Source organism: Candidatus Nanopelagicales bacterium (genome assembly GCA_030700225.1).
Taxonomy (GTDB): Bacteria; Actinomycetota; Actinomycetes; order S36-B12.
Genome location: JAUYJT010000057.1, coordinates 1 through 54,464 on the forward strand (window position 1 = coordinate 1; position 54,464 = coordinate 54,464).

Below are 54,464 nucleotides of genomic sequence, written 5' to 3' on the forward strand. Positions count from 1 at the left end.
TAGAGTCACTACTGGCTGACATCGCGTCGGCCGAAACGACGGGAGACAACCATGTCCGACAAAGAAGACACCAACGACAAGACCGCGCAAGACGCCCCACTGACCGACGAAGAAGCCCAATCCGTGCAAGGCGGCGCCGCCGTAACTCGACGGGAGGAGGCAGAGGCGCGCATCGCCGAAGTCAGGTGAATCGTCGTCGCCTCTGAAGGTTAAGGTCTCAGCGCCTCCGAAGATCCCGTTGAAGGCCGCGACCGGGTGTCGCTAGCGCGCTGCGGTGGCGATCATGGACGCGGAGTCATAGAGTCACTACTGGCTGACATCGTGTCGGCCGAAACGACGGGAGACAGACATGTCCGACAAAGACAACACCGACGACAAGACCGCACAAGACGCCCCACTCACCGACGAAGAAGCCCAATCCGTGCAAGGCGGCCGCCGCCAGGGCGACCCGTCTGCCTCGTCGGCTCTTCTGGCCTCTGAAGCAGTCGCTAAAGAAAGCTAGGGCCTCAGCGCCTCCGAAGATCCTCTTGAACGGCTGCGCTCGATTGGCGCCGCCGAGGCTGGACCAGGTGCAAGTGCGCCTCCAAGTTGGCCCCGCGCCGCCGCGCCGCCACGTCCAGCCGAGACGCAGTCCCCGACGTTAGACGGCGGGCTGGTGGCGGGTGAGGAACTCCCGCGCCGCCGCCTGAGCTTCCTCGGCGTGAGGGCTGAGCCAGAACCCGAGGTGAGAGCCCTCCTCGACCCAAAACCGCTCAGCGCCGGGGATGTGCTCATAGGCGTAAACGCCGTCGTAGAACTTCACGTCCGCGTCGTGAGTGCCGTGGACGATGAGGCTCGGGCACTGGACTTGCTCCACCGGCAGATGGGTGAGTGTGCGAAAGAGCGCCATGTCGTTCTCAGTCCCTGCCTTGCGAGGACCGTAAGGACTCATCGTGTTCATGAACGCCCGCACGAACTCAACAGCCTGCGGAGATCTGAGCGCGCGCTCAATGTGGGCCTTGATCTGATCCTTGGTGAAGTACCCCTCTGACTTGAAGATCTCCTGGAGGAACCACTCGGGTTTCTTCTCCCCAATCACCTTGAGCAGTCGCTGCCCCGACGATGTCGTGAAGATGGCCTGGGAGATCGCGCCTGCGGTCTCGGGCATGTCGTAGAAACCGCTCACAGCGTCGATCGCCACCATAGCCCACACCCTGTCCGGGTGACGGACCGCGAACATGTAGCCGGGCGGACCACCAGCCGACGCGGAGACCACCGCCACCCGATCAACATTGAGGACGTCCAGCAAAGCGGCGAACAGGTCGGCCTGATCCTCTATTCCAGCGCCGCTTTCCAACGGGGTGCCCAGATATCCCGGACGCGACACAGACAGCAGCCTGTACTCAGCAGGGTCAAGCCAATCCAGCATCAGCCGGGCCTGGTCCACGCCACCGAGCCCGCCGTGAGAGCACAGGATCACAGGTCCGTCCCCAGGGCTCAGGTCGTATTCAACCGGGCCCAGAGCGGTCTGGATGACCTTGGGTTCGATTGTGATTCCAGGCAGCAGCTCCTCATGTTCGCTCATGTCGCTCTCCTGCAGTCGGGTTCCTGTCATGCCATCATGCCCAGAACTCGACTGTGATGCCTGGACGGTCGGCCCGCCGATGGGCCATCCGGGGCAGTCCGGCCGGTAGCCTGGCGCCCATGTCACTGGCCGTCCCCACGGATCAGAATCGTGTACGCCGACGAACCGTCACGACGCTCACCGGACTGCTAGCGTCCCTGGCTCTCGCCCTGGGTGCCTGTTCGTCCGGCGGAACCACGAACAGCGATGATGTGACAATCAACGGACTCGTCGGCGCCGACGGCCGCGACATCGTGATCAAGCGCGCGGCCGACATGCCACCCAACCTCGCCGCCTGCGTCGGGGGGGCTGACTCACTGTCGCGCAGCCAGTTCCAGGACGAGTGCGTCATGCCCTACATCAACGGCCTATGGGTCGATCCGGCAGGTCTGCTCAGGCCACACGACGAACTGGCCGCCGCGGCCGAAGACTGGTTGGTCAAGAAGCCCGCCGATGGCAAGTGGCCCATCTACTACTCAGCGGGCCTGAGCGCGGCGGGCAAGGACTTGAGCAAGATGCTGGACGGGGACGCGAAGCTGGCCGACCAGGTTGTCCTGAAGAAGCTGCCCAACCCTCTGCCCGTGCCGTCGGCTAACCCGAAGTCGATCTACAACCAAGCCGGCCTGCTTTACGTCCCTAACTCCTATGTGACCCCGGGTGGGATCTTCAACGAGCAGTACGGCTGGGACTCCTACTTCATCATCGCCGGATTGCTGCGGTCGGCGGAGTACGTCCTGGACCATCCCGAAGGGCAGTACTGGAGCCCAACGGACAGCCGCATGGTGCAACTAGATCCCCCTACGGCGCGGGCGCTGGCCAAGCGACTGTTCACGATCGCCAAGGGGATGGCCGACAACCAGGCGTTCATGGTCGACTTCTATGCCGGCTTCGTCCCAAACGGCAACCGCATCTACTACTTGACCCGGTCCCAGCCTCCGCTCTTGGCCGCGGAGTCGCTGTTGATCTACCGCTTCGCCGAGCAGCACACCGATCTCGTTCCGTATCAGGGCCAGGAGACCCTGGCGCCGTTCCTGGGTATCCGGGCGCCGACCAGCTACGGCCAGTGGATCAAGAAAGAGATCCTGCCGAGTGCTAGGAAGTACTACGACTACTTCACCGATCCGCGGACCACTACGTTCGGCGCAAGGACGAACCCTCGCGTCGCGCGCAAGGACGGCCACAAGCTGTTCTCGTATCACCCCGACGGTGTGGGCCCGGTCCCCGAGATCGTTCGCAGCCAAGTGCCTGGCAATGCCAACTACTACAGGCAGGTCGCCGCGTACTTCGCGGCGAATCCGAAAGCCAACCCGCACAAGCGGTTCTATGACGTCGGCGCCGGTGATCCGAGATTCCACTTGACCCAGGACTTCTACCTGGCGGACCGGTCGGTCAGAGCGTCGGGCTACGACCTGTCCGGCCGCTACGGGGAAGTCGGGCAGCACGCGGCGGATTTCGCTCCGGTCGACCTGCACACGTTGCTGTTCCAGATGGCCAAGGACATCAACGAGATGGCCACTATCGCCGGGCGTCCGCCGATCGTCGCGCAGCGGGAGCTGGACGGCTATGTCTCCGCGATGGACAAACTGATGTGGCGCCAGACCACCGACGGTCCCGGCTCCTACTACTCCGACGCGTGGATCCGCGAGGACGCCCAGGCCCAGCCCGACCCCTATCTGTACGGGACGACTTTCTATCCTCTGTGGGCGCAAGCCGTCACCGATGAAGGTCGCATCGCTGACATCGTGCGCACAGCCACGACGGCGGGGGAGGTCAGCCAGGACCAGGTGTTCTACCTGTATGGCAAGGACGGCAAGATCACGCCAAAGCGCGTGAAGCGGAACGGCCAGATCTCCACGTGCGAGCTGTCCGATCCCAGCGACCCCGGCTCATGCACAGACCGTTTCACCACGGTGGCCCAGGCGCCAGTGCCGCTGGTCAGCGATACGAACTTCGGAATCCCCACGAGTCTGAAGCTCACCGGAAATCAGTGGGACTTCTCCAACGGCTGGGCCCCGGTCCAGTACTTCGCGGCGATTGGACTCGACCGTGCCGGTCGGCCTGACCTGACCGCGGCCGTCGACAACGGCTGGACTTCGGCGGTGGAGATCGGATTCGCCGCCACGGGCACGATCATCGAGAAGTACTCGGCCACCAACCCGGCCGAGCAGGTCCAGGTGACCAGTGGGTACAGCAAGCCCCAGGTCGGATTCGGCTGGACCAACGGGGTCTACGTGGACTCGCTGAGCCGATCTAGGCGTTGACAGTCTCATCGCGGGCCGGTTCCGCGTAGGTTGCGTCTGCTGAGTTGACACCGACCAAGTTGTGGAGGACGACGTGGATGTTGCCGTGGTCGGCGCCGCCGGGGCATGCGGGCGCCAGCTTTGCATGCGACTGCTTGAGCGGCGGATCATCCCGACTGAGAACCGCCTCCAGCTCGTGGGGCATCTCGGCGGACCCAGTGAAACCGAGCTTTGGGGACTGCGGGCCGACTCTCCAAGCCCACACTGGGTTCCTCATCCTCAGCTCCGTCGCCGTGCCACCGCGCAGACACACGGGATTCTTGTCGACACGCCATAGGCACACAACGCGGCTGCTACCGGTTCGAAAAGCCCTCACGAGAGCAGCGCCGACGCCGTCGTAGAACTTCTCGTCAGCGTCGTCAGCGTCGTGGATGCTCAGGCTCGGGCAACCTTCTCAAGCGGCACCGTGGCTACCCTCCAGTCGGCCGTCGTCGTGAATGTAGAGCTGACCCAGTCGGCTGTCCACCTTGTGCACGTGGCCGTAGTCGTAGTCGTGGTGCAGGATGACAGCGTCATGCGCTATGGCGTAGGCGGAAACAAGGATGTCCACTGGTCCAGCAGCGCGGGCCCGATGAGACCTCCACAGACCTAGCTGCAGCTGACGGGCCAGCTGGTCCACCCCGTCACTCCCCAAGTTCTCCATGGAAGAGACAAGAGCGGTTACTCGCTGGAACTGCCGGTAAGTCTGGGTGGTGTGCAACAGCTCCAGCGCGAGAGGAACACAGGTAGCTGGTTGCCACGCGTTGTTGAACGCCTCCACGACGGCTCGTATGGCCGGGCTACGGCGAACTCCTGCGTACAGACTGGTGTCGACCATGAAGAGTTGGTGCGACTGACTCACCCGTGCTTCCCCCGAAGGCCCCGGATGGCGTCCGGGTCGTCGAACATGGACACGTCTTGGTTCACGATGGTGTCTAGAAGTTCGTGAAGCGCCTTCCTGGCTCGCTCTGCTGCCAGTCGGTCGTTCAATGCCACGTTGACGGCCTGCTTCTTGGTCACGCCACCCAGCAGTCTCTGCACCCCGGCCAGGGCCGTCTCGTCTATGTCAACCAAGGTCTTCGCCATGATCGAGCCTCCTTGGATATATCGTCCCCAAGGTTCTAGTATATACCGCTTCTCGCGAGCGAGGGGAGTACCGCCCTGACCTGGAGTTCCTCTATCGCTTCCACTCCGGGACGGGTCTGATGAGGTTCGTCATGGAGCCATCGTCCTGCTCGCCCGGCACGAGTACTCGGACCTCAAGGCCGGGTGTTGTCGGACACGCTCGCTGATCATGGTGGCGTCGCGTTGGGTGGTGATGTCCCGGGTCGGTCACCCCCAACGACGCCAACAACCCCTCACACGGTCAGACAGAGCGTCGCTCAACACTTGCTGGAGCTTGGCCCTGGACTTCCATCCCAGACTGCTCCCCGGAAGAGTCAACGCATGTGCAAGAGCATCCCCTCGAGGGCGTCGGGGCATCGTGGGTTGCCGAATGGAACTGGGGAGGTGTGGTCGGCTACTCACTGCCCCCTCGGAACGGCAACTGGACCCACGGCCGGAACAACGTGGTGGAGCTCCCAGAGAAAGATGACGGGTCTCTCGAGGAATTCCTAGGCCTCGCCGAGTCCCGCTGAGGCAGGTTCCTACTTCGGACGAACTGAGCAAGCGGGGGGCGATCGGGCACTTGCGACGCCGGGGCGGCGGTCCCCAGCGGCGCGGATATCGATCCTGGCTGGCCCCTGGCTCGAGAACTCGGTGTCTGACGCCACCGTCACCGACCGGGCGCTCGTGGATGGTCTGATGCAGGTGGTGCACTACTCAGGCTCGCGTCCCGATACTCATCAGTGGGGACAGCATCCCGGACTTGGGAGGGGCAGACGCACACACAGCGGTGGCGCTGGACCCTCAACTCGGATCGGGGGGCACTCACTGCCCGAGTAAGGCCAGCGGGACAACCGCGACCCCGTCTGTGCGCCGGTACGCTCTCGGCCCGGTGTTTATGACGACAGGGTTGACTAGTTGTGTTCCCAGCCGCTGGCGCAGCCAGTGCAGGTGCCTCACGTCGGCGTCGGTGATGGCGGCGGAGAGCTTGACCTCGATCGCGGCAATGGCATGGTTGTCGGATTCGATGATGATGTCGACCTCGTTGCGACCGTCTCTGGTGCGCAGGTGGGAAGCGCGCGCCTGGCACGCCTGGGCGAATACTCGAACGCTCATGGCGGTTAGCGACTCGAAGAGGGCGCCGAGGAATGGTCCGTCACGGCTGACCCACTCCTCTCCCCCAGACCGGCAATGAGCTGTGCGCGCCCGACGCCGATGAGTCGGGCTGCGAGCGCCGGATCGGCTAGGTGATGTTTGGCCGCCATGCCCAACTGGCGCAAGTGGTTGTAGGAAGGAACCCAGGCCGGAAGCTCATCGATGATGCGCAGGTTCCTTAGGACGTCGATATAGGGGTCGACGGTGCTACGTGCCGGCTTCTGCCCGTGACCCGGCGTCGCGGCGTTGCGTATCTTCTCCCACTGGGTAGTTGTGGCAGTCGCAGCCGCATAGGCGGCCAGCCAGGCTCGAAGCGTCGCGGGTCGGCGAACCGCCAAGCCAGCTTCGGGAACGTCCCTTTCCACGATCCGGTCAATGTATCCGTCGAGCTGGATCGGCAATGCGACCTTCGGAAGTCCGAGGAAGCCTGGAAACCCGGATGCCAGGATCGCGTCGACGTAGTCGACGAGACGCATTGACGAGTGGCCGGACACGGCGGTGGTCGGATTTGTGAGAAGTTGGCTGAGGCTGACGCTCGGAACGCTCAGACCGCGCTCGGGCAGCGTCATCGGCCTCATTCGCAGAGTGGTGATCCGCCCGGCCCCGGAGTGGGTGGGCGTGCCGACCCCGGGGGCAGACCCCGTCAGGAGGAAGCGTCCGCCGCTGCCGTCTTAATCGACGGCGCGCTTGACGGCATCCCACACACTCGGCGCCCGTTGCCATTCGTCGAGCAACACGGGAGGCTCGCCCTCGATGCCGGTGTCTGGGTCGGCCTCGGCGATCGCCCGCTCGGCGGGACGGTCCAGCCGTCTGACGGGCTTCTCGCGCCGCAGCGCAGTCGCGGTCTTGCCGACACCCTTCGGACCGTCCAGCAGAATCGCGCTCAGGACCGGCGCGAGCTGGTCGAGTTGCGCGTCGATAACTCGACGGAAGTAGTGGTCAACGCTCCAAGGCTACGTTGACCGACACGTGCGCACTACATTTGCCGAGTCATGTGCACTACATTGGCTGATTCCGCTCGTCGGTGACCTGGGCGGAGTGTCAGCGTTGGATTCGATCGTGACCACCGGAGCAATCATCACAGCGGGCCGCGCCCTGCAGGTGTACCACTACCAACGCCCCGAGCCGGCCCGGCCGCGCTGTGTCGCCGGGCGATGGCCCTCGACCCCCAACATGTCGAGCAGCCGATCAGCAATCACTTCGTCGACTTGCTGCCGTTCGTTCGCAGCAGCGTCGTATCGGTGCATGCCTGCGGACAGAAGGTGAGTGCCTCTCTGGGCGCCGGATTCCATTGGCGCACGCCGGGCGGCGTCTTGATCGGCGCGGGCTTCGGCGGCCGCCAACACGGCTTCCGCCCCGCGAATGCGAGCGATCGCGTCGACTATGTCATCGAGACGATCCGCGGGTGACCGGCTCACAGCTCCACCGCCTCGGCCAACGCCCTTTCCGCGACTTGGTCTGCCAGCGAATCCTCTGCCGCAACGTCAACTGGCGCACCGATGACTTCGGACACTTGGTCGGCCAGGCGCGCCAGAGGAACGAGCCCGCGCTCGCGGACCGGAAAGTCCACGAGGAGGTCCAGGTCGGAATCACTCGATTCCATGCCTCGCGCGACGGAACCGAACACGCGCACGCGCGCAGCTCCGGCAGCCCGGGCGAGCCTTCGGATATCCCGTCGGTGTCGGACCGCCTTGGTCCCGATCGGGCCCGATAGCGCAGGATGGTCAACCGCTCGCGAGTCCACGACGAGCTGCTGTCCGCATGCGCGAAGGAGTCGCTCTAGCGTGCTGACCGTCGGGCTCACGGCGCGAGACTCATAGCGGGCAACCATCGCTTGCGTTGTCGCGGCGCGCGCCGCCAGCCGCGCCTGGCTAAGACCGGCTCGTCTGCGAGCTTCCAGAAGCAGTCGGCCTGGGTCTTTCTCCACCCAGAAAGCATATCATATATGATATGGGCGCCCCGGCGCCCAGCAAGTGTGCCAGAGACGACGCGATGCGCCCTCAGGCGACGTGGGGGCGGGCTCCGCGACCCCCAATCAGCACATCTGCGCGACGATCCCCTTGCCAATGTTGCCGCCAGACAGCCTCGCCATGCGCCTAGCGGTGACGCTGCGCCAACCGGCCATGTGCTGCTTCGCGCCGCGTCCCTTCCAGCGCTTGTGCATCTTGACCGCATCGATGTGGTCGTCGCCGTAGTCATACGCGGGGTACCTGCCACGCAGCATCCCGTGACGAACCTTGCCGCGCAAGCAGCGACCTTCTGAGTAGAACGCGCCGACGGCGCCGACGACGCGCTTGCCGCGCTTGCGGATCACCGCGAAGTCGCCGAGGTAGATATCACCGCTCTTGCTCACGTTCCGCACCATGTACAAGTACCTGGACGCCCGCAGCGCAGAGATACTGCCAGTGCTATCTCCGCCCGCCGCCCCAGTCGCAGCACCCACTGGAACGGCGATCAGTGACGCCGACATGATTCCTGCCGCCATCACAGCGACGGCCCTGCGCTTCACACGCGTAGCTTCACCCATACGATCACTCATCAAGATCACCCCTTGTCTCTCCTCCAGTCTAGGTTCGACGCCGCATCGAGAGTCGGACGACCCGATCACACCAGCGGCACGGTCAGAGGCTGCCCCGACGACGCCGGGAAACCGAGATCGGACGGCTGACGACAGCGGCTCACCATCAGCGACCCCAGGGCCGCGACCATCGCGCCGTTGTCCGTGCACAGATCCGGCCGTGGCACGCGCAACCGGATCCCGGCAGCCGCGCAACGCTCCTCGGCCAGCTCGCGCAGCCGCGAGTTCGCCGCCACCCCTCCCCCGATCATCAGATGATCGACCCCGCGAACCCGACAGGCGTCAACCGCCTTGCGGACCAGCACGTCAGCGACGGCCTCCTGGAACGACGCCGCCACATCCGCCACGGGAACCTCCAACCCGTCGAGCCGCCTTTGCTCCACCCATCGCGCGACGGCGGTCTTCAGTCCGCTGAAGGAGAAGTCGAACCTGTGCCTCTGGAGGTCACGGGGCGAAGTCAGCCCGCGCGGGAATCGGATAGCCGCCGCGTCCCCGGCACTTGCGGCGGCATCGACCGGCGGGCCGCCAGGGAACGGCATTCCGAGCAGCCGCCCGACCTTGTCGAAGGCCTCGCCGGCCGCGTCGTCGATCGTCGCCCCGAGCGGCTCGATCTGGGAGCTGATGTCCTCGGCCAAGACCAGCGAGCTGTGGCCGCCCGAAACCAGCAACGCGATCACGGGCTCAGGCAGCGGACCGTGCTCCAGCATGTCCACCGCCACATGGGCGGCCAGGTGATTGACCCCGTACACCGGGCGCCCCAGCGCCGCTCCAAGCGCCTTGGCCGAAGCCACTCCAACGAGCAACGCCCCGACCAGGCCCGGCCCAGCGGTTACCGCTATCGCGTCGATGTCGGCGGGAACCACCTGCGCCCGAGCGCACGCCCGCTCCAGCGTAGGCACGAGGGCCTCCAGGTGCGCCCGGCTCGCGACCTCCGGCACGACACCGCCGAACCGCGCGTGCTCCTCGGAGCTGCTGGCGATGGCCTCGCCCAGCAGCCGCTCACCAGCCACGAGTCCGATCCCGGTCTCGTCGCACGAGGTCTCGATCCCCAGCACGAGCGGTTCACTCATCGCGACCCCCGTCGCCCGCGCCGCAGGCGGGGATCCGTAGCCGCATGACAACCGCGTCGGTGCCGTCGACGTAGTAGCGACGCCGACGGCCGGTCTCGACGAATCCGGACGACTGATACAGCCCTCGCGCGACGTCGTTGTCGGCTCGCACTTCCAGCAGGACCCTCATGCAACCGACCTCGGTGGCGTGGTCGACAGCGGCGTCCAGGAGCGCCCGGCCCAAGCCCTGGCCCTGGCTTGACCGGTCCACAGCGATGGTCTGCACGTCCGCGTCCGGCGGCGACAGGAACAGACCGACGTAGCCGACAAGCCGCCCGCCCGATTCGGCGCCCGCATACCAGCGTGTCTCCGGCACGCGCGCCAGCTCGTCCTCGATCTGCTCCGCGGTCCACGCCTCACCGCCGAACAGGTCCTTCTCCATGGCGGCGACGTCGGGTACGTCATCACCCGTCAGCGGCCGGACCATCACGAGCCCCCCGGAAGAGCTGACTTCGCACCCGCCGACGCTGTAACGTCCGGGCTGCGCAGGTAGATCGGCACCGGCGGCTCCCCCCGGCCCAACGCGACGAGCTGCGCGGCGAACCGTCCGAGCGCCCCAGGGTCTATCCTCACCGATCCACGCTCGCCGGACGCGACCCCGTCGAGCAACCCCGTGTCTCCGTACACCGGAACACCCGCACCAATCTCCGCACGCACTTCGTCGGCCTTGCCGACATCGGGGCCGCTGATCCGACGCCCGTCGGCATAGCGCGCCCAGAACAGCTCCCGGCGCCGCGCGTCCACTACGACAGCGCAACCCCCGAGCCCTCCGTCGAACTGGTCAGCCAGAACGTCCAGCGAACAGAACCCCAAGACCGGCAGGTCCAGAGCCCAGCCGATGCTCGACGCGGCGGCCAAGCCGACCCGCAGGCCGGTGTACAGCCCCGGTCCACGCCCGACGACGACGTGAGTGAACCTTCGGGTCCTGCCTGACATGGCCTCGGCCAGCAACGGCCCGAGTTCCTCGCCATGGGCGCGAACCCGCGTACCGGATCCGGCGAACACGACCTCGGAGCCGTCATGAACTGCTACCGCAGCGAGAGACCCCGAGGTGTCGATGGCGAGTATCACGGGCGCTCCGCTCCGGCCGCACCCAGCGCGGAAGACAGTTCATGCAGCGCGGCCGGGGTCCACCGTTCGCCGTGCCCGCTGACCGCGACGCGGCGCACGTCACCGGACTCCCCCTCGGGTCGGTCGATCGCGACCTGAAGCCAGGAATCCGCCACCGCCTCGATAACCGGTCCGCCCCATTCGATGACCGTGATCACGTCGGCGATGTCCAGGTCCAGGTCGTCGAAGGCAACCGGATCGGACACCCGGTAAGCGTCGCAGTGCAACAGGTCAACCGACGGCCCGGGGTGGAGGCGCGCGAGCACGAAAGTCGGGCTCGCGATTCCCCGCTCGATGCCCAATCCCTCGCCGATCCCACGCGTCAGCGTCGTCTTGCCAGCGCCAAGCGGACCATCCAGGCAGACCACGTCGCCCGCTCCCAGCGACCGTGACAACGCGCGGCCAAGCTCAACCATCTCCCCGGCACTACCAACCGCCAATTCGAACGACCCGGTAGCCTCGGCGTTCACTGTTCCGCTCGCCGCTCGGCGCGCACGAGCGAAATCAGCTCGCGCAGGTGCATGTTCACCTCGGCGTACCGCTCGGTGATGATCATGTGGCCGGTTTGCGGGAGGATGACAAGCTCGGCGCCGGGCACGTTGCGGACGATTTCGTGGCTGTGCCCGTGAGGTGTTAGCAGGTCCGAATCGCCAACCATGACCAGGGTCTCCACGCCCTGCAGGGCCGAGAGGGCCTCGTACTTGTCGTGCTCATCGAAGCCGGGGATGAACTCCGCGATCACGTCGATCGGTGTGCCGATGAGCATGTCCGCGATGAACCGGGTCTGCGACCGCGACGGCTCCCCGCCGAAGCAGTAGAGCTTCGTCAGCAGGTACGTCAGGTCGCTGGCCCGCGCCCTATTCCGATCAATGAATTCCTTGCGCGCCGACATGATCGACGCCAGGTGTGCCGTGCGCTGGTGGACCATCTCCGCTGCGGGCGCGGGCAGCCCAAGCGGCACTTCCCTCATCCGTCCGGGACTGGTCGATATCAGCGCGACGCCCAGGACCTTCGTTCCGAACAGCTCGGGCGCCTGGCCCGCCAGCGCCATGATCGTCATGCCGCCCATGGAGTGACCAACCAGAATCACTGGGCCGTCTGGCGCGAACCGCTCAAGGATCAAGCGCAGATCGTGTCCGAGCTGATCGATGTTGTGCGTCTCGGCCGCCGCCCGGCCGCTGCGCCCGTGTGAGCGATGGTCCCAGAAAACGAGCCTGGCCACCGACCTGAGGTCTCGGCGCTGGTAGTGCCAGGAGTCCAGGTTCAGCGCGAAACCGTGCGAGAACACGACAGTCAGTGCGTCGATCGGGCGATCCGGCTCGTCGACTTCCACATGGAGCTCGGTGCCGTCCCCGGCTTCGAGCACGTGCCTCTGCCCGCGCAATCCGCCGAAGTCCTCGCCTCGATAGGGGTCGTAGCGGAATGCGCGACCCACGACGGTCTTCTCCAGCATCGCCCCAGCAGCGGCGCCCGCGACGGCCATGCCCGCCGCGACCAGGCCCTTGACCATCCCGCTTCGCCGCCCGCCGCGCCGGTTGCTCATCTGGAGCCCTCGCGGTAGCGCCGGGGGATGCGGCTGCCCAGCCTGGTGACGATCTCGTAGTTGATCGTGCCGCAGGCTTCGGCCCAATCGTCCGCGGTCGGCGCTTCGTCCGCCCCAGGGCCGAACAGCGACACTTGGTCTCCGGCCGCAACGGGCAGGTCCCCAACGTCGAGTACAACCTGGTCCATCGCCACCGCGCCAGCCACTGTGAACCTTCGACCGTTCAGCGCCACCGGCAGCACGCCCGACCCAGCGCGCGGAACCCCGTCGGCGTATCCGACCGGGACCAGAGCCAGCCGTGTCGGGCCAGATGTGTGGTACAGATGGCCGTAGGAGATTCCCTGGCCGGCCGGGACTTCCTTCACTAGTGCCACGGCGGCCGTGACGCTCATGACCGGCTCAAGGCCTAGCTCCGGACCGGTTCCCAGCTGCCCCGGCCCGGGGCTAAGCCCGTAGATCCCGATGCCGCAGCGCACCAGATCGAAATGCGTGGCAGGCGCGCACAGCACCCCACCGGTGTTCGCCAGATGCCGCAGTTCCGGCTTGACGCCAAGTTCTGCCGCGACGTCCAGGGCCTCGGCGAACGTCGCTACCTGATCCGCGGTTACTGGCGATCCGGGGGTCTCACCGCACGCAAGATGACTCCAGATCCCAACGACCTCGATCCGCCCCGCCTCCCGCGACCTGACCGCGGCGGCCACCAGGTCCGGCCAGTCGGGCATAGCGCAACCGTTTCGGCCAAGGCCCGTGTCGACCTTCAGGTGGACGCGCGCCCGCTTGAGCTCCCCAGCGCCGGCGCGCGCGACCTGATCGAGCATGCCGGTAGATGACACGCCAAGCTCCACATCGGTCGCGACGCAAGGCCGCAAGTCCTCCGACGGCGGGTAGAGCCAAGCCATCAGGCGCCCCCGGTCACCAACCGCTCGCAGATGCCAAGCCTCCGAAGGCAGAGCCACCCCCAGGAACTCCGCCCCCGCATCCCGAGCCGTCCGCGCAACGGGGATCATCCCGTGCCCGTACCCATCAGCTTTCACAACGGCCATGAACGCCGCGCCGCCAGCTTTGGCCCGCAGCAGCCCGATATTCCGGGCGAGTGCGCCCAGATCGATCCACGCCGCTGCCCGTTCCACATAGCCATTCTCGCCACTAGAAGCGGCGCGCGCACGGAACTCAGCGGTTGCGGTCTGTGTTTCGCAGTTGTGCGACCGTGTCTGGCACCGCCTGGACCAAGTCCCAGGCCGTCAGTGGCCTTCCGCTCGCCACAGCAAGCCGCGCCGCCAGCCCGTGCAGATACACCGCTGCGGCGACCTGTCTGAGCGGATCACTTGGAAGGTGGTGATCCCTCGCGAGAATGCCAGCGATCAGGCCCGACAGGACGTCGCCGGTACCGGCGGTCGCCAAGTCTGGTGGCCCGACTGGGTCCACGTAGACAGCCCCAGTCGGACCAGCGATCACGGTCCCCGCGCCCTTCAGGAGCACGATCGCGCCCAGCGCCGCCGCCGCCTGCTTGGCCGCTTCGACGCGGCTGGCCGACAGATCGAAACCGAGCCGGGCGAACTCGCCCTCGTGCGGTGTCAGCACTGTGGGCACCGGCCTATCCGAGATCCTGCGCCGCAAATCCTCCCGCCGGGCGACAATCGTGAGCGCGTCCGCGTCTATGACAACAGGCAGGTCGGAGTACAACAGAGACTCGACCAGCTCCGCGGTTTCCGGCCCTGTCCCGGCACCGGGTCCAATCGCCCAGGCAGACACCCGCGAGTCGGCGCCCGGCGGCTCGGACCCCCTGATCGCGACCACGTCGGGAAACCGTGAGATGACCGCGTCGGCGACGCCATCGCCCCGATCGAACACCCGCACCATGCCTACACCGGAGTGGCGGGCGCCCCCGACGACCAAGTGGCAGGCGCCGGGGTACTGCGACGACCCGGCCACTATCCCAGCGACGCCGTGGGTGTACTTGTGGTCCTCCTCGCGCGGCGCAGCGACGTATGGCGTCACATCACCGTGTTCCAACAGGCGAACGCTGGGCAACGAGGCGAGCTGTCGCTGAATGCCGATGTCAGCGACCTCGACCATGCCCGCCCGTTCGCGTCCGGGCGGCAGGACAAGGCCCGGCTTCAGGCACCCGAAGGTCACTGTGACGTCGGCGGTGAACACCGCGTCGCGATCCGCGACAGCCCCGGTATCCGGATCGACACCGCTTGGGATGTCCACGGCTACACGCAGAGCGTTGGAGGCGGCGGCTGCCCGGGCCAGAGTCGCCGCGGGTTCCCGCAGTGCCCCCCGCCCTCCGATCCCGACGATGCCGTCAAGGATCACGTCAGCCGCTCTGACCAGTGACGTGGCAGCGGCGACTTCACCTTCCGAGCCAGCTCCCCGGATCCGCCCGCCCTGCCTTGCCAACGCCCGAGCGGCAGCGGGATGGATCTCGTCACTCAGGGCGATAGCGTTGACGACCACGCCCCTGCGGGCAAGCAAAGCCCCACAGAACAACGCGTCTCCGCCGTTGTTGCCCGAACCGACGATCAGTACGACTCGGGAGCCGGCTACGGCACCCCGGTTCTCCCTCAGTATCGAGAAAACCGTGCGCTGCAACGCGCGCGCGGCCCGCTGCATGAGCGTGTCAGCTGAAACCAGCTTGATCGTCTCGGACTCGGCGACCCGGACCGACTCCACGTCGTAGGCGCGTCTCACGGGAGAAACCTACGCGGATTCACGGATGGCTCGAGGAGTTTCGACTCCCTCCAGGGAAACGATTCCTTCGGCTATCACGTAGGCGACCGCAACATCTGCCTCGGTAGCCAGCGACAAGTGCCACGAGCGTGCCCCCAGATCCCTCGCGGCCGCCAGGACTCCACCTCGCAGGCTCAGATATGGGCGGCCGTCCGGCTCACTCATCACCTCGCAGTCGTGCCATCTCAATCCTGACGGCACGCCCAGTGCCTTCGCCAGCGCCTGCTTCGCCGCATAGCGGGCAGCGAGTGATGTGGAGCTACGTGGGCCTCCGCCCTCATCAATCCTCTCCTTGGCCGTGAACAGCATCTCGGCGAATCCCGGAGCGCGATGGATCGTGGCGTCGAACATCGGGATGTTGACCACATCCACACCAATGCCCACAATCACGGATCAAGCGTCGCACGGCGAACCCCTGGAACGCTCAACGAACCAGGGGTCAACTACTCCACGGTCACGGACTTCGCGAGGTTGCGCGGCTGGTCTACGTCGTGGCCTTTCGCTGTAGCCATCTCGCACGCGAACACCTGCAGCGGAACGGTGGCGACAAGTGGCTGCATCAGGGTCGGACAGGGAGGCACGCGTATCAGGTGCTCGGCGTACGGCACGACGCTCTCGTCTCCCTCCTCGGCTACGACTATGGTCATCGCTCCCCGGGCGCGGACCTCCTGGATGTTGGAGACGATCTTGTCGTGGAGAACCGAGCGCCCCTCCGGCGACGGAACTACAACGACGACCGGCACACCGTCCTCGATCAGGGCGATAGGGCCATGCTTAAGCTCCCCGGCCGCGAAACCCTCAGCGTGCATGTAGGCCAGTTCCTTCAGCTTCAGCGCACCTTCAAGCGCGACCGGGAACCCGACGTGGCGCCCGATGAACAGCACTGATCCGGCGTCAGCCAGAGCCCTAGCCAAGTCTCTGACTCCCTCTACGGTGTCCAGCACGAGGTCCACCTTGCTCGGCATAGCCTCCAGCTCACGCAGAATCGCGCGCACCTCGTCGCCGTACATGTTTCCCCGCACCTGGGCGAGATACAGCCCGACCAGGTACGCCGCGACGATCTGCGTAAGAAACGCCTTTGTGGAAGCGACCGCGATTTCCGGACCAGCGCGCGTGTACAACACCGCGTCACTTTCACGCGGGATCGTCGATCCGACTGTGTTGCAGATCGCCATGACCCTGGCGCCCTGCTCCCGGGCGTAGCGAAGCGCCATGAGCGTGTCCATGGTCTCGCCGGATTGCGAGATGGCGATCACCAGCGTTTCGGGTCCGACTATGGGATCGCGGTAGCGGAACTCGCTGGCCAATTCGACCTCGCACGAGATCCTCGTCCAGTGCTCGATCGCGTACTTGGCCACCATGCCCGCGTGATACGCGGTGCCGCAAGCGACGACGATGATCTTGGTTACCTGCCGGAGTTCGGCGTCAGGAATACGCATGTCGTCCAGGGCGAGCCTGCCGTCGTGGGTAACCCTGCCACGCAGTGTGTCCGCGACCGCTCTGGGCTGCTCGGATATCTCCTTGAGCATGAACAGGTCGAAGCCGCCCTTCTCGGCGGCCGAGGCGTCCCAGTCGACCGTGAACGGAGTGGCTTCGGCGGGGACGCCATCGAAGTCCGTGACCGTGACCTTCGTCCCGGTGACCTCGACGACCTGGTCCTGTCCCAGTTCGATCGCTTCACGGGTGTACTCGATGAACGCGGCGACGTCTGATGCCAGGAACGCCTCGCCGTCACCGACCCCGACAACCAGCGGCGAGTTACGGCGCGCGCCCACGACCAGCCCCGGGCGCTGGGCGTCGACAGCCACCAACGTGAAGGCACCAGATAACCGGCGGGCGACGCGGCGCAAGGCCTCTGCCAGGTCTCCGTCGGCTTGGGCCATCATCGCCGCGACCATGTGCGCGGCGACTTCGCTGTCGGTCTCCGAACTCAGCTCCACTCCGTCGCCACTGAGTTCAGCGCGCAGCTCGGCGAAATTCTCGATGATGCCGTTGTGGATGATCGCTATCCGGCCGTCACTTGATACGTGCGGGTGGGCGTTGGTATCAGTCGGGCCGCCGTGAGTCGCCCAGCGCGTGTGCCCGATTCCAGTGCCCGAGGCAGGTGGCGTCTCCGCAGCGAGAGCGTCGATCAGGTTGGCGATCTTCCCCGCCCGCTTGCGGCTCCACAGCTCGCCGTCGGCCACGAGAGCCACGCCAGCGGAGTCGTACCCTCGGTATTCCAGCCTCTTCAGCCCAGCGAGGACCACTTCGAGCGCGTCTCTATGTCCCGCGTAACCGACGATCCCGCACATGGACGTCAGCCTATGCGCTCCCACTCCGGTCCGGGCTCAACCCCGCTGTGGACGCGCGGCTCAACCCTGCCGTGGACGCGCGGCTCAACCCTGCCGTGGACGCGCGGCTCAACCCTGCCGCGGACGCGCGGCTCAACCCTGCCGTGGACGCGCGGGGAGCGACAGCTCATCGCGAATCACTGCCGCGAGTCCCTCCGCCACTTCGCGGGCCTCATCCTGGCTCGGGGCTTCAACCATCACGCGCACCAGTGGCTCTGTCCCCGACGGGCGCAGCAAGACGCGACCAGAGGTACCCAGCTTCGTCTCGGCCTCGGTCAACGCCGCCGCCACAGTCTCGGACCTGTCAACCGCTGCCTTGTCCACGTCCTTGACGTTGACGAGGACCTGCGGCAGCCGCGTCATAGCGGCAGCGAGCTCGCCGAGAGGGACCCCTTGAGCCGCGACTTCGCTAAGCAGCTGGATCGCGGTCAATGTCCCATCACCGGTGGCGCAGTAATCGAGCATGACAACATGCCCGCTCTGTTCGCCGCCCAGGTTGTACCCGCCAGCCAGCATCTCCTCCAGCACGTACCGGTCACCCACTGACGTCTGCTTGACCTCGATGCCGCTGGAGCGCATCGCATTCAGGAACCCAAGATTCGACATCACCGTGGCCACTACGGAGTTCTTGGCCAGACGACCCTGGGAGTGCCAGGCCTTGGCGAGGATCGCCATGATCTGGTCGCCATCGACGATCTGGCCCGTCGCGTCAACCGCCAGGCACCTGTCCGCGTCGCCGTCGTGCGCGATCCCCGCGTCAGCGCCCCCTGCCACAACCGCGCGGCACAGATCGGACATGTGAGTCGACCCGCAAGCCTCATTGATGTTGTAGCCGTCAGGCGCGGTGTGAAGCTCGGTGACTTTGGCACCGAGCTTGCGCAAGGACGCCGGTGATATCTGCGACGCGGCGCCGTTCGCGGTATCTACAACGACCCGCAGACCGCTCAAGTCGTGCCGGGACGTCCCCACAAGATGGTCGATGTAGCGCTCGGCCGCGTCCGTGTCCGCTCTAACCCGACCCACACCGCTGCCCGTGGGACCCTCATGAGGGATCTGAGCAAGCAACCCCTCGATCCGGTCCTCAACGTCGTCAGGCAGTTTGCGTCCATCCGCGCCGAAGAACTTGATTCCGTTGTCGGGCATGGGGTTGTGCGAGGCAGATAGAACGACGCCGAAGTCGGCTCCAGAATCGGTTGTCAGGAAAGAGACCGCGGGAGTCGGTATCACGCCCGCGTCCCAGACATCTACACCCGAACCGGCAAGCCCCGCGATGACCGCCGCCGACAGAAATTCTCCGCTCGCCCTGGGGTCGCGGCCCACTACAGCCAAAGGCCGCCGCGCGTCCGCGCCAGTCCCGGGGTCCGCTAGCACACGAGCTGCCGCCTCCGCCAGGGATAGGGCTGACTGCGCGGTCAGGTCCCGGTTGGCCAGTCCACGCACACCATCGGTGCCAAAGAGCCGGGCCATGCCAAATCAGCGCTTGGAGTACTGGGGGGCCTTCCGGGCCTTCTTGAGCCCGTACTTCTTGCGCTCCTTGACGCGCGGGTCGCGAGTCAAGAAGCCAGCCTTCTTCAGCGGTGGACGGTACTCGTCCTCCGCGATCTCGTTTAGGCAGCGAGCGATCCCCATTCGCAATGCGCCAGCCTGCCCCGAGATCCCGCCTCCGTGGATCCTGGCGTTCACATCGAACGCGTCCATCGCATCGATGACTTCGAATGGCCCGCAAACCAGCTGCTGATGAACCTTGTTGGGGAAGTACTCCTGAAGAGTCTTGCCGTTGACCAACCACTTGCCGCTTCCGGCGACGATGCGGACTCTGGCCACAGCCTCCTTCCGGCGACCCGTTCCAGCGCTGTCCCCAGTGATCACGGCACGGCGCGCGGTCGCTGGCTGCTTGGTTTCCTCGGATGCTTCGGCGGAAGCCTCGGTCGATGTCGCTTCGGGAGCCTCGGTCGATGTTGCTTCGGCGGGGGCCTCGGTCGATGTTGCTTCGGGGGCCTCGGTCGTTGCCTCGGGAGCCTCGGCGGATGCCTCTTCAGGAGCCTCGGTCGTCACTGGATGGTTCCTTTCCGGTCTGGTGTCACTGGGCGACCTGAGAGAACTCGTAGCTCTCCGGCTGCTGCGCCGAGTGCGGATGATCAGGGCCCGCGTAAACCTTGAGCTTCTTGCCCTGTGCGCGCCCCAGCGAGTTGTGCGGCAGCATTCCTTTGACCGCTTTCTCGACGAGCCGACGCGGGTCCTTCTCTCGAAGCTCGCCGTAGGTCCGCCCGGACAGTCCGCCCGGGTATCCAGAGTGCCGGAAGTCCAACTTCTGCTCGGCCTTCGCCCCGGTCAGCGCGACCTTGTTGGCGTTGACGACGATCACGAAGTCCCCTGTGTCCACGTGCGGCGCGAACACCGGCTTGTGCTTCCCGCGCAGCAGTTGTGCCGCGTGGCTGGCCAGGCGGCCCAGGACGACGTCTGTCGCATCGATGATGTGCCACTTGCGCTCGGTCTCACCCGGCTTGGGCCAGTAGGTGCGCACACTCTCTCCAAAGTCAGGTATTGCTAGCGGCTTCCGCGAGGGTCTCGCACCGCATTCGCCGCGCTGGAAGCCCAGATCGACACCCGAAGCTTACCCGCGCCCCTCCGCGTGGGTCAAAATGCCCCCGGAGGGCGATCCTAGCTCGGCCGCTGAGAGGCGCCCACTCAGCGCCGAACCTGTCAGTGGTACGTGATTTCCTTGATCGCCGTGTTGATCCGGGTTCCCTTGGTCCCGGCGATGATCTCCGGCAGGTCACCCAGTGCGCCGATGACAGCGCTCTTGCCGGGGCAGTTGCGCGCGAACGCCGAGGCAGCCTCAACCTTCGGGCCCATCGAGCCCGCCGGGAACTGGAACGCGTCGATGTCATCCGGGGATGAGGCCTTGATCGCCTTCTGTTGCGGCATCCCCCAATCGACGTAGACGCCATCGGCGTCAGTGGCGATCACGAGCAGGTCCGCCTCGAGATCCTGAGCCAGCACTGCCGAGGAACGGTCCTTGTCGATCACCGCCTCGACCCCAACCAGGGTTCGCGGGTTCTGGTCCGTCGGACTGCTCAGTTGCTCATCGGGCAGATACATCGTGGGAATGCCACCGCCACCTGTGCATACCACCACGGCCCCGAAGTCCAGCAGACACTTGATCGCCGAGATCTCGAAGATGTGCTTTGGTACCGGGGACGGCACGACCCGGCGCCACATGTCGCCGTCTTGTTTCACGACCCAACCCTTCTCGGAGGCCAGCCTCTTGGCATCCGCTTCGGGGTACACCGGGCCCACGAACTTGGTGGGGTTCTTCATGGCTGGATCGTCGGGATCTACTTCGGTCATAGTCAGGATCGTGGCGATGGGCTTCTCGTACGGGAGCAGGTTGCCGAGTTCTTGTTCGATGAAGTACCCGATCATCCCCTCCGTCTGCGCCCCGAGCACGTCGAACGGGTACGAGGAGGTCTCGTCGTACGAGGAGGCCTGCAGGGACAACAGACCAACCTGGGGGCCGTTCCCGTGCGAGATGACGAGCTGATCCGTCATGGCCACGGGCGCCAACGCTTCACAGGCGATCATCACGTTCTCTCGCTGGTTCTCGACCGTCATGGCCTCGCCGCGCTTCTGCAGGGCGTTGCCGCCGAGGGCCGCTACAACTCGCATGCTTCCTCCCGAAGTGCTTGGAATCCCTTGCCGGGACCGGAATCTCTTGCCGGCAGCCTGACACTTCTCGACGCCCGTTGCTCGCCGGAGCTTGGCTCGCTCAACCCGTTCTCACGGCCAGCATCCAGTGCGGCGTGATCTTGTTGCGAAACCGGCCAAATGTGGCCGCTTCGCGCATCTGAAGTGGCCAAATTCGCAACAAGATCACTAGGCCGGTCCGTCTGGGGCATGCAGCTTGGTCCGCGCCGCCCTCGCGGAAACGGCCGTTCCCGACAAAGGCACCCGTTTCGGAAGGAAACGACCGTTGCAACGGTCGCGTCTGTACCTCAATGGTCGCGTTTGTAGAAACGGCCGTTTCCGCGAGGGGGAGGGAGGGATGGGCTAGTGGACAGGTCCGCGAACGCGACGCGTCGCCGCGGCTCGCTCGCCCAGCAGCGCATCCGGAGGATAGGTAACGTGCTCCAGAACCAAACCGTGAGCCGGGGCAACGGTCACCGCGGGGTCTCGCACGCCGCCTGCCAGAACCCGCCCAGGCCACGCGGCGTCGCGCCGGTGCTCGCCAACTGCCAGGAGCGCGCCGACGATCGCGCGCACCATTGAGTGACAGAACGCGTCTGACTCGATAGTCACTACCGCGAGCTGACTCCCATCCCGCTCGCATTCCAGCCTCAGCACCCGCCGCACCGTTGAGGCACCAGCCCTCGCGCGGCAGAACGCGGCGAAGTCATGCTCACCGATCAACGACCGGGCAGCCATGGACATCTGGGCCAGATCCAAAGGCCGCTTCCGGTGGACTACGAAACCCCGCAGGATCGGATCCAGCCCCTGAGGATCATCGCTGACACGGTACGCGTAGGCCCGCGACAAGGCCGAGAAACGCGCGTCGAACCCCGCGGGCGCCTCGGCCACCCGGCGAACGCGAACATCGGCGTCCAGGAACGCATTGATGTGACCGACCAGCCTTGGTCCGCCCCGAGCTTCCCATGCCGCCTTTGGCAGATCCACGTGAGCGACTTGCCCGCGAGCATGGACTCCCGCATCGGTCCTGCCCGCGCATACCGTCGAGACCGCGGGCAGGGCGATCTCGCGACGGAATGACTCGGCGAGGGCGGACTCCAACACTCCTTGTACTGTGCGTTGACCCGGCTGACGGGCCCAACCAGCGAATCGTTCGCCGTCGTATGCCATGTCCAGGCGAACCCGGACCGTGGGGCCATCGACCTGCATGGTCGTCGAGCCAGAACCGCGGATCACGGTCCCCCATCCCTTGTGCCTCTACGCCCAGGTGGCGGCTACCGCTCCGATTCCTCCGGCGCGATGTCGTCCGCTCCCGAGTCGTCCACCGTCTCGTCTTCGCCCGCATCGGCGGCATCGCCGTCTTCGGCTACCGCGACTGCTTCGGCGGCCTCTTCTGGCTCACTTGCCGCAGGAGCCTTCGCCGCGCGCTTGGTCGCCGCAGTCGCCTCGGCCACCACTTGCTCCGCCAAGGGCTCCACCAGTTCGATTACCGCCATCGGCGCGTTGTCGCCCTTGCGCGGGCCGATCTTCACGATGCGGGTATATCCACCCTGGCGTCCGGCGTACCCAGGCGCGATGCTGGTGAACAGCTCGTGCACGACCGTCTTGTCGTGGATCACGGCAAGGACCCGGCGACGGGCGTGCAGGTCGCCCCGCTTCGCTGTCGTGACCAGGCGTTCCGCGAACGGACGTAGGCGACGCGCCTTCGCCTCGGTCGTTGTGATCTTGCCGTGCTCAAACAGCGCCGTCGCCAGATTGGCGAGCATGAGCCGCTGGTGGGCGGGGCTGCCGCCCAGCCGGGTCCCCTTGGTCGGCGTTGGCATTTCGACTCCTGTCAGATGACTCAACCTGCGCTTGCGAGGCTCGGCGGTCTACCCCGCTTCCCCTCAGAACTGCTCTGTCTCCACGAACCCGCCGTCGTCATCGCCGTAGTAGACGACCTGGCTCGGATCGAACCCTGGAGGACTGTCCTTCAATGACAGGCCGAGTTCGTACAGCCTGACCTTGACCTCGTCTATCGACTTGCTGCCGAAGTTGCGGATGTCCAACAGGTCCGCCTCGGAACGCAGGATCAACTCGCCCACCGTGGCGATTCCCTCCCGCTTGAGGCAGTTGTGCGACCGCACTGATAACGCCAGCGCATCGATCGACATGCTCATCTGCTCACTGACTTGCTCCTCGTCCGGCGACGGGCCCAAGTCGAGGCCCTCGGCGTCCACGTTCAGCTCGCGGGCTAGCCCGAACAACTCCACCAGGGTCCTACCCGCCGAGGCGACCGCGTCGCGCGGCAGGATCGACTGCTTCGTGGTGACGTCGAGGATAAGCCGGTCGTAGTCGGTGCGCTGCTCAACCCGCGTCGCCTCAACCTTGTAGGTCACCTTCAGCACGGGCGAGTAGATCGAGTCGACCGGGATGCTCCCAAGATCCGTTCCGGCGTCGCGAGCCGGGGCTTGCGCTGACACGTATCCGCGTCCCTGCTCGACCGTCAGCTCCACCTCTAGCTGGCCGCGCTCGTCCAATGTGGCCAGTACAAGGTCGGGGTTGTGCACCTCGACGCCAGCGGGCAGTTGGATGTCCGCGCCCGTGACCACGCACGGCCCGGTCCGGCTCAGGTAGGCCGTAGCCGGTTCGTCGGTGTCACTTGAAACGACCAGAGACTTGACGTTGAGGATGATCTCGGTGACGTCCTCCTTCACGCCCTCAATGGTCGTGAACTCGTGCATCACGCCCTCGATCTTGATGCGTGTCACCGCCGCGCCGGGGATACTGGACAGCAAAGTCCTGCGCAGAGAGTTCCCGAGCGTGTAACCGAATCCTGGTTCGAGTGGCTCCAATACGAAGCTCGAGCGGTATTCGCTGACGGGCTCCTCGTGCAGGACCGGCCGCTTAGTGATCAGCACAGATGTTTCCTTTCCACGACGCCCGCCATATGACGCCGAGATCTCGTTTGACCGCGAGAGTGACCGCAGCCACGCTCACTTGGAATAAAGCTCAACAATCAACTGCTCTTGGACTTCCGTGTCGATCGCCGCACGCTCAGGGAGTGAATGGACCAGTATCCGCAACTGCGTCGGAATGGCCTCCAGCCACGCGGGTGGCTGCTTCAGCCCAGCGTCGTTGATCGCCGCGAGGAACGGTGTCAGTTCTCGCGAGGATGACTTCACTTCGATGATGTCGTTCGGAGAAACACGGTAGGACGGGATGTCAACCTTGCGGCCATTCACCGTGAAGTGCCCGTGGCACACCAGCTGCCTGGCCATGTCCCTAGAGGAGGCGAAGCCCGCACGGCAAACCACGTTGTCCAACCGGCTCTCCAGGATTACCAGGAGGTTCTCACCGGTCTTGCCGGACTTGCGGCTCGCCTCTGCGAAGTATCCGCGGAACTGCTTCTCCAATACCCCGTAGATCCGCGCGCACTTCTGCTTCTCCCGCATCTGCAGCAAGTACTCGCTCTCCTTGGTCCGCCGCGCCTGGCCGTGCATGCCGGGCGGGTAGGCCTTGCGCTTGTCCAAAGGACAGTTGTGCGACTGGCACTTCGAGCCCTTCAGGAACAGCTTCATCTTCTCCCGGCGGCAACGTCTGCAATCCGGGCCTGTGTATCGCGCCATGCTTCTAGCTCTCCTGTCAGACGCGTCGGCGTTTGGGGGGGCGGCAGCCGTTGTGGGCGACTGGGGTGACGTCCGAAATGGACCCGACCTCAAGGCCGGTCGCCTGCAACGACCGGATCGCGGTCTCGCGACCGGAGCCGGGGCCACGGACAAACACGTCTACCTTGCGCATTCCGTGATCCATGGCGCGACGCGCCGCGGCCTCAGCCGCCATCTGCGCGGCGAACGGCGTCGACTTGCGACTGCCTTTGAACCCGACTTGACCCGCGCTGGACCACGCGATGACGGCGCCATTGGGGTCGCTGATCGTGATGATTGTGTTGTTGAACGTGCTCTTTATATGGGCGTGCCCATGAGCGATGTTCTTCTTTTCCTTGCGGCGCACTTTCTTGGCGCCCGCGCCCTTTGGTGGCATTAGCGGCGTTCACTCCTACAGGTGGTCATCTGGCCTTCTTCTTCCCGGCAACCGTCTTGCGCGGACCCTTGCGGGTGCGTGCGTTCGTGTGGGTCCTCTGACCTCGCACAGGTAGTCCCCGCCGATGCCTGATGCCCTGGTAGGACCCGACTTCGACCTTCCGGCGGATATCTGCTTGAACTTCGCGGCGCAGATCTCCTTCGATCTTGTAGTTCGCCTGGATCCAGTCACGAAGTTTGACGAGGTCCTCATCACCCAGATCGTGCACACGCAGATCCGGGTTGACCTCCGTGGCGGCCAGGGTTTCCTTGGCGCGCGTCCGGCCCATTCCATAGATATAGGTGAGAGCGACCTCGATCCGCTTGTCGCGGGGCAGGTCAACACCAACGAGTCGTGCCATCGGGCGCCGTCCTCTTCCTTGGGTCTGTGGCAGGTCGTCCGCGGTACCGATCCCGCCGCCCGGCGGGTTCCCGGCCTGTCATCCGGGAGTGTCGTCCTGAGCTCGGCACGAGCCAGATCAGGGGACGGGTACCGCTTTTCGCGTCAGCTAGCCCTGACGCTGTTTGTGCCGCGCGTTGCTGCAAATGACCATCACACGCCCTTTGCGGCGTATGACGCGACACTTGTCGCACATCGGCTTCACGCTCGGTTTCACCTTCATGCTGCAAGAACTCCGGCCCTGTCCTACTTGTACCGATAGATGATTCGGCCCCTTGTGAGGTCGTACGGAGACAGCTCCACAACTACGCGGTCGTCCGGGAGTATTCGGATGTAATGCATCCGCATCTTCCCGCTGATATGCGCAAGAACCTTGTGGCCGTTGTCCAGTTCCACTCGGAACATCGCGTTGGGCAATGACTCGACGACGGTGCCTTCAAGCTCGATCGCACCGTCTTTCTTCGCCATTCCCTCGGCTTTCCTAACCCCGGCTATGCACGTCGTGCGCATGGCCAGCCGGTCGAGTCTACGACACGCCCCCCGGAAGCACCAATCGCGGGTCAGTCGCTCAGCGCCGCCATGATGCGTTTGTTCACGTCCTCGATGCTGCCCATTCCGTCGACCTGGACGAGGATGCCCATCTGGGAGTACATGCGCGTCAACGGCTCAGTCTGCTCCGCGTAGACCTCCATGCGCCGCCGGATGACGTCTTCGGTGTCATCGGGCCGACCTTCGATTTGGGCACGCTTCAACAACCGCTGCACAACTTCCTCGGTGTCAGCGGTGATCTCCAGCGCCCGGTCCAGCTCGTAGCCCTGATCTTGGAGAATCCGGTTCAGCTCCGAAACTTGCGGCGCCGTGCGGGGGTATCCGTCCAACAGGAAGCCGCCCACGGCGTCCGGCTCGCTCAACCGCTGCGCCACCATCGCGTTCGTCACGCTGTCAGGCACATACTCCCCGGCATCCATGTGCTTCTTGGCCTCCACGCCTAGTGGCGTGCCCTGGCCGACGTTGGCCCTGAATATCTCCCCCGTCGAGATGTGCGGGATGGACAGGTGCTTGGCGATCAAGGCCGCTTGCGTACCTTTGCCGGCGCCGGGAGGACCCATGATGACCATTCGCATCAGCGGAGGAACCCTTCGTAGTTACGCTGCTGGAGCTGTGACTGTATCTGCTTCACGGTGTCCAGGCCCACCCCAACCATGATGAGCAGACTGGTCCCGCCGAAGACGAAGTTCTGGCCGACTCCCATGCCTCCGAAGGCCACGACGGGCAAAACCGCCACCAGCCCAAGGTAGAGCGAGCCGGGTGCTGTGAGCCTGCTCAGCACATACGCGAGGTACTTGGCCGTCGGCGCACCTGGGCGGATGCCAGGGATGAACCCGTTGCTCTTGTTCAGGTTCTCCGCGACTTCAGTCGGATTGAATGTGATCGAGACGTAGAAGTAGCAGAAGAAGATGATCAAGAGCAAGAAGCCCAGCAGATACAGCGGCTCAGTCCCGTTCTGGAAGTTTGACAGGAACCACTGGGCTACCTCCCCGTCGCCACCGCTTAGCTGAACTATCAGCAGCGGCACGAACATGATGGATGACGCGAAGATCACAGGGATCACGCCCGCCATGTTCACCTTCAACGGAATGTACGTGGAAGCGCCGCCGAAGAAGCGCCGCCCAACCTGGTTCCGGCCATGCTGGACAGGGATCCTGCGCTGGGCCTGTTCGACGAACACCACCAGCCCGACCACCGCCACCCCTATGACCAGCGTCAGAGCGAACGCCAGCCAGCCGCTCTCAGCCAAGATCTTCAAGAACTGGGATGGCATAACAGAGATGATCGATGTGAAGATCAACAACGACATGCCGTTACCGATCCCCCGGTCAGTGATCAGCTCTCCGAGCCACATGATCACACCGGTACCGGCCGTCATCGTAAGCACCATTACGGCCATCTGCTGCGGCGACTGATGCGGGATGATCTCCTCATTACAGCCCTGGAACAGCTGTCCGGGATTGCGCGCCAGCGCCAGAATGCTGGCCGATTGAAGAACCGCCAACCCCATTGTCAAGTACCGCGTGTACTGGGTGATCGTGGCTTGGCCGGCCTGGCCCTCCTTGCGCAGCTTCTCCAGTCGCGGAATGACCACGGCCATCAACTGCAAGATGATCGAAGCCGTGATGTAAGGCATGATCCCCAGCGCGAAAACGCTGAGCTGGAGCAGCGCTCCGCCGGAGAACAGGTTAACCATCGCGAACAGCGGATTGTCCGCAACCACGTCGACGCATGTCTGGACAGCGCGGTAGTCAATCCCGGGCGTAGGCACGACGGATCCCAGCCGGAAGATCGCGATCAACGCGAGCGCCATCAGCATCTTACGCCGCAGATCCGGGGTCCGGAATGCGGAAGCGAATGCTCCTATGTGCACTCAGTGCCTCCTGATCGTGCCAGCGAATCCCGGATGAGCGTATCAGCGCCCCCCTGCCGCCCGGTCCAGATGGCCGCCCTTCGGCGTGACCGGCCAAGGGCCACCCCTCGTGAGCCCTCCGACCCCGGCTTCGCGGTCAACTGATGCAAATCCTCTGTTGATCAAGCTCCGTAGCGATCTTCCCTTCCTGAGCGATCGCGGATCACCTTGATCAACAGAGGATTCGCATCACAGGGCTGACTATCAAGCGCTGGGGGTGCCGCCTCAAACGACCGTCGCCGAGCCGCCCGCCGCGGTGATCTTCTCAGCAGCCGACTTGGAGAACGCGTTCACCGACACGCTCACCGCTATCGCGATAGCGCCGTTGCCCAGGATCTTCACGGGTCGACCAGCGCGAACAGCGCCCTTGGCTACAAGGTCGTCGACACTGACCTCTCCGCCGTCGGGGAACAACTCAGCCAACCGGTCGACATTCACGGTCTGGTACTCGGTGCGGAACGGGTTCTTGAACCCCCTCAGCTTGGGCAGGCGCATGTGCAACGGCATCTGGCCGCCCTCAAAGGACGCCGGAACCGTTCCGCGGGCCCTTGATCCCTTCATTCCGCGCCCGGAAGTCTTGCCCTTAGAGCCTTCGCCGCGACCCTTGCGGATCGGCTCGGTCCTGGCCCCAGGAGCCGGACGCAGGTGATGTGCCTTCAGCATCAGCTGACCTCCTCGACGTCGACCAAGTGCGAAACGACGTTGACCATGCCCCGGATTTCGGGGCGATCGGGCTGCACGACCGAATCCCCGATGCGCTTAAGCCCTAGGGACCTCAAACTGTCGCGCTGTGCCTTGGTCCCGCCTATCTTCGAACGCTTCTGCGTCACTTTGATGCTCGCCATCATGACGTCCCCGCAGCCATCGCTCGACGCAAGTAGTCAGGCGCCACATCCTCAAGTGGCAGGCCACGACGGGCCGCGACCTGCTCGGGCCGCTCCAGCATCTTCAGAGCGCGAACGGTCGCGTGAACGATGTTGATCGGGTTGTCCGAGCCCAGGGACTTGGTGAGCACATCGGCGATTCCGGCGCACTCGAGCACCGCCCGGACCGGACCTCCGGCGATCACGCCCGTACCGGGCGACGCCGGTCGCAGAAGCACGACCCCGGCAGCCTCTTCGCCCACGATCGGGTGCGGAATCGTTCCTTGGATCCGAGGCACCGGGAAGAAGTTCCTCTTGGCCTCTTCGACACCCTTGGCTATCGCCGAGGGCACCTCCTTGGCCTTGCCGTACCCAACTCCGACTCGACCGTCGCCGTCTCCCACCACGACCAGCGCCGTGAAGCTGAAACGCCGCCCGCCCTTGACTACCTTCGACACGCGATTGATCGCCACCACGCGCTCGAGGAAGGCGTTGCGATCTTCCTTGCCGCCACGATCCCTGCGCTCTCTGCGCTCACCGCCGCTGCGTCGCTGCCCTGCCATCTCGTCCTTCTCTCCTCAGCGGACCAACCACCCGTGGGCAGGGGGTCCTTTAGAACTTGAGTCCACCTTCGCGGGCGCCGTCAGCGAGAGCTGCGACCCGGCCGTGGTACTTGTTGCCTCCGCGGTCGAACACCACGTCACCTATGCCCGCCTCGCGGGCCCGGCTCGCCAGGCGTTCGCCCACCAGGCGGGCGCGCCCTGTCTTGTCCGTGGCAGCGCCACGCACGTCGGCTTCCATCGAAGAAGCCGAAGCCAACGTCCGGCCCGCCAGATCGTCTACTACCTGAGCCACCATGTGGCGACTGGACCGGGTCACAACCAAACGGGGCCTGTCGGGCGTGCCCTGAACCTTCTTGCGCACGCGCGAGTGCCGACGCGAACGGGCGACCCGGAAGCGGCTCCCTGAGCCCAACTTCGCAACGACGGACATGGTCACTTACCTGCCTTCCCGGCCTTGCGCCGGATAACTTCGTCGGAGTACCGCACGCCCTTACCTTTGTAGGGCTCGGGCGGACGCAACTTGCGGATACCAGCGGCAACCTCACCGACCTGCTGCTTGTCGATCCCGCGGATGTGGAACTTGGTTGGTGTTTCGACTTCGAACTTGATTCCTGAAGGAGCCTCGACGTTCACCGGGTGGCTGAACCCCAACGCCATCTCGAGATCAGCTCCCTTGGCGACGACGCGATAGCCCGTACCGACGACCTCGAGGGTCTTGCTGTATCCCTCGGTTACGCCGATGACCATGTTGGCTACGAGCGAACGAGTCAGCCCATGCAGCTGGCGGCTGACGCGCTCGTCGTCGGGTCGCGTGACAGTGACGATCCCCTCGGACTCAGCGACCCTGATGGGCTCCGCCACCACTAGCTCAAGCTGCCCGCCGGGGCCGGTGACACCAACGGCCTGGCCGGAGATCGAGACCTTAACCCCTGCTGGGATTGTGATCGGCTGACGACCGATGCGTGACATCTCGACCCCTCACCAAACGTAGGCGAGAACTTCCCCGCCTACCTTCTGCTTGGCCGCTTGCCGCTGAGTCAGCAGCCCGCTGGACGAGGAGATGATCGCCGTGCCCAGTCCGCCCAGGACCCGCGGCAGCTCGGTGCTGCGCGCGTACACGCGCAGACCGGGCTTCGAAACCCGGCGCAACCCGCCGATCGATCGTTCCCGGTTCGGTCCGTACTTCAGGATCAGCGTCAAGGACTTGCCGGTCTCAGCGTCCTCCACCTTGAAATCCGCGATGTAGCCCTCTTGCCGCAGGATCTCGGCGATCCCAACCTTGATCTTCGATGACGGCATGGAAGTGCTCTCGTGATACGCCGAATTGGCGTTCCTCAGTCGCGTCAGCATGTCCGCGATCGGATCAGTCATTGTCATGGCCGCCTCGGCCTTCCTCGCTGCGGTTTCCACCAAAGACCTACAGCGTCGTTTCCGCTACCCACTACCAACTGCTCTTCGTGACACCCGGAAGTTCGCCCCTGTGAGCCATCTCCCGCAGGCACACCCGGCACAGCCCGAACTTGCGGTACACCGAATGCGGACGGCCGCACCTGGTGCAGCGCGTGTAGCCCCGGACGGCGAACTTGGGCTTCGCGTTCGCCTTGTTGACCAATGCCTTCTTCGCCACGTCAGTTCTCCTTGAACGGGAAGCCCAGCAACCGCAGCAAGGCGCGTCCCTCTTCGTCTGTCCCGGCAGTAGTCACTACCGTGATGTCCATTCCGCGTGTCCGGTCGATCTTGTCGGCGTTGACCTCGTGAAACATGACCTGCTCGGTCAAGCCAAACGTGAAGTTGCCGTGGCCGTCGAACTGCTTCGGCGACAATCCCCGGAAGTCGCGGATCCGAGGAAGAGCGAGGGAAACGAGTCGGTCCAAGAACTCCCACATCCTGTCCCCGCGCAGAGTGACCTTCGCGCCGATCTGCTGACCTTCGCGGAGCTTGAACTGGGCGATCGACTTCGTCGCCCGCGTCACGGCCGGGCGCTGACCAGTGATCGCGGTCAGGTCCCTGATCGCGCCCTCGATCAGCTTCGAGTCACGCGCCGCCTCGCCTACGCCCATGTTCACCGACACCTTGCTGACACGGGGCACCCGCATGACATTGCCGAAGCTGAACTCCTCCATCAGGGCGGGAACGATCTGAGAGTCGTAACGCTCCCGAAGCCTCGGTTTGGTCGTTGTCGCGGTAGTCATCGCAGTTCCTTGCCGGTTCGCTTGCTGTATCGAACGTTCCGCGTGGCGGAGTAGGAGGACCCGTCGGCACGCATCTTGTCGACGACCTCGGGGCGGAATCCCACTCTCGTCGCCAACCCGTCCTCAGGATCGACAACCATGACGTTGGACACGTGGATCGGCGCCTCTCGCGTCTCGATCCCACCGGTCTTGCCGCCGCGCGATGACTGCCCGATCTTGGTGTGCTTGCGGACTCGGTTGATCCCCTCGACGATCAGCCGGTCCGACTCAGGCATGACAGCTAGCACTTTCCCGGTCAGTCCACGGTCCTTGCCCGCGATCACCTGCACGGTGTCGCCAGAACGCACAGCCGCACTCATCACAACACCTCCGGAGCCAGCGAAATGATCTTCATGTACTTCTTCTCCCGCAGCTCGCGCCCGACCGGACCAAAGATGCGCGTTCCTCGGGGCTCGCCGTCGGCCTTCAACAGGACCACCGCGTTGTCATCGAACCGGATGTAGGACCCATCGACACGTCGGCTGGCCTTGAGCGTGCGCACAACGACAGCCTTGACGACCTCGCCCTTCTTGACGTTCCCACCAGGTATGGCGTCCTTCACCGTGCATACGACCACGTCGCCAATGCCCGCGTAGCGTCGCCCGGAGCCGCCGAGCACGCGGATGCAAAGCAGCTCCTTGGCACCCGTGTTGTCGGCGACTCTGACTCGCGACTCCTGCTGGATCATCTGTCTTTCTCCTGATCGTCATTCCGGTTCCCGGTCCACTGGGCCTTGCGAGCGCGCCCGTCGCACGGAAGTAGAACCTGCTACTTGGCCTTCTCCAGGACCCGGACGACCCGCCAGCGCTTAGTCGCCGACCGTGGCCTGGTCTCCATCAACTCGACTCTGTCCCCGACCCCGGCGCTGTTGTCCTCGTCGTGAGCCTTCAGCTTGCTCGTGCGTCGCACGACCTTGCCATACATCGCGTGCTTGAATCGGTCCTCCACCGCGACGACAACTGTCTTGTCCATCTTGTCGCTGACGACTAGGCCCTCGCGCACCTTGCGATGTCCGCGGCTGTTGGCCGCTACGTCTTGCGTCATTCCGTGCCCCCTTCGGGCTCGTCGGCCCCCACGATCCCCGTGATGCCGAGCTCACGTTCGCGCAGGACCGTGTAGATCCGAGCGATGTCGCGCCTGACTGCCTTCAGCCGCCCGTGGCTCTCCAACTGGCCTGTGGCCGATTGGAATCTGAGGTTGAACAACTCCGCCTTGAGTTCGAGAAGGCGCGCTGTCAAGTCCTCGTCATCCAGACCCCGTAGCTCGAGCGTCTTGGTACCGACACTCATCAGGCCTCACCTGCCAGATCTCGCCGAATGATCCGGCACTTGACCGGAAGCTTGTGCATGGCTCTCTCCAGTGCTTCCTTGGCGACATGCTCGTCCGGGTAACTCAGTTCGAACATCACCCGGCCAGGCTTGACGTTCGCGACCCACCACTCCGGCGAGCCCTTGCCCGAACCCATCCGCGTCTCGGCGGGCTTCTTGGTCAACGGGCGATCCGGGAAGATGTTGATCCAGACCTTCCCGCCTCGGCGAACCCGGCGGTTGATGGCGATACGGGCGGACTCGATCTGACGGTTCGTGACGTATCCGGGCTCGAGGGACTGCAAACCCCACTCGCCGTTGGACACCCTGGTCTCGCCCTTGGCCAGACCTCTGCGGTTGGGGTGATGCTGTTTGCGGTGCTTGATTCTTCTGGGAACGAGCATCAGCTGACCCCCTCCTGCGCCGCAGCGGGCTGCGCTTCCGCAGGCTGCGCCGCCGCTTCCTGGGCAGCGGGCTGAGCTTCCGATTCGCGAGGAGCCTCGGGCTGCCTCGGGCGGCCACGCCCCGCGCCCGGTGCGCGACGACGGCCCAATAGCTTCTGCGCCTCGGCCTGCTCCCGCTCCGCGCGAGTCGCGGGCACGTCACCTTTGTAGATCCAGACCTTGACGCCGATCCGCCCGAACGTCGTGTGAGCCTCTGCCAACCCGTAGTCGATGTTGGCCCGCAACGTGTGCAGCGGAACGCGGCCTTCCCGGTAGAACTCGGTGCGGCTCATCTCCGCGCCACCAAGGCGTCCAGATACCTGCACCCGGATCCCCTGGGCTCCCGCTTTCAACGTGGACTGCAAAGCCCTGCGCATCGCGCGACGGAACGCCACTCGTCCGGAGAGCTGCTCAGCCACGCCCTGCGCGACGAGCTGCGCTTCGAGCTCAGGGTCCTTGACCTCCAGCACATTCACCTGCACCTGCTTGCCGGTCAGCTCCTCCAGCGATCGCTTCAGTGCGTCGGTCTCCTTGCCGCCGCGACCGATCACGATTCCCGGGCGGGCGGTGTGAACCCACAGCTCGACGCGGCTCTGGGCTCTTTGAATCGTCACCTTGCTGATCGCGGCACGCGGCATGCGTTCGGCGATGAGCCGACGAATCTTCACGTCCTCCTCGACGTAGTCGCGGTAGCGCTGACCAGGCTTGTGCCCGTCCGCGAACCAGTTGGAGGTGTAGTCCGTTGTGTACCCGAGGCGGAAGCCATGCGGGTGGACCTTCTGACCCATTTAGCTCATCTCCTCTTCCCGGCCGCGGACAGATTGGTGCCAGACTCGGCCACGACGACAGTTATGTGGCAGCTCCGCTTCCGGATCCGGTAGGCCCGCCCCTGCGCGCGAGGCTTGATCCGCTTCATCGTCGGTCCCTCGTCCACGTAGGCAGTTGCCACTACCAGGGACCGGCCATCCAGTCCGTGGTTGTTCGTTGCGTTCGCCATCGCACTGTCCAGCACCTTCAGGGTCGGTTCGCTGGCCCCCTGCGGCGCGAAGGTCAGCACTGAGCGTGCCTGATCCGCTGGAAGACCTCTGATGAGGTCCACCACGCGCCGCGCCTTCGTGGGTGACACGCGCACATTTCGCGCCTGTGCCCTGGCTTCCATCACTCAACCCCTTGCTTATCCCGCCCGGCTCAGCGCCGGCGAGCCTTACGGTCGTCTCTCACATGGCCCCGGAACGTACGGGTTGGGGCGAATTCGCCGAGCTTGTGCCCGACCATGTCCTCGCTGATGAACACCGGAACGTGCTTGCGCCCGTCGTGAACCGCGAAAGTGTGGTCGATCATCGCCGGCACGACCATCGATCGTCGCGACCATGTCTTGATCACATTCCGGGTGCCCTTCTCGTTCTGGGCAACTACCTTGGCCATCAAGTGGCTGTCCACAAACGGGCCCTTCTTCAAGCTACGTGGCATCTGCTGCTCTTCCCCTAGCGCTTCTTGCCGGTCTTGCGGCGTCGAATGATCAACTTGTCACTGGACTTCCCAGGCCTCCTGGTCCGCCCTTCTGGCTTGCCCTTCGGACTCACCGGATGGCGTCCCCCGGATGTCTTTCCTTCGCCACCGCCGTGAGGATGATCCACTGGGTTCATCACGACTCCACGAACCGTTGGACGGCGACCCTTCCAGCGCATGCGCCCAGCCTTGCCCCAGTTCAGGTTCGACTGCTCAGCGTTGCCGACCTCCCCGACTGTCGCCCTGCAGCGCACTTCGACGTTTCGGATCTCGCCTGACGGCATCCGCAGCTGCGCTAACTTTCCCTCGCGGGCCACGAGCTGGACACTGCTGCCAGCCGAGCGCGCGATCTTCGCCCCGCCACCGGGGCGCAGCTCCACCGCGTGGATGACAGTCCCGACCGGGATGTTCCGCAAAGGCAGGTTGTTGCCGGGCTTGATGTCCGCAGCTGGGCCGGTTTCGATCCGGTCCCCCGCACGAAGCTTGTTCGGAGCGATGATGTACCGCTTCTCACCATCGGCGAAGTGCAGCAACGCGATGCGCGCGGTCCTGTTCGGGTCGTACTCGATCTGGGCCACCTTCGCCGGAACGCCGTCCTTGTCCCAGCGCCGGAAATCGACAACGCGGTAGGCGCGCTTGTGCCCACCTCCCCGGTGGCGGGTAGTAATCCGCCCAGCACTGTTGCGGCCACCCTTGCCAGGCAAGGGGCGAACCAGCGACTTCTCCGGACGATCGCGCGTGAGCTCAGCGAAGTCGGCGACACTGGAGCCACGACGCCCCGGGGTCGTCGGCTTGTATCTACGGATGCCCATTGCTGCTCACTTCCTGTGTCGTCACGCGGTCAGGAGACCGGCCCGCCGAAGATGTCGATACGGTCGCCCTTCGCAACCGAAACGATCGCGCGCTTGGTGTTGGCCCGACGTCCGAACCCATACCTAGTGCGCACACGCTTTCCCTGGCGATTCATCGTGTTCACCGAGGTGACTTTCACTCCGAACGCGTTCTCTACAGCGATCTTGATCGCGGTCTTGTTCGCCCGCCGATCCACGACGAACGTGTACTTGTTCTCGTCCAGCAGCCTGTAGGTCTTTTCCGAGACCGCGGGGCCTACCAGGATGTTCCTTGGATCGATGATCCTCATGCCGTCGCCCCCTCGGCCTTCTCTGAGAAGCCACGGGCAGCCAGGAACTCCGCCAAACCCTCTCTGGAGAACACGACCCGGTCACTGATAACCACGTCGTAGGCGCTTGCCTGGTCCGCGGACACCAACTGCACCGCGGGCACGTTGCGCAGGGACAGCCATGTCGTTTCCTCGCCGCGCGACAGCACTACAAGGATCCGGCCATCCAACGCCCAGTCACCCAGAGCCGCGAGTGCGGCCTTTGTGCTTGGCGTCTCACCCGTCACCAGCTCGGTGACGACGCTGACCCTTCCGGCCCTTGCCCTGTCGGAGAGCACTCCCCTAAGTGCCGCTGCCTTCATCTTCTTGGGCGTGCGCTGCGAGTAGTCCCGAGGCGTCGGGCCGTGCACGACCCCACCGCCGGTGAACTGAGGAGCCCTGATCGAACCCTGCCGGGCGCGACCGGTGCCCTTCTGCTTGTACGGCTTGCGGCCGCCACCGGAAACCTGCGCTCGGGTCTTCGTCGAATGATTCCCGCTGCGGGCCGCGGCGAGTTGCGCCACGACTACTTGATGGATCAGCGGCACGTTGGTCTCAACGTCGAATAGCTCCGCTGGAAGCTCGACGGATTCCACGGCTTCTCCGGAAGCACCGCGGACCTCTACGGCGGTCATGACTGACCTCCCTTCGCGGAGAATCGGATGAGGACAACCGAACCGTTGGGGCCGGGCACCGCTCCGCGGATTAGCAGGACCCCATTGGCCGTATCCACCTTGTGGACCAGAAGGTTCGGCGTCGTGTGCCGCGCGCCACCCATGCGCCCAGCCATCCGAAGGCCCTTGAAGACCCGGGCGGGCGTCGCGCACGCGCCGATCGATCCCGGAGAACGGTGCTTTCGGTCCACACCGTGCGACGCACGCAGGCCGTGGAAGCCATGGCGCTTCATGACGCCGGCGTATCCCTTGCCCTTAGTCGTTCCCGTAACGTCGACGCGCTGGCCCGCGCTGAATACGGTCACGTCGAACTCATCGCCGGGTGACAGCTCTGACACGTCATCGATGCGCAGTTCCACTAGGTGACGCCTGGGCGTGACACCAGCCTTGGCGAAGTGGCCCGCCATCGGCTTGGTGACCTTGCGGGGATCGATCTGTCCGTACCCGATCTGAACGGCGGAATAGCCATCCGATTCCTGCGACCGAACCTGCGTGACAACGCAGGGCCCTGTCTTCACGACGGTCACGGGCACGACACGGTTGTTCTCGTCCCAAACCTGTGTCATCCCGAGCTTCGTGCCCAGTAGTCCTTTGACCGCGGTGCTCATTTTCCTCAGCCCTTGATCTCAATCGAGACGCCTGACGGCAGGTCCAAGCGCATCAGTGCGTCAACCGTCTTCGGTGTCGGGTCGATGATGTCGATCAGTCGCTTGTGCGTACGCATCTCGAAGTGCTCGCGACTGTCCTTGTACTTGTGCGGCGACCGGATGACGCAGTAGACGTTCTTCTCCGTCGGCAGAGGCACCGGCCCGGCGACCTTCGCTCCGGTACGCGTAGCGGTCTCGATGATCCGGCGGGCCGACTTGTCGATCACATCGTGGTCGTAAGCCTTGAGCCGGATGCGGATCTTCTGTTCCGCCATGGTGCCTGTGTCCTTATCTATTCAGCTGGTGCGGCGACGGTTGCCGCCGCACCAGCTCCTTGACTAGCTACTTGATGATCTTCGTGACTCGGCCAGCGCCGACGGTGCGACCACCCTCGCGGATCGCGAACCGCTGACCCTCTTCCAGCGCGATGGGCTGGATCAGGGCAACCGTCATGTCGGTGTTGTCGCCAGGCATGACCATCTCTTTGCCCTCAGGCAACGAAACGATCCCAGTCACGTCCGTGGTCCGTATGTAGAACTGCGGGCGGTACGACTCGAAGAACGGGGTGTGACGCCCGCCCTCTTCCTTCGACAGCACGTAGACCTGGGCCTCGAAATCGGTGTGCGGGGTCGTCGTGCCCGGCTTGATGACAACCTGGCCGCGCTCGACATCCTCGCGCTTCGTGCCGCGAAGCAGAAGGCCAACGTTCTCACCGGCCTGTCCTTCGTCCAGCAACTTGCGGAACATCTCCACACCAGTCACGACGGTCTTTGTCGACGTCGGCCTGATTCCAATAACCTCGACCTCCTCGTTGACCTTCACAACGCCGCGCTCGATGCGGCCGGTCACAACCGTCCCGCGCCCTGTGATGGTGAACACGTCCTCGATCGGCATCAGGAACGGCTTGTCGATCTCCCTCTCGGGGGTCGGGATGAACTCATCCACCGCGTCCATCAGCTCCTGGATCGCTTCCCCCCACTTGGCGTCGCCCTGCAAGGCCGGGAAGGCGGCGACGCGCACAACGGGGGTGTCATCGCCTGGGAACTCGTAGGTTGTAAGCAGCTCGCGTACCTCGAGCTCAACAAGCTCAAGAATCTCGTCGTCGTCGACCATGTCGCACTTGTTGAGCGCGACAACGATCGACGGCACACCAACCTGGCGGGCGAGCAGCACATGCTCCTTGGTCTGGGGCATGGGCCCGTCAGTCGCCGCGACTACCAGGATCGCACCGTCCATCTGAGCAGCACCGGTGATCATGTTCTTGATGTAGTCCGCGTGACCTGGGCAGTCGACGTGGGCGTAGTGACGCGCCTCCGTCTGGTACTCCACGTGCGCGATCGAGATCGTGATCCCTCGCTGACGCTCCTCCGGAGCCTTGTCGATCTCGTCGAAAGGCGTGAAGGGGTTAATATCCGGGTGCTTGTCATGCAGCACCTTCGTAATGGCCGCCGTCAGCGTCGTCTTACCGTGGTCGATGTGACCGATGGTGCCGATGTTGACGTGCGGCTTCGTCCGCTCGAACTTCGCCTTCGCCACTTGGGTCCTCCTTGACCTCGTACCGCGGCTAGCGACCGATTGGTCGCAGCCCTGGGTGGTTTCGTATTCCTTCCCATTCCGGGTCGCTCCTAAGTGCGCGGCCCGGCAAGTATTCAGTTGTTTCCCGTCACCTACTCGCCCCTCGCCTTCGCGACGATCTCAGTGGCAACGTTGGTGGGGACCTGAGCATAGGAGTCGAACTGCATGCTGTAGGAAGCACGGCCCTGGGTCCGGCTGCGTAGGTCCCCCACATAGCCGAACATCTCCGACAGCGGCACGACCGCCGATACGACTCTGGCCCCCGACTGCTCGTCCATTGAGTGCACGTGCCCACGCCGGGAGTTCAGATCACCGATCACGTCCCCCATGAAGTCGTCCGGTGTGGTCACCTCAACGGCCATGATCGGCTCCAGGAGAACCGGTCCGGCGCGGTTGGCGGCCTGCTTGAAAGCCATGGACCCGGCTATCTTGAATGCCAGCTCGGAGGAGTCGACGTCGTGTGAAGCGCCGTCCCGCAGCGTGACCTTGACGTCGACCATCGGGTACCCGGCGAGAACGCCGTACTCCATCGCGTCCTGGCATCCAGCGTCGACGCTTGGGATGTACTCCTTGGGGATACGGCCACCGGTGACCTTGTTAGCGAACTCGTAGCCGCCGTCACCATCTCCGCCAGCGGGCTCGATGTCGATGACAACACGCCCAAACTGACCGGATCCACCGGTCTGCTTCTTGTGCGTGTACTCGACCTTCTCCACCTTCTTGGTGATGGTCTCCCGATAGGCCACCTGGGGCCGCCCAATGTTCGCCTCGACCCCGAACTCCCGCCGCATCCGGTCGACGAGGACCTCCAGGTGCAGTTCGCCCATGCCGGCGATGATCGTCTGGCCGGTCTCTTCGTCGCTTCGGACCTGGAACGTTGGGTCCTCGTCCGCCAGCCGCTGGATCGCGGTCGCCAACTTGTCCTGGTCGCTCTTGGTCTTGGGCTCGATGGCCACTGAGATGACGGGCGCCGGGAACGACATGGACTCCAGAACGACGGGCTTGTTGGGGTCACAGAGCGTCTCGCCGGTCGTCGTCATCTTCAGTCCCATGACGGCAACGATCTCTCCGGCCCCGACGGAGGCGATCTCCTCACGCTTGTTGGCGTGCATCCTGTAGATCTTGCCGATCCGTTCCTTCTTGCCCTTGACGCTGTTGAGAACGTGGGATCCGGCCGTCAGTGAGCCCGAGTACACCCGCAGATAGGTCAACTTGCCCAAGTGCGGATCGCTCATGATCTTGAACGCCAGAGCCGCGAAAGGTGCGCTCGTCGACGGCTCCCGCTCAACGATCTCGTCCTCATCGCGAGTCGAGTGACCCTTGATCGCCCGAACATCCAGAGGCGACGGCAAGTACGCGACGACGGCGTCGAGCAACGGCTGGACGCCCTTGTTCTTGAAGGAGGAGCCGCATAGAACGGGAGTCAGCGAGCCCGCGATGGTCGCGCGGCGGATAGCGGCGCGCAACTCGTCCGCGGATGGCTCTTGCCCGTCGAGGTATTTCTCCATCATGTCGTCGTCGGCTTCAGCGATGGTCTCAAGCAGCCGGTCCCGCCACTCACGCGCGACCTGCTGGTGGCTGGCGGGAATCTCACGGTCCTCGTAGTCGTCGCCAATCTGCGTCGAGTCTGGCCAGATCAGCGCCCGGCTACTGACCAGGTCGATAACACCGGTGAATCCGGCTTCGGCGCCTATCGGCAGCTGCAGCACCAGCGGCGTGGCGGACAGCCGGTTCTCGATCATGTCGACACACCGGTGGAATTCCGCTCCCACCCGGTCGAGCTTGTTGACGAAGCTAATGCGCGGGACCTCGTAGCGGTCAGCCTGACGCCAGACCGTCTCCGATTGGGGTTCGACACCGGCCACTCCGTCGAACACGGCCACAGCTCCGTCGAGCACGCGCAGCGATCGCTCCACCTCCACCGTGAAGTCCACGTGGCCGGGTGTGTCAATGATGTTGATCTGGTGGTCGGCCCAATGGCAGGTCGTCGCGGCGGAAGTAATTGTGATCCCCCGCTCCTGCTCCTGCTCCATCCAGTCCATCGTGGCGGCGCCCTCGTGGACCTCACCGATCTTGTAGTTGATGCCCGTGTAGAACAGTATCCGCTCGGTGGTCGTCGTCTTGCCCGCGTCGATATGCGCCATGATCCCGATATTCCGGACCTTGGCCAGATCAATGGTGGACATGATTTCCGTGCGTTTCTGCTGATTACCAGCGGTAGTGGGCGAACGCCTTGTTCGCCTCAGCCATCTTGTGGGTGTCTTCTCGCTTCTTGACGCTGGCGCCAAGGCCGTTGGAAGCGTCAAGGAGTTCGTTCATCAGCCGCTCGGTCATCGTCTTCTCCCGGCGCTGACGCGAGTAGCTGACGATCCACCGCAGCCCCAGCGTCGTGGAGCGGCCAGGGCGCACTTCGACCGGCACCTGGTAAGTGGCGCCACCAACGCGGCGGGAGCGGACCTCAAGGGTCGGCTTCACATTGTCCACGGCCCTGCGCAGGGTGGCGACGGGATCCGTCCCGGTCTTCTTCTCACACCCAGCCAACGCACCGTAGACAACGCTTTGGGAAAGTGACCTCTTGCCGTCGAGCAGGATCTTGTTCACAAGTTGAGTGACGAGCTGTGAGTCGTACACGGGGTCGGCTATGACTCGCCGCTTCTCCGCCGGACCTTTGCGAGGCATTAGCCCTTCTCCTTCTTCGCGCCATAGCGGCTGCGCGCCTGCTTGCGGTTCTTGACTCCCTGGGTGTCGAGGGCGCCACGGATGATCTTGTAACGCACACCGGGGAGATCCTTGACCCGGCCACCGCGGACAAGCACGATCGAGTGCTCCTGCAGGTTGTGGCCTACCCCTGGGATGTACGCGGTCACTTCGATGCCGGATGACAACCTGACGCGCGCGACCTTACGCAGCGCTGAGTTCGGCTTCTTCGGCGTCGTTGTGTAGACACGCGTGCACACTCCCCTGCGCTGCGGGCAACCCTTCAGCGCCGGGGTCTTGTTCTTGGCGATCTTGTCCTCGCGGCCCTTTCGGACAAGCTGCTGGATCGTGGGCACCTGGTCTCCAGTTCTCGCGCTCGATCGTCACTGTCTTCGCGGGCCGAACGAACGCCGTAGTGTCCGATTCGTCCCACCCCCGAGGTCGGGTGTGTCGCGCCGCCCGAAGGGCGTCACGACCTGCTCCGAATCTTGGGGAGGTTCCCCGGGATTCGGAGCAACCGCCCGTTGCGGGTCAGCTAATGGCTAGACCGACAACGAGACCGGACATCCGGGTTCCCGAGCGCGCCCAGCGGGAGCTGGACACGAGTGATAACGATACCCTCACCCTTCAGCATGGTCAAAGCGGCCCCGAGGCCACCCGCTCCAGCTAGCCCAGGTGTCCCGCTCCGCCGAAGCGGCCGTTCCCGACAAACGCGACCGTTTGGGTACAGACGCGCCCGTTGCAACGGTAGTTTCCTTGCGTAACGAGCGCTTCTGTCGGGAACGGCCGCTTCCGCAGGCGCGGGGGTTCGATCTTGCCAGAGCGCCCCTAGTCGCGGTAGTAGCCACCGCCACTGACGTCGAACCCCTCCAGCGGCACGGACGCACCGGCGGCATCGTCAAAGCCCTCCGAGTACGTCAAGTCGTCGTAGGTAGTGAACGACGGGTACATGGCCTCCTTGGCCGCTTCGGTCGGCTCGACCCGCATGTGCCGGTACTGCGGCATGCCCGTCCCAGCGGGGATGAGCTTGCCGAGGATGACGTTCTCCTTCAGCCCCAGCAGGTTGTCGGTCTTGGCCTTGATCGCGGCGTCTGTTAGTACCCTCGTCGTCTCCTGGAACGATGCCGCTGACAGCCAGGACTCAGTGGCCAGGGACGCCTTCGTGATCCCCATCAGCTCGGGGCGACCCGACGCTGGCTGTCCCCCGTCCTGCAAAACGCGCCGGTTCTCGGCATCGAAGATCCCCCGGTCCACCAGCTCACCGGCCAGGAAGCTTGAGTCTCCTGAGTCGATGATGGTGACCCTCCGCAGCATCTGCCGGATTATGACCTCGATGTGCTTGTCGTGGATGGACACGCCCTGGCTTCGGTAGACCTTCTGCACTTCCTCAACTAGGTGACTTTGCGCAGTGCGTTGGCCAAGCACGCGAAGAACCTGCTTCGGGTCCACCACGCCCTTGACGAGCTGGGTTCCGACCTCGACGCGCTGCCCATCCTCGACGAGCAGGTCAGACCGCTTCGACACGGCCTGTGCAACCTCCAGGGCATCGCCGTCGGGGTGGACGACGATCTTGCGTGTCTTCTCCGTGTCCCTGATCTCGACTACCCCAGCCGCCTCAGAGATGGGCGCGTGGCCCTTGGGTGTGCGGGCCTCGAACAGCTCCACGACCCTTGGCAGACCCTGAGTGATGTCATCGCCGACGACGCCACCGGTGTGGAACGTACGCATCGTCAGCTGCGTTCCGGGTTCACCGATCGACTGAGCCGCGACGATTCCGACAGCCTCACCGACGTCCACCAGATGCCCGTGGGCAAGGCTCTGGCCGTAGCAGGTCGCGCAGATGCCATAGCTGCTCCGGCAGTGGAGCACCGAGCGAACTCGCAGTGACGTCACGCCCGCGGCCACGAACTCCCGGATCATCGGCATCGTGATCTCCTGGCCCGCAATGGCCAGGACGGCCCCGTCTACCTCAACGGCCTTTGCCAAAGTCCGGGAAGCCACCGATGAGGCGGCGTTCTCGACTGTCTGCCCATCTTCGGCGATTGGGATTTCCAAGCTCGCCTTGGTCTCGCAGTCCAGGTCGCGCACGATCAGATCCTGCGAAACGTCAACGAGGCGCCTGGTCAGGTAGCCGGAGTCCGCGGTCCGAAGCGCGGTGTCAGCCAGACCCTTCCGGGCCCCGTGGGTGGAGATGAAGTACTCCAGCACGGAAAGACCCTCGCGGAAGTTGGACTTGATCGGTCGCGCGATCGTCTCGCCCTTGGGGTTGGCCACCAGACCGCGCATACCGGCGATCTGCCGAACCTGCATGTAGTTACCCCGCGCTCCTGAGACGACCATCTTCGAGATCGAGTTGTTCTCAGGGAAGGCGTCCCGCATGGCCTTGTCGACCTCGTCGGTCGCCCTGGTCCAGATCTTGATCAGTTCCTCGCGCCGTTCCGACTCGGTGATCCCACCCAGCGCCACCTTCGCGTCGATCTTCGCCGACGCCTGCTCGGCCTTGGCCAGCACCTTGGCCTTGGCCTTGGGCGTTACGACATCCGCGATGGAAATCGTTACACCCGACCTCGTCGCCCAGTAGAACCCGAGTTCCTTGAGCCGGTCTAGAGCCCCGGCGATCTCGCTCTTCGGGTACCGCTCGGCCAAGCTGTTCACCAACCCGCCCAAGACCTTCTTGTTGACATCGAGGTTGACGAACGCGAAGTCCGCCGGCAAAGCATCGTTAAACAGAGCCCGGCCCAGAGTCGTCTCCAGAATGAATGGGTCGCCGAGCTGCCAGCCCTCATTTTCGTAGCCTTCCGGCGGCGCCTGATTGAACAACCGCAACTTGATCTTCGCCCCAAGGGACAGGTCGCCGTTATCGAAAGCCATCAAGGCCTCGTCCGGAGCCGCGAAGGCCCTGCCTTCTCCCTTGCCACCCTTGTCCTCGCACGTGAGGTAGTAGATCCCAAGCACCATGTCCTGGGTGGGCGTGGTTATCGCACGCCCGTTGGCCGGGGAAAGGATGTTGTTGCTGGACAGCATCAAGATCCGTGCCTCGGCCTGGGCCTCCGGGGACAACGGAAGATGGACGGCCATCTGGTCGCCGTCGAAGTCGGCGTTGAACGCCGTGCAAACCAGCGGGTGGATCTGGATCGCCTTGCCCTCGATCAGCTGCGGCTCAAACGCCTGGATTCCCAGGCGGTGCAGAGTCGGAGCGCGGTTGAGCATCACCGGATGCCCGGCGATGACTTCCTCCAGCACCGCCCACACGTCCGCGTAGGCGTGACCTCCACCCGGAGCGCGCTCAACGCGGCGCTTGGCGGCCTTGATGTTCTGCGAGTGGCCCAGCTCGACGAGCCTCTTCATGGCGAAGGGCTTGAACAGCTCCAGCGCCATCTGCTTGGGAAGCCCGCACTGATGCAGCTTCAACTGCGGCCCCGAAACGATGACCGAGCGGCCCGAGTAGTCCACGCGCTTGCCAAGCAGGTTCTGCCTGAACCTGCCTTGCTTACCCTTGAGCATGTCGGACAAGGACTTCAGGGCTCGGTTGCCCGGGCCCGTGACGGGGCGACCTCGCCGACCGTTGTCGAACAGCGCGTCGACGGCCTCCTGAAGCATCCGCTTCTCGTTGTTGACGATGATCTCCGGTGCGCCCAGGTCAATGAGCCGCTTGAGCCGGTTGTTCCTGTTGATCACGCGTCGGTACAGGTCGTTCAGGTCAGACGTGGCGAAGCGCCCGCCATCCAACTGAACCATCGGACGCAGGTCTGGCGGAATCACCGGGACCGCATCCAACACCATGCCCAGCGGCGAGTTAGTCGTCTTCATGAACGCCGTTACGACTTTCAGGCGCTTGAGCGCACGGGTCTTGCGTGCCCCGCTGCCTTCGCGCACGACCTGTCGGAGATGTTCGGACTCACCAGCCAGATCAAACGTCTCCAACCGCTTCTTGATGGCGGCTGCGCCCATGTCGCCGGAGAACCACTTGCCGTACCGGTCGCTCATCTCCCGATACAGGGCTTCCTCGCCTTCCAGATCCTGCACTTTCAGGGTCTTGAAGCGGTCGAACACGCGGCGCAGGAAGTCCACTCGATCACCGACGCGCTTGCGGATCTGGCGCATCTCCCGCTCGGCGGCGTCCTTCACCTTGCGTTTCGAGTCAGACCTCGCCCCTTCAGCCTCAAGCGCCGCGAGGTCCTCCTCAAGCTTGGCGAGGCGAGTGTTTATGTCGTTGTCCCTGCGGGCCTCGATGCGGGCGATCTCCTCGCCCAGCCGTGCCTCAAGCGACGGCAGGGCGCCATGTCGGCCCTCCTCATCCACTTCAGTGATCATGTGCGCGGCGAAGTAGATGACCTTCTCCAGGTCCTTCGGCGCGAGGTCAAGCAGATACCCAAGGCGGCTGGGCACACCCTTGAAGTACCAGATGTGGGTCACCGGCGCGGCAAGCTCGACGTGGCCCATCCGCTCGCGGCGAACCTTGGCCCGGGTTACCTCGACTCCACAGCGCTCACAGATGATTCCCTTGAACCGCACACGCTTGTACTTGCCGCAGTAGCACTCCCAGTCGCGGGTGGGCCCGAATATCTTCTCGCAGAACAGCCCGTCACGCTCTGGCTTCAGGGTCCGGTAATTGATCGTCTCGGGCTTCTTCACTTCTCCGTGGGACCAACTGCGGATATCCTCGGCTGTGGCGAGACCGATCCTGAGCTGGTCGAAGTAGTTGACGTCGAGCACTTGGTTTCCTTACTTATGCCTCTGGTTCTGAACGTGTGCGTCGCAGGGGTCGGCTGACCGGCCCTATGCGGGTGCTCAAACCTCCTCGACGGAACTCGGCTCCCGCCGGGACAGGTCGATGCCGAGTTCCTCCGCGGTGCGGAAGAGGTCGTCGTCGGATTCCTTCATCTCGATGGCCGTACCGTCACTTGACAGGACCTCGACGTTCAGGCAAAGAGACTGCATCTCCTTGACCAGCACTCTGAAGGACTCCGGGATCCCAGGCTCTGGGATGTTCTCGCCCTTCACGATTGCCTCATACACCTTGACGCGACCGTGAGTGTCGTCCGACTTGATCGTCAGCAACTCCTGTAGCGCGTACGCGGCGCCGTAGGCCTCAAGTGCCCACACCTCCATCTCGCCGAACCGCTGGCCACCGAACTGCGCCTTACCACCGAGCGGCTGCTGCGTGATCATCGAGTAGGGGCCTGTCGAGCGAGCGTGGATCTTGTCGTCGACGAGGTGCAGCAGCTTCAAAATGTAGATGTAGCCCACCGATACTGGTGCGGGATACGGTTCCCCGCTGCGACCGTCGAAGAGGTTCGCTTTGCCGTCGTTACCGACGAGACGCGCGCCATCATCGTTGGGCCTGGTGTTCTGCATCAATGCGTCGAGCACTTCTTCGCGAGCCCCGTCAAACACCGGCGTCGCGACCGACGTTCCAGGGGGCGCGGTCCTGGCTCCGTCGGGCAGCGCCTGAACGCGCGGGTCATCGGCGGGAACGTCCCATCCTGACGCCGCTACCCAACCCAGGTGCGTCTCGAGCACCTGGCCAAGGTTCATCCGCCCAGGAACGCCGAGGGGGTTCAGCACAATGTCGACGGGAGTGCCGTCCTCCATGAACGGCATGTCCTCGATTGGCAGGATCTTCGCGATGACGCCCTTGTTCCCGTGGCGTCCGGCCAACTTGTCGCCCTCAGTGATCTTCCGCTTCTGGGCCACGTAGACCCTGACCATCTGATTGACACCGGGCGGTAGATCGTCGCCCAACTCGCGGTCGAAGATCCTCGTAGCGATGATCTTGCCGCTCTCGCCGTGAGGCACGCGCAGGGACGTGTCACGTACTTCCTTGGCCTTCTCGCCGAAGATCGCGCGCAGCAGCCGTTCCTCCGGAGTGAGCTCCGTCTCGCCCTTGGGGGTCGTCTTTCCAACGAGGATGTCTCCGGGCTGCACATCGGCCCCGACTCGCACGATCCCACGCTCGTCGATGTCCACGAGCGCCTCGTCCGACAGGTTGGGGATGTCGCGGGTGATTTCCTCCGGACCCAGCTTGGTGTCCCGGGCGTCAACCTCGTGTTCTTCGATGTGGATACTCGAGAGCACGTCGTCGCGCACGAGCCTCTCCGAGAGGATGATCGCGTCCTCGTAGTTGTGACCCTCCCATGGCATGAACGCGACCAGAAGGTTCTTGCCGAGAGCCAACTCACCGTTGTCGGTCGATGGACCGTCGGCGATCACCTGCCCGACTTCGACTCGCTGACCAACTTCCACGGTGGGGCGTTGGTTGTAGCAGGTGCCCTGGTTCGAGCGGCGGAACTTGTGCAACCGGTAGTCCCGCACGATGCCGTCAGCCTCGGAAATCGTGATGAGATCCGCTGACATTTCGATAACGTCACCCTCGGCCACGGCCCGCACAACGTCCCCGGCGTCAACGGCAGCGCGATACTCCATGCCGGTTCCCACCAGCGGAGCTTCGGAGCGCAGCAGCGGGACGGCCTGACGCTGCATGTTCGATCCCATCAGGGCGCGGTTCGCGTCGTCGTGCTCCAGGAACGGAATCAACGCGGTGGCTACCGAGACCATCTGCCGCGGCGACACGTCGATGAAGTCAACCTCGTTGCCCGGGACGTAATCGACCTCACCGGCCTTGCGACGGACGAGCACCCTGTCCTCGGCGAACGTGCCATCGGCGTTCAGAGAGGAGTTCGCCTGCGCGATCACGTGGCGGTCCTCTTCGTCGGCGCTGAGGTAGTCGATCAGTTCGGTCACGACCCCATCGACCACGCGCCTGTAGGGCGTCTCGACGAACCCGAACGGGTTGACCCTGGCGTACGTGGCCAGCGACCCGATCAGGCCGATGTTCGGGCCCTCAGGAGTCTCGATCGGGCACATACGGCCGTAATGGGACGGGTGGACGTCGCGGACCTCGAAGCCGGCGCGCTCACGCGACAGGCCCCCTGGCCCCAGGGCCGACAAGCGGCGCTTGTGGGTGAGCCCCGCCAGCGGGTTCGTCTGGTCCATGAACTGGCTGAGCTGGCTGGTGCCGAAGAACTCCTTGATCGCACCCGCCAGCGGGGTGATCTTGATCAGTGACTGGGGCGTGATGGCCTCGACGTCCGAGGTGCCCATCTTCTCGCCGACCAGCCGCGCCATACGGGTCAGACCCGTCCGGATCTGATTCTGGATCAGCTCCCCAACAGTGCGCAGACGCCGGTTTCCGAAGTGGTCAATGTCGTCGGTCTCGACCAGGATCTCGCCCTTCGGAGACTCAAGGGTTTCCATCCCGGCGTGCAGTGCGCACAGGTAGCGGATGGCCGCGACTATGTCCTCGTCGGTGATCACAGTTTGGCTCAGCGGCAAATCAAGCCCGAGCTTCTTGTTGATCTTGTAGCGACCGACTTTCGCCAAGTCGTAGCGCTTGCGGTTGAAGTAGTAGTTCTCCAACAGAGTGCGACCCGCCTCGACAGTGGGAGGCTCACCCGGGCGCATCTTGCGGTAGATGTCCAGCAGGGCCTCTTCCTGCGTGGTGACGTGATCCTTCTCCAGGGTCCGCAGCATCGACTCGAAGTCTGAGAACTCTTCGGCGATCCGTTCCGCTGTCCAACCGCGCGCCTTCAGCAGAATGGTCGCAGGCTGCTTGCGCTTGCGGTCCAGCCGCACGCTGACGAGATCCTTCTTGTCGATCTCGAACTCGAGCCAGGCTCCCCGGCCCGGGATGACTCGGGCGATGAAGATGTCTTTGTCGGTCGTCTTGTCGACTGACGACTCGAAGTAGACGCCAGGTGACCTGACGAGCTGGGACACAACAACGCGTTCGGTGCCGTTGATGATGAACGTCCCCCTATCGGTCATCAACGGGTAGTCGCCCATGAACACGGTCTGGGACTTGATCTCCCCCGTGTCGTTGTTCATGAACTCCGCGGTCACGAACAACGGGGCCGCATACGTCAGGTCCTTCTCCCGGCACTCATCCACCGAAGCCTTGGCAGGCTCGAAGTGGTAGTCGCGGAAGCTCAGGGACATCGTGCCCTGGGTGTCCTCAATGGAGCCGATCTCGGCGAACACCTCGTCCATCCCGGAGATCTGCGGGACGTCATCGCGCCCCTCGGCCTTAGCTGCCGCGGCTCGAGCCCGCCAGGCCTCGCTGCCGATCAGCCAATCGAACGCGTCCGTTTGCAAGCTCAGAAGATCCGGGACCTCCCGGGACTTCGTGATCCGAGCGAAGGAAACCCTGCTCGAACCGGGGACATGGGCACTGCCTTCAGTGGGAAGCGTGACAGTCAAGAAGCGTCCTTCCAGGAGACGCGCGCATTCACGATTTTCCGCCAAATCCCACCCGCACCATTCACCGGCCCTCCGAGTCTTGCGCGGCTCAGGACAGGGACAGCCGGGGGTTCATCTAATGGGATTGCGCAGCTTCGAAGAATACACGACCACGCCCTTGCGGAGCAAACAGCCCCGGTTCGGGCCTGGCCGTGGCAAGCGGGAGTGGCCGCGACCATCTGGGTGTCGCGGTCAGGCGTCACTTGATGGCGACTGTGGCGCCGGCTCCTTCGAGTGCCGCCTTGGCCTTCTCGGCCGCGTCCTTGGAGGCCTTCTCAATGATGGCCTTGGGGGCGCTTTCGACCAGATCCTTCGCCTCTTTCAGACCAAGGTCGGTCAGAGCCCGGACCTCTTTGATGACCTGGATCTTCTTCTCGCCCACAGACTCCAGAACTACGTCGAACTCGTCCTGCTCCTCGACGGCTTCGGCTTCGCCCCCTGCGGGAGCTCCGGCGGCCGCGACGGCGACAGGAGCGGCGGCAGTGACCTCGAAGGTGTCCTCAAACTTCTTCACGAACTCGCTCAACTCGATCAAGGTCATTTCCTTGAACGTCTCGAGCAGTTCGTCTGTGCTGAGCTTCGCCATGATCGGCAGTTTCCTTTCGTTGCGCTCCGGCTTGGGGCCGGACTCCTTGACGGGCCGCCGGGCGGCGGCCAGGGGTCAGGGCCGTCAGCCCTCTGTCTCTGGTGGTGCTTCTTCTGTCTCCGGTGGTGCTTCTTCGGCTGCGGCCTCGGGGGCGGCTGGGGCCTCTGGGGCCTCTGCAGCTGCGGGGGCCTCGGGGGCGGCTGGCTCGGCCTCCGGGGCGGCAGCGGCCTCGGCCTCCTTCTTCACGCGCAGCGCGTCGAACGTACGAGCCGCCTGGGAAAGCGGCGCCGCGAACAAGGATGCGGCGTTCGCCATGGAGGCCTTCATCGCTCCGGCCAGCTTGGCCAAGAGGACGTCGCGCGACTCAAGCTCGGCCAGCGCGCTGACCTCCTGCGCGGTCAAGGCGCGACCTTCGAAGTGCCCGCCCTTCAGCACTAGAGCCGGATGCTCCTTGGCGAACTTCTTCAGACCCTTGGCAGCCTCGACAACGTCACCGGTGACAAACGCCACGGCGGACGGCCCAACTAGCAAGTTGGACAGTTCAGGGACGCCAGCTTGATCAACGGCGAGCTTGGTCAGCGTGTTCTTGACGATGGCGTACTTGGCCGACCCCGACAGGCAGCGGCGCAGTTCCTGTAGCTGAGAAACGGTCAATCCGCGGTAGTCGGTTAGCACCACACCGGTCGCAGAACGGAACTGCTCCGCTAGCTCGGCAACTGCCTGAGTCTTGTCAGCCCTCGACATGAGCTCCCCTCCTGATCGGACCGCCGACCGAAGGGAGCGCGGGCAAGCCAGTCACTCGAACGAGTGCTGAACAACCTGCGCGGGTCGCCCCCAGTGGGGCCTTCGGTCTAAGACGGCCAGCGGTCTTCGGCTGGGTCAGGTTACGTGTGAATGGTCGCGGACGTCAAACGCGCGCGTTGACTCATCACAGATGCCCGCGGAATCGTTGCCCGACGCCTGGCACCCAATCGGGGTGAACGATCGGTGCTCGGGGCTGGATCTCACCGAATCTGCCCGATATGGCGGTTACCCGGCCGGGATTGGCGTTCTTAACAACCATTGCGGGTCGATCCGGGGTGTCCAGGCGGAGTCGGGCCGATTCCGCGCCACGACACAGACAGCAACCGGCCAGGCAGACGTCACGGGCAGGGCGGCGGAGTCTTCGTCGTCAGGTCGAACCGGATCACTTCAGGGTTGTACTTCGACTGGAAGATGATGGCATCACCTGGCTCGACAGAAGCGAACCCTCGTTCCACGTCCCACCCATGCTCACCGGTCAAGATAACCCGCCCCCGGGCATACGGCGTCGGCCATCCAGGAGGGGGCCCTCCATTCCCCCACTTCGCGGGGGGACCCCCACCGAAAGGCGACGTCTCCCAGGTCTTCCCCCCAAACTGAAGAAACTGGATCCCACACTTCGTCGGCAGCTTTACTGCGGGACCTAGGACGGCTGGTATCGGTACACCGCTCGGCCACACATCAGGAGTCTGCCCAACGCTCGATGGAGAGGGTTCCGGCGCAGGCGAGGAGCAGGCCGCGACAGCGCCCACCAGGACGATCCCAACCACCAGCGCCAGCCAGCGACCAGCCCGGCTTCTGCCCATGATCATTCCCCTTCCAGGACGCCGCCAATCTGGGCCGGTTCGGCCGCAGCGCAGCACGCGTCCTGGCTTCTGACGTCACGGCGCCCCCAGAAGTTCCCGGTACTGGGCGACGACCGCATACAGACGTCATGGGCAGGGCGGCGGAGTCCTCGTCGTCAAGTGGAACCGAAGCGGGCTTGGCTCATACACCGACGTGAAGAGAAGGACATCTCCCATGGGGATGACTCGTCCCTTGGCTTCTGGCATCGGCCATCCCGGCGGCGGCCCACCATTCCCCCACTTCGCGGGGGGACCCCCACCGAACGGCGACGTCTCCCAGGTCTTCCCCTTCGCCTGAAGGAACTGGATCCCGCACTTCGTCGACAACTTCACCGGATCACCAACGATAGCTGGAACCGGATCATCGCTTGGCCACACATCAGGAGTCGGCCAAACCTCCGAAGGTGGGGGTACCCCCGCTTGCTGGGGGAAAGGTTCCGGCTGGGGCGAAGAGCAGGCCCCGACAGCGCCCACCAGCACGATCCCAACCACCAGCGCCACCCAGCGACCAGCCCGGCTTCTGCCCATGATCATTCCCCTTCCACGAGGCCTTTCACGCACGGCGTCCAGGCGACGGCTGAGTGCCTGTCCTGATCTCTGACGTGTACGAGTCGCCCCAAGTTCCCAACACGGGCACGCGGCTTATCGAAGGACCCACCGTCGGACGAAAAGCGGCTCTCCCGGCATGAATGTGGGTGAGTTTCGGCGCTGAGAGTGCCGAACCGGTGCGGGGCAACGGATCTGGCGACACGGTGACCGGTGGGTAAGGCGCACACGGGGCGTGGCTCTATGTTCGGAAGTCGACCAAGACAAACCGGACAGAAGAGGATCACCGCCCCGTGCGCGTCACCACTCTATGCAAACGCCTGCTCGATCTCGACGGGATCAGCGTCACGAAGGTCGACTTCGCCGGCGGCGTGCTGGTCGCCGACGTGGCGCTGCGACGACGCCTGCTGGCTTGTCCGCGGTGTGCGTTCACCACGCGGGCGCGCTATGACACCCGGCCGGTGCACTCACTGTGGCGCGGCCTGGACCTGGGCCGGCGCAAGGTCAGCGTGCGCGCGGTGCTGCGCCGGCTGGCCTGCCCCAGCCACGGGGTGGTCACCGAGGGCGTGCCGTTCGCCCGAGCCAGCTCCCGGTTCACCCGTGACTTCGAGGACCTGATCGCCTACCTGGCGACCAAGACCGACAAGACCACGATCACCCGGCTGCACCGCATCGACTGGGACACCGTGGGCCGAATCTGCGAACGCGTCGTCGCCGACGGACTGGACCCGGCCCGCCTCGACGGGCTCGTGTCGATCGGGGTGGACGAGGTCAGCTGGCGCCGCCGACATCGCTACCTCACCTTGGTCACCGACCACACCGGGAAGAAGATCGTGTGGGGCGCCGAAGGCAAGGACGCCGCCACCCTCGATGAGTTCTTCGCCGACCTCGGTGCCGACCGGGCCGACCGGCTGCAGGCGATCAGCATGGACATGGGCGCGGCGTTCAACAAGTCCGCCCAACAGAACGCGTTGAACGCGAGCCGCTGTATCGACCCCTACCACTGCGTCCAACTGGTCACCGAGGCCCTCGACATCGAACGACGCAAGGCCTGGAACGAGCTGCGCCAGCTGCCCGACCAGCAGGCCGCCAAGACGTTCAAGGGCGCCCGCTGGGTCCTGCTCAAACGCCCCGAGAACCTCTCCGACGACCAGCAAGCCACCCTGCGCAAGCTACGCCGACGCGGCGGCGCAGTATGGCGGGCCTACAGCCTCAAGGAAGCCTTCCGCGCCATCTTCGCCGGCGACCTCGACCCCACCCAGACCGCCACCACCTTGGACCGCTGGTGCACGGTGGCCAGCCGGTCCAGACTGCCCGCGTTCATCCGGGTCGCCAAAACCATCCGAAAGTTCCGCCCAGGCATCCTCGCCGCGATCGAGCTCGGCATCAACAACGCTCGCGCCGAAGGCCTGAACAACCACGTCAGGCTGATCACCCGCCGCGCCTACGGCTTCCACTCCGCCCACGCAGCCCTCGCCCTTGTCATGCTCTCCTGCGGCCCCATCGACCTACGCCTCCCTCACGAGCGGCCGACCCGATGACCCACATTCATGCCGGGAGAGCC

General features: G+C 64.6%; 66 protein-coding genes and 1 pseudogene. 5 read left to right on the plus strand and 62 right to left on the minus strand.

Going from position 1 to position 54,464, the window contains the following annotated elements:
- Positions 1-51: 51 nt before the first annotated feature.
- Positions 52-189, plus strand: coding sequence for a hypothetical protein (locus Q8P38_08560; protein MDP4014649.1), 138 nt, complete (start codon positions 52-54; stop codon positions 187-189).
- A gap of 160 nt (positions 190-349) precedes the next feature.
- Entirely contained in the window at positions 350-502 is a 153-nt protein-coding gene (locus Q8P38_08565) for a hypothetical protein (protein MDP4014650.1), read from the plus strand.
- A gap of 138 nt (positions 503-640) precedes the next feature.
- Here the strand turns inward: Q8P38_08565 and Q8P38_08570 are convergent, their stop codons facing one another.
- Positions 641-1,564, minus strand: a complete 924-nt coding sequence (locus Q8P38_08570; GenBank protein ID MDP4014651.1) for an alpha/beta hydrolase — start codon at positions 1,562-1,564, stop codon at positions 641-643.
- Positions 1,565-1,683: 119 nt separating this feature from the next.
- Between Q8P38_08570 and Q8P38_08575 the strand changes: the two genes are divergently transcribed.
- Positions 1,684-3,864, plus strand: a complete 2,181-nt coding sequence (locus Q8P38_08575; GenBank protein MDP4014652.1) for a trehalase family glycosidase — start codon at positions 1,684-1,686, stop codon at positions 3,862-3,864.
- Here Q8P38_08575 and Q8P38_08580 read toward each other — a convergent pair.
- The 5 genes from Q8P38_08580 to Q8P38_08600 form a co-directional block, all read right to left on the minus strand.
- Positions 3,854-4,120, minus strand: coding sequence for a hypothetical protein (locus Q8P38_08580; GenBank protein ID MDP4014653.1), 267 nt, complete (start codon positions 4,118-4,120; stop codon positions 3,854-3,856). The two genes, Q8P38_08575 and Q8P38_08580, sit on opposite strands and share 11 nt — an antisense overlap.
- Before the next feature lie 177 nt (positions 4,121-4,297).
- Positions 4,298-4,744 carry a hypothetical protein gene (locus Q8P38_08585; protein MDP4014654.1) on the minus strand — a complete coding sequence of 149 codons (447 nt, stop codon included), beginning with the start codon at positions 4,742-4,744 and terminating at the stop codon, positions 4,298-4,300.
- Entirely contained in the window at positions 4,741-4,968 is a 228-nt protein-coding gene (locus Q8P38_08590) for a type II toxin-antitoxin system VapB family antitoxin (protein MDP4014655.1), read from the minus strand. Before Q8P38_08590 ends, Q8P38_08585 begins: the two co-directional genes overlap by 4 nt.
- Positions 4,969-5,811: 843 nt before the next feature.
- Positions 5,812-6,102 carry a hypothetical protein gene (locus tag Q8P38_08595; protein MDP4014656.1) on the minus strand — a complete coding sequence of 97 codons (291 nt, stop codon included), beginning with the start codon at positions 6,100-6,102 and terminating at the stop codon, positions 5,812-5,814.
- A 5-nt stretch (positions 6,103-6,107) separates the two neighbouring features.
- Positions 6,108-6,710 carry a hypothetical protein gene (locus Q8P38_08600; GenBank protein ID MDP4014657.1) on the minus strand — a complete coding sequence of 201 codons (603 nt, stop codon included), beginning with the start codon at positions 6,708-6,710 and terminating at the stop codon, positions 6,108-6,110.
- A gap of 585 nt (positions 6,711-7,295) precedes the next feature.
- Here Q8P38_08600 and Q8P38_08605 point away from each other — a divergent pair.
- Entirely contained in the window at positions 7,296-7,550 is a 255-nt protein-coding gene (locus tag Q8P38_08605) for a hypothetical protein (GenBank protein ID MDP4014658.1), read from the plus strand.
- A 5-nt stretch (positions 7,551-7,555) separates the two neighbouring features.
- Here Q8P38_08605 and Q8P38_08610 read toward each other — a convergent pair whose 3' ends face one another.
- From Q8P38_08610 to Q8P38_08885, 56 genes and pseudogenes are all read right to left on the minus strand, one after another.
- Positions 7,556-8,068 carry a helix-turn-helix domain-containing protein gene (locus Q8P38_08610; protein ID MDP4014659.1) on the minus strand — a complete coding sequence of 171 codons (513 nt, stop codon included), beginning with the start codon at positions 8,066-8,068 and terminating at the stop codon, positions 7,556-7,558.
- A 108-nt stretch (positions 8,069-8,176) separates the two neighbouring features.
- Positions 8,177-8,680 carry a hypothetical protein gene (locus Q8P38_08615; protein MDP4014660.1) on the minus strand — a complete coding sequence of 168 codons (504 nt, stop codon included), beginning with the start codon at positions 8,678-8,680 and terminating at the stop codon, positions 8,177-8,179.
- 65 nt (positions 8,681-8,745) lie between these two features.
- Positions 8,746-9,789, minus strand: a complete 1,044-nt coding sequence (gene tsaD, locus Q8P38_08620) for a tRNA (adenosine(37)-N6)-threonylcarbamoyltransferase complex transferase subunit TsaD (GenBank protein ID MDP4014661.1) — start codon at positions 9,787-9,789, stop codon at positions 8,746-8,748.
- Positions 9,782-10,255, minus strand: a complete 474-nt coding sequence (gene rimI, locus Q8P38_08625; GenBank protein MDP4014662.1) for a ribosomal protein S18-alanine N-acetyltransferase — start codon at positions 10,253-10,255, stop codon at positions 9,782-9,784. Before rimI ends, tsaD begins: the two co-directional genes overlap by 8 nt.
- On the minus strand, positions 10,255-10,899 hold the full coding sequence (gene tsaB, locus Q8P38_08630; protein ID MDP4014663.1) for a tRNA (adenosine(37)-N6)-threonylcarbamoyltransferase complex dimerization subunit type 1 TsaB: 645 nt from the start codon (positions 10,897-10,899) through the stop codon (positions 10,255-10,257). Before tsaB ends, rimI begins: the two co-directional genes overlap by 1 nt.
- The gene (tsaE, locus tag Q8P38_08635; protein ID MDP4014664.1) at positions 10,896-11,408 is read right to left on the minus strand and encodes a tRNA (adenosine(37)-N6)-threonylcarbamoyltransferase complex ATPase subunit type 1 TsaE; all 513 of its coding nucleotides are present in this window, start codon (positions 11,406-11,408) and stop codon (positions 10,896-10,898) included. Before tsaE ends, tsaB begins: the two co-directional genes overlap by 4 nt.
- Complete coding sequence (locus Q8P38_08640; GenBank protein ID MDP4014665.1) at positions 11,405-12,481, minus strand: alpha/beta hydrolase; 1,077 nt, start codon at positions 12,479-12,481, stop codon at positions 11,405-11,407. Before Q8P38_08640 ends, tsaE begins: the two co-directional genes overlap by 4 nt.
- Positions 12,478-13,611, minus strand: a complete 1,134-nt coding sequence (alr, locus tag Q8P38_08645) for an alanine racemase (GenBank protein ID MDP4014666.1) — start codon at positions 13,609-13,611, stop codon at positions 12,478-12,480. The genes Q8P38_08640 and alr overlap by 4 nt, the downstream gene beginning before the upstream one ends.
- A gap of 40 nt (positions 13,612-13,651) precedes the next feature.
- Positions 13,652-15,175, minus strand: a complete 1,524-nt coding sequence (locus tag Q8P38_08650) for an NAD(P)H-hydrate dehydratase (GenBank protein MDP4014667.1) — start codon at positions 15,173-15,175, stop codon at positions 13,652-13,654.
- 9 nt (positions 15,176-15,184) lie between these two features.
- On the minus strand, positions 15,185-15,604 hold the full coding sequence (locus Q8P38_08655) for a holo-ACP synthase (GenBank protein ID MDP4014668.1): 420 nt from the start codon (positions 15,602-15,604) through the stop codon (positions 15,185-15,187).
- 53 nt (positions 15,605-15,657) lie between these two features.
- Positions 15,658-17,508, minus strand: coding sequence for a glutamine--fructose-6-phosphate transaminase (isomerizing) (gene glmS, locus Q8P38_08660; GenBank protein MDP4014669.1), 1,851 nt, complete (start codon positions 17,506-17,508; stop codon positions 15,658-15,660).
- A 132-nt stretch (positions 17,509-17,640) separates the two neighbouring features.
- Entirely contained in the window at positions 17,641-19,014 is a 1,374-nt protein-coding gene (gene glmM, locus Q8P38_08665; GenBank protein ID MDP4014670.1) for a phosphoglucosamine mutase, read from the minus strand.
- A gap of 6 nt (positions 19,015-19,020) precedes the next feature.
- On the minus strand, positions 19,021-19,416 hold the full coding sequence (rpsI, locus tag Q8P38_08670) for a 30S ribosomal protein S9 (protein ID MDP4014671.1): 396 nt from the start codon (positions 19,414-19,416) through the stop codon (positions 19,021-19,023).
- A 211-nt stretch (positions 19,417-19,627) separates the two neighbouring features.
- Positions 19,628-20,071, minus strand: coding sequence for a 50S ribosomal protein L13 (gene rplM / locus Q8P38_08675; protein ID MDP4014672.1), 444 nt, complete (start codon positions 20,069-20,071; stop codon positions 19,628-19,630).
- 179 nt (positions 20,072-20,250) lie between these two features.
- Positions 20,251-21,216, minus strand: a complete 966-nt coding sequence (gene arcC, locus Q8P38_08680; protein ID MDP4014673.1) for a carbamate kinase — start codon at positions 21,214-21,216, stop codon at positions 20,251-20,253.
- Between the two features lie 381 nt (positions 21,217-21,597).
- Positions 21,598-22,470, minus strand: coding sequence for a tRNA pseudouridine(38-40) synthase TruA (truA, locus tag Q8P38_08685; protein ID MDP4014674.1), 873 nt, complete (start codon positions 22,468-22,470; stop codon positions 21,598-21,600).
- Between the two features lie 38 nt (positions 22,471-22,508).
- A complete protein-coding gene (gene rplQ / locus Q8P38_08690) occupies positions 22,509-23,057 on the minus strand; it encodes a 50S ribosomal protein L17 (protein MDP4014675.1) in 549 nt (182 codons plus the stop codon).
- Between the two features lie 63 nt (positions 23,058-23,120).
- On the minus strand, positions 23,121-24,134 hold the full coding sequence (locus Q8P38_08695; protein ID MDP4014676.1) for a DNA-directed RNA polymerase subunit alpha: 1,014 nt from the start codon (positions 24,132-24,134) through the stop codon (positions 23,121-23,123).
- A 75-nt stretch (positions 24,135-24,209) separates the two neighbouring features.
- Entirely contained in the window at positions 24,210-24,842 is a 633-nt protein-coding gene (rpsD, locus tag Q8P38_08700) for a 30S ribosomal protein S4 (GenBank protein ID MDP4014677.1), read from the minus strand.
- 16 nt (positions 24,843-24,858) lie between these two features.
- Positions 24,859-25,257 (minus strand): 30S ribosomal protein S11, encoded by a 399-nt coding sequence (gene rpsK, locus Q8P38_08705; protein MDP4014678.1) that lies wholly within the window; start codon positions 25,255-25,257, stop codon positions 24,859-24,861.
- A gap of 25 nt (positions 25,258-25,282) precedes the next feature.
- A complete protein-coding gene (gene rpsM / locus Q8P38_08710; protein ID MDP4014679.1) occupies positions 25,283-25,657 on the minus strand; it encodes a 30S ribosomal protein S13 in 375 nt (124 codons plus the stop codon).
- A 147-nt stretch (positions 25,658-25,804) separates the two neighbouring features.
- A complete protein-coding gene (gene rpmJ / locus Q8P38_08715) occupies positions 25,805-25,918 on the minus strand; it encodes a 50S ribosomal protein L36 (protein ID MDP4014680.1) in 114 nt (37 codons plus the stop codon).
- A gap of 23 nt (positions 25,919-25,941) precedes the next feature.
- Positions 25,942-26,163: a translation initiation factor IF-1 gene (gene infA / locus Q8P38_08720; protein MDP4014681.1), complete on the minus strand. Its 222-nt coding sequence runs from the start codon at positions 26,161-26,163 to the stop codon at positions 25,942-25,944.
- 92 nt (positions 26,164-26,255) lie between these two features.
- The gene (locus Q8P38_08725) at positions 26,256-26,819 is read right to left on the minus strand and encodes an adenylate kinase (GenBank protein ID MDP4014682.1); all 564 of its coding nucleotides are present in this window, start codon (positions 26,817-26,819) and stop codon (positions 26,256-26,258) included.
- Entirely contained in the window at positions 26,819-28,117 is a 1,299-nt protein-coding gene (gene secY / locus Q8P38_08730) for a preprotein translocase subunit SecY (GenBank protein ID MDP4014683.1), read from the minus strand. Before secY ends, Q8P38_08725 begins: the two co-directional genes overlap by 1 nt.
- Positions 28,118-28,381: 264 nt before the next feature.
- The gene (gene rplO, locus Q8P38_08735; protein ID MDP4014684.1) at positions 28,382-28,819 is read right to left on the minus strand and encodes a 50S ribosomal protein L15; all 438 of its coding nucleotides are present in this window, start codon (positions 28,817-28,819) and stop codon (positions 28,382-28,384) included.
- Positions 28,819-29,001: a 50S ribosomal protein L30 gene (gene rpmD / locus Q8P38_08740; GenBank protein MDP4014685.1), complete on the minus strand. Its 183-nt coding sequence runs from the start codon at positions 28,999-29,001 to the stop codon at positions 28,819-28,821. The genes rplO and rpmD overlap by 1 nt, the downstream gene beginning before the upstream one ends.
- The gene (rpsE, locus tag Q8P38_08745) at positions 29,001-29,582 is read right to left on the minus strand and encodes a 30S ribosomal protein S5 (GenBank protein MDP4014686.1); all 582 of its coding nucleotides are present in this window, start codon (positions 29,580-29,582) and stop codon (positions 29,001-29,003) included. Before rpsE ends, rpmD begins: the two co-directional genes overlap by 1 nt.
- 49 nt (positions 29,583-29,631) lie before the next feature.
- Positions 29,632-30,012 carry a 50S ribosomal protein L18 gene (gene rplR, locus Q8P38_08750; GenBank protein MDP4014687.1) on the minus strand — a complete coding sequence of 127 codons (381 nt, stop codon included), beginning with the start codon at positions 30,010-30,012 and terminating at the stop codon, positions 29,632-29,634.
- Between the two features lie 2 nt (positions 30,013-30,014).
- Positions 30,015-30,551 carry a 50S ribosomal protein L6 gene (rplF, locus tag Q8P38_08755; GenBank protein ID MDP4014688.1) on the minus strand — a complete coding sequence of 179 codons (537 nt, stop codon included), beginning with the start codon at positions 30,549-30,551 and terminating at the stop codon, positions 30,015-30,017.
- A 9-nt stretch (positions 30,552-30,560) separates the two neighbouring features.
- Positions 30,561-30,959 carry a 30S ribosomal protein S8 gene (gene rpsH, locus Q8P38_08760; protein ID MDP4014689.1) on the minus strand — a complete coding sequence of 133 codons (399 nt, stop codon included), beginning with the start codon at positions 30,957-30,959 and terminating at the stop codon, positions 30,561-30,563.
- Between the two features lie 64 nt (positions 30,960-31,023).
- Positions 31,024-31,209, minus strand: coding sequence for a type Z 30S ribosomal protein S14 (locus Q8P38_08765; GenBank protein ID MDP4014690.1), 186 nt, complete (start codon positions 31,207-31,209; stop codon positions 31,024-31,026).
- Position 31,210: 1 nt separating this feature from the next.
- A complete protein-coding gene (rplE, locus tag Q8P38_08770; GenBank protein ID MDP4014691.1) occupies positions 31,211-31,774 on the minus strand; it encodes a 50S ribosomal protein L5 in 564 nt (187 codons plus the stop codon).
- A complete protein-coding gene (gene rplX, locus Q8P38_08775; GenBank protein MDP4014692.1) occupies positions 31,771-32,133 on the minus strand; it encodes a 50S ribosomal protein L24 in 363 nt (120 codons plus the stop codon). Before rplX ends, rplE begins: the two co-directional genes overlap by 4 nt.
- Complete coding sequence (gene rplN / locus Q8P38_08780) at positions 32,133-32,501, minus strand: 50S ribosomal protein L14 (protein ID MDP4014693.1); 369 nt, start codon at positions 32,499-32,501, stop codon at positions 32,133-32,135. The genes rplX and rplN overlap by 1 nt, the downstream gene beginning before the upstream one ends.
- Positions 32,502-32,581: 80 nt before the next feature.
- The gene (gene rpsQ, locus Q8P38_08785; protein ID MDP4014694.1) at positions 32,582-32,857 is read right to left on the minus strand and encodes a 30S ribosomal protein S17; all 276 of its coding nucleotides are present in this window, start codon (positions 32,855-32,857) and stop codon (positions 32,582-32,584) included.
- Positions 32,854-33,102 (minus strand): 50S ribosomal protein L29, encoded by a 249-nt coding sequence (gene rpmC / locus Q8P38_08790; protein MDP4014695.1) that lies wholly within the window; start codon positions 33,100-33,102, stop codon positions 32,854-32,856. The genes rpsQ and rpmC overlap by 4 nt, the downstream gene beginning before the upstream one ends.
- On the minus strand, positions 33,102-33,524 hold the full coding sequence (rplP, locus tag Q8P38_08795) for a 50S ribosomal protein L16 (GenBank protein MDP4014696.1): 423 nt from the start codon (positions 33,522-33,524) through the stop codon (positions 33,102-33,104). The genes rpmC and rplP overlap by 1 nt, the downstream gene beginning before the upstream one ends.
- Positions 33,524-34,351, minus strand: coding sequence for a 30S ribosomal protein S3 (gene rpsC, locus Q8P38_08800; GenBank protein MDP4014697.1), 828 nt, complete (start codon positions 34,349-34,351; stop codon positions 33,524-33,526). The genes rplP and rpsC overlap by 1 nt, the downstream gene beginning before the upstream one ends.
- Positions 34,352-34,356: 5 nt before the next feature.
- Entirely contained in the window at positions 34,357-34,722 is a 366-nt protein-coding gene (gene rplV / locus Q8P38_08805) for a 50S ribosomal protein L22 (protein ID MDP4014698.1), read from the minus strand.
- Positions 34,723-34,751: 29 nt separating this feature from the next.
- Positions 34,752-35,033 carry a 30S ribosomal protein S19 gene (gene rpsS, locus Q8P38_08810; GenBank protein ID MDP4014699.1) on the minus strand — a complete coding sequence of 94 codons (282 nt, stop codon included), beginning with the start codon at positions 35,031-35,033 and terminating at the stop codon, positions 34,752-34,754.
- Positions 35,034-35,047: 14 nt separating this feature from the next.
- Positions 35,048-35,884 (minus strand): 50S ribosomal protein L2, encoded by an 837-nt coding sequence (gene rplB, locus Q8P38_08815; protein MDP4014700.1) that lies wholly within the window; start codon positions 35,882-35,884, stop codon positions 35,048-35,050.
- A gap of 29 nt (positions 35,885-35,913) precedes the next feature.
- Positions 35,914-36,213, minus strand: a complete 300-nt coding sequence (gene rplW / locus Q8P38_08820) for a 50S ribosomal protein L23 (protein ID MDP4014701.1) — start codon at positions 36,211-36,213, stop codon at positions 35,914-35,916.
- Positions 36,210-36,866, minus strand: coding sequence for a 50S ribosomal protein L4 (gene rplD / locus Q8P38_08825; protein ID MDP4014702.1), 657 nt, complete (start codon positions 36,864-36,866; stop codon positions 36,210-36,212). Before rplD ends, rplW begins: the two co-directional genes overlap by 4 nt.
- A complete protein-coding gene (rplC, locus tag Q8P38_08830; protein ID MDP4014703.1) occupies positions 36,863-37,513 on the minus strand; it encodes a 50S ribosomal protein L3 in 651 nt (216 codons plus the stop codon). Before rplC ends, rplD begins: the two co-directional genes overlap by 4 nt.
- A gap of 5 nt (positions 37,514-37,518) precedes the next feature.
- Complete coding sequence (rpsJ, locus tag Q8P38_08835) at positions 37,519-37,827, minus strand: 30S ribosomal protein S10 (GenBank protein ID MDP4014704.1); 309 nt, start codon at positions 37,825-37,827, stop codon at positions 37,519-37,521.
- A gap of 67 nt (positions 37,828-37,894) precedes the next feature.
- Positions 37,895-39,088, minus strand: a complete 1,194-nt coding sequence (tuf, locus tag Q8P38_08840; GenBank protein ID MDP4014705.1) for an elongation factor Tu — start codon at positions 39,086-39,088, stop codon at positions 37,895-37,897.
- Between the two features lie 131 nt (positions 39,089-39,219).
- A complete protein-coding gene (gene fusA, locus Q8P38_08845; protein MDP4014706.1) occupies positions 39,220-41,313 on the minus strand; it encodes an elongation factor G in 2,094 nt (697 codons plus the stop codon).
- A 22-nt stretch (positions 41,314-41,335) separates the two neighbouring features.
- Positions 41,336-41,806, minus strand: a complete 471-nt coding sequence (rpsG, locus tag Q8P38_08850; GenBank protein ID MDP4014707.1) for a 30S ribosomal protein S7 — start codon at positions 41,804-41,806, stop codon at positions 41,336-41,338.
- The gene (rpsL, locus tag Q8P38_08855; protein ID MDP4014708.1) at positions 41,806-42,180 is read right to left on the minus strand and encodes a 30S ribosomal protein S12; all 375 of its coding nucleotides are present in this window, start codon (positions 42,178-42,180) and stop codon (positions 41,806-41,808) included. The genes rpsG and rpsL overlap by 1 nt, the downstream gene beginning before the upstream one ends.
- Before the next feature lie 472 nt (positions 42,181-42,652).
- Positions 42,653-46,540 carry a DNA-directed RNA polymerase subunit beta' gene (locus tag Q8P38_08860; protein MDP4014709.1) on the minus strand — a complete coding sequence of 1,296 codons (3,888 nt, stop codon included), beginning with the start codon at positions 46,538-46,540 and terminating at the stop codon, positions 42,653-42,655.
- Positions 46,541-46,615: 75 nt separating this feature from the next.
- A complete protein-coding gene (gene rpoB / locus Q8P38_08865; protein MDP4014710.1) occupies positions 46,616-50,083 on the minus strand; it encodes a DNA-directed RNA polymerase subunit beta in 3,468 nt (1,155 codons plus the stop codon).
- 238 nt (positions 50,084-50,321) lie between these two features.
- The gene (rplL, locus tag Q8P38_08870; GenBank protein ID MDP4014711.1) at positions 50,322-50,708 is read right to left on the minus strand and encodes a 50S ribosomal protein L7/L12; all 387 of its coding nucleotides are present in this window, start codon (positions 50,706-50,708) and stop codon (positions 50,322-50,324) included.
- 237 nt (positions 50,709-50,945) lie between these two features.
- Positions 50,946-51,452: pseudogene (gene rplJ, locus Q8P38_08875) on the minus strand (50S ribosomal protein L10).
- A 398-nt stretch (positions 51,453-51,850) separates the two neighbouring features.
- Complete coding sequence (locus Q8P38_08880) at positions 51,851-51,991, minus strand: hypothetical protein (GenBank protein MDP4014712.1); 141 nt, start codon at positions 51,989-51,991, stop codon at positions 51,851-51,853.
- A gap of 450 nt (positions 51,992-52,441) precedes the next feature.
- Complete coding sequence (locus Q8P38_08885; protein MDP4014713.1) at positions 52,442-52,882, minus strand: hypothetical protein; 441 nt, start codon at positions 52,880-52,882, stop codon at positions 52,442-52,444.
- Positions 52,883-53,193: 311 nt separating this feature from the next.
- On the opposite strand from Q8P38_08885, the gene Q8P38_08890 reads away from it, so the two are divergent.
- Positions 53,194-54,441: an ISL3 family transposase gene (locus Q8P38_08890; protein ID MDP4014714.1), complete on the plus strand. Its 1,248-nt coding sequence runs from the start codon at positions 53,194-53,196 to the stop codon at positions 54,439-54,441.
- Positions 54,442-54,464: the final 23 nt, after the last annotated feature.

Excerpts from the sequence above, each read along its gene's own strand:
- Q8P38_08560 (MDP4014649.1), top strand. The coding sequence starts at position 52 with ATGTCCGACAAAGAAGACACCAACGACAAGACCGCGCAAGACGCCCCA.
- Q8P38_08565 (MDP4014650.1), top strand. The coding sequence starts at position 350 with ATGTCCGACAAAGACAACACCGACGACAAGACCGCACAAGACGCCCCA.
- Q8P38_08570 (MDP4014651.1), bottom strand. The coding sequence starts at position 1,564 with ATGAGCGAACATGAGGAGCTGCTGCCTGGAATCACAATCGAACCCAAG.
- Q8P38_08575 (MDP4014652.1), top strand. The coding sequence starts at position 1,684 with ATGTCACTGGCCGTCCCCACGGATCAGAATCGTGTACGCCGACGAACC.
- Q8P38_08580 (MDP4014653.1), bottom strand. The coding sequence starts at position 4,120 with ATGAGGAACCCAGTGTGGGCTTGGAGAGTCGGCCCGCAGTCCCCAAAG.
- Q8P38_08590 (MDP4014655.1), bottom strand. The coding sequence starts at position 4,968 with ATGGCGAAGACCTTGGTTGACATAGACGAGACGGCCCTGGCCGGGGTG.
- Q8P38_08595 (MDP4014656.1), bottom strand. The coding sequence starts at position 6,102 with ATGAGCGTTCGAGTATTCGCCCAGGCGTGCCAGGCGCGCGCTTCCCAC.
- Q8P38_08600 (MDP4014657.1), bottom strand. The coding sequence starts at position 6,710 with ATGACGCTGCCCGAGCGCGGTCTGAGCGTTCCGAGCGTCAGCCTCAGC.
- Q8P38_08605 (MDP4014658.1), top strand. The coding sequence starts at position 7,296 with ATGGCCCTCGACCCCCAACATGTCGAGCAGCCGATCAGCAATCACTTC.
- Q8P38_08615 (MDP4014660.1), bottom strand. The coding sequence starts at position 8,680 with ATGAGTGATCGTATGGGTGAAGCTACGCGTGTGAAGCGCAGGGCCGTC.
- tsaD (MDP4014661.1), bottom strand. The coding sequence starts at position 9,789 with ATGAGTGAACCGCTCGTGCTGGGGATCGAGACCTCGTGCGACGAGACC.
- rimI (MDP4014662.1), bottom strand. The coding sequence starts at position 10,255 with ATGGTCCGGCCGCTGACGGGTGATGACGTACCCGACGTCGCCGCCATG.
- Q8P38_08640 (MDP4014665.1), bottom strand. The coding sequence starts at position 12,481 with ATGAGCAACCGGCGCGGCGGGCGGCGAAGCGGGATGGTCAAGGGCCTG.
- glmS (MDP4014669.1), bottom strand. The coding sequence starts at position 17,508 with ATGTGCGGGATCGTCGGTTACGCGGGACATAGAGACGCGCTCGAAGTG.
- glmM (MDP4014670.1), bottom strand. The coding sequence starts at position 19,014 with ATGGCCCGGCTCTTTGGCACCGATGGTGTGCGTGGACTGGCCAACCGG.
- arcC (MDP4014673.1), bottom strand. The coding sequence starts at position 21,216 with ATGCGAGTTGTAGCGGCCCTCGGCGGCAACGCCCTGCAGAAGCGCGGC.
- rplQ (MDP4014675.1), bottom strand. The coding sequence starts at position 23,057 with ATGCCAACGCCGACCAAGGGGACCCGGCTGGGCGGCAGCCCCGCCCAC.
- rpsD (MDP4014677.1), bottom strand. The coding sequence starts at position 24,842 with ATGGCGCGATACACAGGCCCGGATTGCAGACGTTGCCGCCGGGAGAAG.
- rpsK (MDP4014678.1), bottom strand. The coding sequence starts at position 25,257 with ATGCCACCAAAGGGCGCGGGCGCCAAGAAAGTGCGCCGCAAGGAAAAG.
- rpsM (MDP4014679.1), bottom strand. The coding sequence starts at position 25,657 with ATGGCACGACTCGTTGGTGTTGACCTGCCCCGCGACAAGCGGATCGAG.
- rpmJ (MDP4014680.1), bottom strand. The coding sequence starts at position 25,918 with ATGAAGGTGAAACCGAGCGTGAAGCCGATGTGCGACAAGTGTCGCGTC.
- infA (MDP4014681.1), bottom strand. The coding sequence starts at position 26,163 with ATGGCGAAGAAAGACGGTGCGATCGAGCTTGAAGGCACCGTCGTCGAG.
- Q8P38_08725 (MDP4014682.1), bottom strand. The coding sequence starts at position 26,819 with ATGCGAATGGTCATCATGGGTCCTCCCGGCGCCGGCAAAGGTACGCAA.
- rplO (MDP4014684.1), bottom strand. The coding sequence starts at position 28,819 with ATGCTGAAGGCACATCACCTGCGTCCGGCTCCTGGGGCCAGGACCGAG.
- rpmD (MDP4014685.1), bottom strand. The coding sequence starts at position 29,001 with ATGGCGAGCATCAAAGTGACGCAGAAGCGTTCGAAGATAGGCGGGACC.
- rpsE (MDP4014686.1), bottom strand. The coding sequence starts at position 29,582 with ATGGCAGGGCAGCGACGCAGCGGCGGTGAGCGCAGAGAGCGCAGGGAT.
- rplR (MDP4014687.1), bottom strand. The coding sequence starts at position 30,012 with ATGTCCGTCGTTGCGAAGTTGGGCTCAGGGAGCCGCTTCCGGGTCGCC.
- rplF (MDP4014688.1), bottom strand. The coding sequence starts at position 30,551 with ATGTCACGCATCGGTCGTCAGCCGATCACAATCCCAGCAGGGGTTAAG.
- rpsH (MDP4014689.1), bottom strand. The coding sequence starts at position 30,959 with ATGACAATGACTGATCCGATCGCGGACATGCTGACGCGACTGAGGAAC.
- rplE (MDP4014691.1), bottom strand. The coding sequence starts at position 31,774 with ATGACTACCGCGACAACGACCAAACCGAGGCTTCGGGAGCGTTACGAC.
- rplX (MDP4014692.1), bottom strand. The coding sequence starts at position 32,133 with ATGAGTGCGGCTGTGCGTTCTGGCGACACCGTGCAGGTGATCGCGGGC.
- rplN (MDP4014693.1), bottom strand. The coding sequence starts at position 32,501 with ATGATCCAGCAGGAGTCGCGAGTCAGAGTCGCCGACAACACGGGTGCC.
- rpsQ (MDP4014694.1), bottom strand. The coding sequence starts at position 32,857 with ATGACGCAAGACGTAGCGGCCAACAGCCGCGGACATCGCAAGGTGCGC.
- rpmC (MDP4014695.1), bottom strand. The coding sequence starts at position 33,102 with ATGAGTGTCGGTACCAAGACGCTCGAGCTACGGGGTCTGGATGACGAG.
- rplP (MDP4014696.1), bottom strand. The coding sequence starts at position 33,524 with ATGCTCGTTCCCAGAAGAATCAAGCACCGCAAACAGCATCACCCCAAC.
- rpsC (MDP4014697.1), bottom strand. The coding sequence starts at position 34,351 with ATGGGTCAGAAGGTCCACCCGCATGGCTTCCGCCTCGGGTACACAACG.
- rplV (MDP4014698.1), bottom strand. The coding sequence starts at position 34,722 with ATGGAAGCCAGGGCACAGGCGCGAAATGTGCGCGTGTCACCCACGAAG.
- rpsS (MDP4014699.1), bottom strand. The coding sequence starts at position 35,033 with ATGCCACGTAGCTTGAAGAAGGGCCCGTTTGTGGACAGCCACTTGATG.
- rplB (MDP4014700.1), bottom strand. The coding sequence starts at position 35,884 with ATGGGCATCCGTAGATACAAGCCGACGACCCCGGGGCGTCGTGGCTCC.
- rplW (MDP4014701.1), bottom strand. The coding sequence starts at position 36,213 with ATGAGGATCATCGATCCAAGGAACATCCTGGTAGGCCCCGCGGTCTCG.
- rplD (MDP4014702.1), bottom strand. The coding sequence starts at position 36,866 with ATGACCGCCGTAGAGGTCCGCGGTGCTTCCGGAGAAGCCGTGGAATCC.
- rplC (MDP4014703.1), bottom strand. The coding sequence starts at position 37,513 with ATGAGCACCGCGGTCAAAGGACTACTGGGCACGAAGCTCGGGATGACA.
- rpsJ (MDP4014704.1), bottom strand. The coding sequence starts at position 37,827 with ATGGCGGAACAGAAGATCCGCATCCGGCTCAAGGCTTACGACCACGAT.
- fusA (MDP4014706.1), bottom strand. The coding sequence starts at position 41,313 with ATGTCCACCATTGATCTGGCCAAGGTCCGGAATATCGGGATCATGGCG.
- rpsG (MDP4014707.1), bottom strand. The coding sequence starts at position 41,806 with ATGCCTCGCAAAGGTCCGGCGGAGAAGCGGCGAGTCATAGCCGACCCC.
- rplL (MDP4014711.1), bottom strand. The coding sequence starts at position 50,708 with ATGGCGAAGCTCAGCACAGACGAACTGCTCGAGACGTTCAAGGAAATG.
- Q8P38_08885 (MDP4014713.1), bottom strand. The coding sequence starts at position 52,882 with ATGGGCAGAAGCCGGGCTGGTCGCTGGGTGGCGCTGGTGGTTGGGATC.